We start from the raw sequence: 57,671 nt of genomic DNA on the forward strand, positions 1-57,671 counted from the left end.
GATTTAACAGCTCAGTATGATGGTGTTCAGCTATCCTCTTTTCGTGTGACTGATGAAGAAATCTCTACTGCTTACGAAAAAGTAGATCAAACACTCATACAAGTAATGAGAGAGGCAGCAGAAAATATCCGAGATTATCATCAACGTCAAGTACGTCAAACATGGATATCGATGAAAGAGGACGGGTCATTACTAGGTCAAAAGATTACGCCTATTGAGGCTGTAGGGGTATATGTTCCTGGGGGAACGGCGGCTTACCCATCTTCGGTTTTAATGAATGTCATACCCGCACAGGTTGCAGGCGTCGAACGCATTGTTATTGTTTCACCTCCTCAACATGATGGGGCATTACCTCCCGCCGTTATCGTAGCTGCACATGAGGCAGGAATTAAAGAAATATATAAAATTGGAGGAGCACAAGCAATAGCGGCGCTTGCGTATGGCACTGAATCAATTCGTTCAGTTGATAAAATAGTTGGTCCAGGAAATATTTATGTAGCACTTGCGAAACGCGAAGTGTTTGGGCATGTAGCTATTGATATGATAGCTGGCCCTAGTGAAATTGTTGTATTAGCAGATGATACAGCAAATGCAAATGAAATTGCTGCTGATTTATTATCGCAAGCTGAGCATGATGCATTAGCCTCAAGCATCGTTGTGACACCGTCTATAGAACTTGCCAAAAAAGTTCAGCATGAGATAGAAAAACAACTTGAAACATTACCTCGTAAAGAAATTGCTCATGCATCATTACGAGATTATGGAGCTATCTATGTCACAAATAATTTAGTGGAAGCCATTGATGTTGTAAATGAACTTGCACCAGAACATCTAGAAATTATGACCATAGACCCAATGTCTATTGTAGCAAGTATTCGTCATGCTGGTGCCATCTTTCTTGGAAGGTATAGTACTGAGCCAGTTGGTGATTATTTTGCTGGGCCAAACCATGTTCTTCCGACTAATGGGACAGCACGTTTTTCAAGTCCTCTTTCAGTGGATGACTACGTTAAAAAATCAAGCATCATTTCTTATAGTAAGGATGCGTTAATTACTAACGGAGCAAAGATTGCTTCTTTTGCGCGAGCTGAAGGATTAGAAGCACATGCCCGTGCCATAGAAGTGCGTTTATCGACAGCTGATAAGGAGGGATCATGATGAGAAATACGAGTGTAAATAGAGTGACGAATGAAACATCTATTCAGCTTTCATTTGAAATTGATGGGAAGGGAAATACTGACCTTGAGACGGGTGTTCCGTTTCTAACACATATGTTAGATTTGTTCACCAAACATGGACAATTTGATTTAGCAATACATGCAAATGGTGACACTGAAATCGATGATCATCATACGACAGAGGATATTGGTATTTGTTTAGGACAAGCGCTAAGAGAAGCTCTAGGTAATAAGAGTGGAATTAAAAGATACGGAAATGCTTTCGTACCTATGGATGAAGCACTAGCACAAGTTGTCGTTGACCTCAGTAATCGCCCTCACTTTGTATTGAAAGGTGACTTGCCTAGTAAACGGGTCGGTTCCTTTGATACTGAGCTCGTTCATGAATTTCTTTGGAAGCTAGCGCTTGAGGCTCGTATAAATTTACATGTGATTATTCATTATGGTCATAATACACATCATATGATTGAAGCGGTGTTTAAAGCATTAGGTCGAGCGCTTGATGAAGCTACTATGATCGATCCGAGAGTAAAAGGGGTACCATCTACGAAAGGGTTGTTATAAATGATCGGGATTGTTGATTATGGTATGGGGAATTTATATAGCGTGAGTAAAGCATTAGAACGGATGGATGTTGAATATGTGATAACGGACGACCAGCGTCGGCTAAAACAAGCAAAAGGGTTAATTCTCCCCGGCGTTGGAGCATTTAAAGACGCGATGGCAATTTTAAATGACAGTGGATTGACTCCATTTTTAAAGGATTGTGCCCAGCAAAGGAAACCACTCCTTGGTATATGCCTAGGTATGCAGTTATTGTTTGATGAAAGTGAAGAAAATGGACTTTCAGAGGGGCTTGGCTTAATTAAGGGACGTGTCGTCCACTTTCCTCAAAATGAAGCTTATAAAATACCACATATGGGATGGAATAAACTACATGTTCACCAACCTTCATCACTTCTAGAAGGTGTGAACAATGGATATGTATATTTCGTACATTCTTATTATGTTCAAGCAGGGGAGCAGTCAGATGTGATCGCAAGTAGTGAGTATGCTGTGAATGTTCCAGCTGTGGTTAGTAAGGGCAATGTCTTTGGAACGCAATTTCACCCGGAAAAAAGTAGTGATACAGGCTTAAGAATACTAGAAAACTTTGCAGCGGTTGTTGAAGGGAAGGTGTTGTCGTCATGAAGCAATTTATGATTTATCCAGCGATTGATATTAGAAATGGCAAATGCGTTAGATTATTACAAGGCGACTACGCTAAAGAAACAATTTATGGAGAATCGCCATTAGCAATGGCGCAGCTCTTCGGAAATCAAGGAGCAACTTGGATTCATACTGTCGATTTAGATGGAGCAAAAGAGGGAAGACCAGTGAATGACAGTGAAGTCATTGACATTGCTGAACAATTACAAGCAAATGTACAGGTTGGTGGTGGAATTCGAACAGAAGCTGACATCGTCTATTATCTAGAGAAAGGTATTAAGCGCATTATTTTAGGAAGTGCGGCAATTAACAATCCATCTTTTGTCAAAGAAATGCTTAAGAAATATCAGCAACACATTGCCATAGGTATCGATGCAAAAGATGGTTATGCAGCGATAGAAGGTTGGCTGGAGACGTCGACAATCAAAGCGACTGTAATTGGTAAGGAACTTGCAGAACATGGAGCCGAAACTTTTATCTTTACAGATATTAAGACGGATGGCATGCTGTCAGGTCCAAACACTAATGCCGTCATTGAAATGGCACAAGCAACGAATAAGCAGGTTATTGCATCAGGGGGAATTTCCGCACTTGATGATGTGAAGAGCTTAATGCAATATAAGCAAATAGGTGTAAGTGGTGCGATTATTGGAAAGGCGCTATACACGAATCAATTTACTGTAAGTGAGGCAGTGAGTGCGGTGAAAGACATATGATTACGAAGCGAATTATTCCGTGTTTAGATGTCAAGGAAGGAAGAGTTGTGAAGGGAATCCAGTTTGTTGAACTACGAGATGCAGGTGACCCTGTTGAATTAGCCTCCTTCTATGATCAAGAGGGTGCAGATGAATTAGTCTTTTTAGATATATCCGCTTCACATGAAGGAAGAAAAACGATGGTTGACGTCGTGCAAAATGTTGCTGGTCAGCTAGCGATTCCGTTCACAGTTGGAGGTGGCATTAATAGTTTAGCAGATATGAAAAAGATGTTGCGTGCAGGTGCTGACAAAGTTTCAATAAACACAGCGGCTGTTAACAACCCTCACCTTATCACTGAAGGGGCAAATTATTTTGGATCACAATGCATTGTCGTAGCGATTGACGCAAAATATGATCATACTATTCAAACATGGCGAGTGTTTACACACGGAGGAAGACAGGCAACTGACTGGCACGTTATTGACTGGGCGAAAGAGGTTGTTAGACGCGGGGCAGGAGAAATTTTATTAACGAGTATGGATAGTGATGGTGAAAAGAGTGGTTTTGATATTGATTTGACGAAAGAAGTAAGCATGGCGGTTTCTGTACCTGTAATCGCATCTGGGGGAGCGGGTCATGCAGATCATTTTGTCGAGGCATTTACTGAAGGGAAAGCTGATGCTGCATTAGCTGCATCAATTTTTCATTACAAGGAAACATCAGTTAGAGAGGTAAAAACCTTTTTACATGAGAAGGGGGTGCATGTAAGGTGACTGTACCACATCTTACATTTAATGACCAAGGATTAGTGCCTGCAATTGTTCAAGATATCGTCAGTAAGGAAGTATTAATGTTAGCATATATGAATAAGGATTCTTTAGAAAAGTCTATCGAGACGGGAGAGACATGGTTTTATAGTCGCTCTAGACAACAGTTGTGGCATAAAGGAGCAACATCAGGAAACACTCAAAAAATTATTGAAATGAAGTATGATTGTGATAAGGATGCCCTACTAGTACTTGTTGAACCAGCAGGTGTAGCTTGTCATAATGGCACATATACATGCTTCACAGAAGAAATCGTAAGTGCAAAAGAACAGCTTGGACATGAACGCTTTGCTATTATAAATCAGTTAGAGCAAATTATTGCAAAAAGAGAAACAGAACGTGAAGAAGGCTCTTATACTACGTATTTATTTGATAAAGGTGTAGATAAAATATTGAAAAAGGTAGGAGAAGAAGCCGCGGAGGTCATTATTGCAGCAAAAAATCGTAATAGTGATGAACTTACATGGGAAACAGCTGACTTACTTTATCACTTACTTGTATTGTTACGTGAGCAGAAGCTTCCATTAGATGATGTGCTAAATGTTCTAGAAAAAAGGCATAAGCAATAAATTGAACTTTCCAATCTCGATAGGCTTATTTAGAAGAGAGAAGAAGTTGTGTCAACGACGATAAAATTCCACCTAATACTTCTTGAGCATAGATCAGACTAGGTGGAATTTTGACGTTTTCAATTGAAATACTAGGCAGTATCTTTTTTTGGCAATAGCGCAATTAATATTAGACTAACAATTGCAAATCCGAGAACAACATAATATACAGAGTGAAGAGAGAAGGTTAGTCCATCTTGTAGTATTTGTTTTACACCTTCAGACAGCTGATTTCTTTCTTCTTCATTAAGTAATATATTTGCTGAATTAATCGTTAACCCTTCTGTGTTGGTTTCCTGTTCATGAATATATCGCTGAAACTGATTGTTTAAGATTCCTCCAAGTAGAGCCGCACCTATTGTATTACCAACATTTCGCATGAACATGTTTGCTGCTGTGGCGACCCCTCGTTGTTTCCAGTCAACTGTACTTTGAATAGAAACAATAAAAGAAGTAGTCGTTAATCCCATCCCTACACCGATAAAAAATGAGCCAGTAGCTGCAGTAATAGGTCCTGCATCAGGAGACATGAAAACAAATATCATACTTCCTAATATTAATGAAACCCCACCAAACAAGGATGTTGTTCTAAAGCCGATTTTCAATAATAACCTACCAGCAACTGTCGCTGCAATTGGCCAACCGATACTCATCGTCGTCAATGTAAAACCAGCAACAATAGGTGATTGTTCCATGACCCCTTGTACAAATGCAGGTAGGAAACTAGAAATTCCTATAAGCATGATGCCTGTTGTCAAAGAAGCCATATTGGCAATAAATATCGAGCGCTCTTTCCATAAATTAAAGGGCATCATCGGATCTACAGCACGTCTTTCTTGAAAAACGAATAACGTAATTGCAATGATTCCTATCATTAGTAGACCTAATGTAGGTAGTGAAGTCCACGACTGATTATTACCGCCTTCAACAAGAATAAACATAAAGGAAGCAATTGAAATGGTTAATAGTACAGCACCAAGATAGTCAATGTCATGTTTCTTTTTTTCAACGTCTTCATGAAGAAATGCCCATAAAGCGATAATGGCCAAAATACCAAGTGGTATATTAACCCAAAAGACATACCGCCAGCTAACGTACTCAACTAATAACCCACCTAAAGCAGGGCCGGTAATTGCAGAAATCCCCCAAACACTTGATAAATATCCTTGGATTTTAGCTCTTTCTTCTTTTGTATAAATATCACCGACTATGGTTGAAGCGATCGGCATAACAGCTCCTGCTCCAAATCCCTGAATGACACGAAAAAGAATTAACATGCCCATTGATTGAGCAAACCCACATAGTATAGAACCTAATAAGAAAATGATAATTCCAAAGGTAATAACTGGTTTGCGACCAAATAAATCAGACAGTTTACCATAAATAAGTACTGTAACAGCATTCATTAATAAGTATCCAGAAAAAACCCAGCTATATAAAGAAAAACCCCCTAATTCTCCAACAATGACTGGCATAGCTGTAGATACAATGGTAGCTTCGATAGCAGCCATAAACATAGCAAGCATCACAGCAGCCAAGACTAACGGCTTTTTTGTTTGCTTTTTCATGGGGACATTTGCAATATCATCTGCAGCTTGTCTCATTGGGTTGCTCCTTTCTCTTTAACGCATATTATTATAGTATTATAACCTAAAACTTACACTGTTTTTGGACAACATATGTATGTTATACTACCATCGGTGAAATGAACTTAATTTTAAGTATTTAATTTAATCAGTAGCAGAGATTACTTTAAGGCTGTTTTCTCTTAAAATGTTGTTTTTCGTGCTAAGAGTTAAATCTGTATACTACTAGGCTTGTCACTGTAACTATTTTCATCATAACTGGTTTTAGGTTTTAAATTAGTACGAACAGCAACAAATTTTCTGAAAATAGCCAGTATAAATATTAAGAAAGTATTGTATGTTTACCTCAATCGCCATCAACACGAGGTCAGAAAGTCAAAATGCAAGAAGATTAACAAGCAGTCTTCCTGTCACTTCATCTAATTTAGCAGAATAGCTAGGGGTAGTATTGTCCACAAGGTGTGGACTAATTTTGGTGGATCGAGCACTTTATGTTTAACAGGAAATAAACTAGGCAGGAAGATATTTTTACGGAGGCATGAATGGGGAAAAACTCAAAACAATCAGCGATTATTATTCCATTTCAAGATGATGAGAAACTTTTCATGAAAGGAAAAAAAGCTTATCGAAATAACGATTTATATAAAGCAAAGAAGTATTTATCTCGTGCAATACAACTGAAACCAAATGAGTCGGAGTATTTATGTCAAATGGCGATCGTTCTTATGGAGAATGGAGAGTTTCAGCAATCAAATATTATACTAGCTAATATATTAGAAAATGTAGACCCAACGATGGTGGAATGTTCGTATTTTATGGCAAATAATTATGCTCACCTAGGGCTTTTTCAAATGTCACGCAAATATGCGCTTGAGTATCTTAAACAAGCTCCAAATGGAGAATTTAGTGAAGATACTGAGGATCTACTCGAGCTGTTAAGTATTGAATATGATATAAGCACAGAAGCACATGATAGTGAGGAAGATACGCTCATCTTAAATCAAGAAAGAGCGAGAAGCTTGTTAGAAGATGGTCAGTTTTCAGAAGCTATACAATTATTAAACTCAATGATTAAGGAAAACCCTGAATTTTGGTCAGCATATAATAATTTAGCATTGGCGCATTTCTACTTAGGTGATTTAAATCGTGCTATACAGATCCTTGACGAGGTTTTTGATAAAAATCCTGGAAATCTACACGCGCTTTGCAATATGGTTATCTTCTTTTATTACCATAAAGAAGATGAGCTTGTTAAGCCACTAATCAATAAACTTGAAAAGGTATACCCAATAACGGTCGAACATCGCTACAAGCTTGGAGCAACCTTTGCGCTCGTAGGAGAATCTGAGCTAGCGTACAAATGGTTAAAGCAGCTTTATAAACAAGGATTTGAAGGTGATGGCACGTATTATTATTGGCTAGCAAATGCTGCGTATTACTCAAACCACGAAAGCTTTGCAAAAAATATATGGAAAAAAGTTATTGAACTCAGTCCAGAAAGGAACGGCACAGAGCCATGGAAAATGCATGTGGCTCATGAGGTTGTTAAAGGCGCAAACTCACTTTTGAAGAGTGACAATAAATATGAACGATTGTATGGTTTGTTTTTAGTTAGTCAAGGAAATAGTGTTGAACCAACTGGCATTTATCAAGAAAATGTTCAAACAAAATATACATCATTTGAAAGTGAGTTTGCTCATTATATGATTGATAGAATTAGCCAAAAGGGATTAAATAGTCATACAGGCTACATTAAGAATTCATACATGATATTGGATCATATTTTTAAAAGTAATAAACTGAGTCATGTAGAAATGGCTGACCTTTTCAACAAGGCATGCTTAGTATTTGATAACGGAATAAATATGAAATATGAACTTTTGAATACACAAGCTTGGGCTGCAGCAATTGAATATAAATGGAAAAAGTTATTACGTAAAAAAGTAACTCAACGAGAGGTTGCCCTAAAATATGATGTTTCGGTAAAAACTGTTTCAAAATATGGTGAATTTGTGAATGTTCTCCTTCAGTGAGCAGATTATTGGACGATTCATTCAGTGTCTTATAGGATACAATTAAGGAAAGGCGCTTTTCGTAAACTTTGTTGCTATTTTAAAAATAAGAACTGCACATATGGGATTATTATCGTTTATAAAGATAAAAAGATACCATGAACTTTACGTGCTTATATCTTAGTTTAAAAAGTAGCAATTAATGCGAAAGCAGCCAAAGGAAAAGGTATTATATTTTCATTAACTTATAGAGATGTTCTAAGACGAAAGAGTATTTTATAACATTCTTATGAGTGAATCAGTTAATAATGAAGGAGTGAATAAAATGGCAGAAGATACAATTTACGATGTAGTAATTATTGGAGCAGGACCTGCTGGAATGACAGCAGCGGTATATACATCAAGAGCTAATTTGTCAACAATTATGGTGGAACGTGGTGTTCCTGGTGGTCAAATGGCGAACACTGAGGACGTTGAGAACTTTCCGGGATTTGAATCAATCTTAGGGCCAGAGCTATCAAATAAAATGTTCGAGCATTCGAAGAAATTTGGTGCTGAATATGCATATGGCGATATTAAGGAAATTATAGATGGTGAAGAGTATAAAACTGTGGTCACTAGTAGTAAGGAATTAAAAGCAAGAGCAGTTATTATTGCCACTGGTGCAGAATATAAAAAACTAGGAGTGCCTGGTGAAAATGAACTAGGTGGTCGAGGTGTATCATATTGCGCAGTTTGTGATGGAGCGTTTTTTAAAGGAAAAGAACTGGTTGTTGTAGGTGGTGGAGATTCTGCAGTAGAGGAAGGGGTATACCTAACTCGTTATGCATCTAAAGTAACAATTGTTCATCGTCGTGATCAGCTTAGAGCGCAACAAATTCTACAACAGCGCGCATTTGATAATGAGAAGATTGATTTTATTTGGAACCACACGGTGAAACAGGTTAATGAAAAAGACGGAAAAGTGGGTAGTGTGACACTAGTTGATACTCAGACAGGTGAGGAACAAGAATTTAATACTGATGGTGTGTTCATATACATCGGTTTAAATCCATTATCAAAACCGTTCGCAAACCTTGGTATTACGAATGAAAATGGATATATCGAAACGAATGAGCAAATGGAGACGAAAATCCCTGGTATTTTTGCATCAGGAGATATTAGAGAAAAAACAGTTCGACAAATCGTTACAGCTACTGGTGATGGAAGTGTTGCCGCCCAAAGTGCAGCGCATTATATTGAAGAGTTAAAAGAGAAATCAAAATAATTATAACAAAACCGTAATAACGTTTTAACCGAGTTGTAACACAGGTGCAACAATTATTAGGTACTATAAATATAAGTAATTGACCCCCTTTTATAAATATATCCTTGGCACGGGAAATGACCCCGTGTCCTTTTTTTATATAGGCTCATTTCGTGAGGTTCTTCTACCCCTTGAGGACGTTAGATGTAAACGTACTTACATCTAAGAACGAAAAGCAAATAATTAATGCGAAAACAGTCTGTATATATGTGAAAAAAGACCATGAAAACATGTGTAAGTAATGCGAAAACTCCATTATATAGATATGTTATGAGCTAAATTCTCTGTTTGTCATTTATTACAATATTACAATACAACGGTCTGAACGTAATGTCCTTTGCTTGTCTTCGAAAACGGATAATGCCAATCGTTAGCTATAGGACGGTTGATATTAGGTGGAAATGGGTGCCTTCCGCATTTCTTTTATACCATTTATTGTGACGAGCTAGTAGAAATAGTATAATTAATGGTATAAATACAACGAGGTGAAAGGCGTGCAAAGAGTAACTAATTGCGTCTTAGTTCATGAAGGTCAAGTATTACTTTTACAAAAGCCTAGTAGAGGCTGGTGGGTAGCACCTGGTGGCAAAATGGAACAGGGAGAATCCATTAGAGAATCTTGCATACGTGAATTCCGTGAAGAAACAGGTATATTTATAAAAGATCCAAGCATCAAAGGTATTTTCACAATATTGATAAAAGAGCAAAATCAAATCATTTCGGAATGGATGATGTTTACTTTTCTATCCACAGAATTTGATGGTAGCAATGTGAAGGAGTCAGAGGAAGGGAAGGTTGCATGGCAGAAAGTGGAGCAAATATCCAAGCTACCTATGGCGCCAGGTGACTACCACATTATTGACTATATGGTTAATGGAAAAGGTATTATTTATGGTACTTTCACATATACGCCGAACTTTGAGTTGCTTTCTTATCGATTAGATCCTAGTTAAACGTGTTTGAGGGGGTAATAGTATGAGTACTGGCTCAACGAGTGATATCCAAATGGTCATTATTACAGGAATGTCTGGTGCAGGGAAAACAGTAGCCATACAAAGCTTTGAAGATTTAGGATATTTTTGTGTTGATAATCTACCGCCTTCTTTACTTCCGAAATTTCTAGAACTTATGAAGGATTCCGGTAATAAGATGAATAAAGTAGCACTTGGAATGGACTTAAGAGGAAGAGAATTTTTTGAAAGCCTATTTGAAGCACTAGATGATATGGCAGAGAAATCGTGGATTACACCTCAAATCTTATTTTTAGATGCCAAGGATGCCACTTTAGTTAGTCGTTATAAAGAAACGAGGAGATCTCACCCGCTGTCCCAAGAAGGACTTCCTCTTGAAGGTATTCAGCTAGAAAGAAAAATGTTGGAAGAGTTAAAGGGAAGAGCACAGCTGATTTATGATACATCTGATCTAAAACCTCGTGACTTGAGAGAAAAAATATTACAGCAATTTGCAACCCAGGGTAAACAAATTTTTACTGTTAATGTTGTATCTTTTGGTTTTAAATACGGCTTGCCGATAGATGCTGATTTAGTCTTTGATGTTCGATTTTTACCGAACCCACATTATATTGATCATATGAGACCTAAAACTGGTCTCAATGAAGAAGTTTCATCATATGTTTTAAAATGGAACGATACGCAAAAGTTTTTAACAAAAGTTGTTGATTTATTGACTTTTATGCTACCGCATTATAAAAGAGAAGGTAAGAGCCAGCTCATCGTTGCAATTGGATGTACTGGTGGCCAGCACCGCTCCGTAACACTAGCGGAGTATTTAGGTCAATATTTTGAAAATAGCTATAAAACTCGTATATCTCACCGAGATATTGACAAGCGAAAGGAAAAATAATACATGGAAAGAAAAAAACAGCCTAATATTGTAATTATAGGCGGAGGTACAGGCTTACCTGTCTTATTGCGGGGCTTAAAACAATACCCTGTGAATATCACCGCTATCGTTACAGTGGCTGATGATGGTGGGAGCTCAGGAAGACTTAGAAATGAGCTTGACATTCCACCACCTGGTGATATTAGAAATGTGTTAGTAGCTTTATCAGATGTTGAGCCATTAGTTGAAGAGTTGTTCCAGTATAGGTTCGAGGATGGCAATGGTTTATCTGGACATTCACTGGGAAATATTATCTTAGCCGCAATGACAAATATAACAGGCGATTTTGTTCATGCAATTGGAGAAATGAGCAAAGTGTTAAACGTGAGAGGTCAGGTGTTACCAGCTGCTAATAGAAGCGTTAATTTGCATGCTGAAATGGCAGATGGAACATTAGTATCTGGAGAATCAAAAATACCTGAGTATGGAAAGAAGATCGAACGTGTCTTTTTGACACCTGAAGATGTCAAGCCGCTTTCTGAGACAATAGCAGCAATACGTGAAGCAGATTTAATTGTTATTGGCCCCGGAAGTTTATATACAAGTATTTTACCTAACCTATTAGTTTCTAATATAGGAAAAGAGGTTTGTGCTGCAACAGCAAAAAAAGTCTATATGTGTAATGTGATGACTCAGTTTGGAGAAACATCAAACTATACAGCAAGTGACCATGTTAGAGCACTTTATGATCATATGAAATGCGATTTTCTTGATGTGATTATGGTGAATGAAGAGGAAATTCCTGCGTACATTATGGATAGATATGCAAAAGAAATGGCTCAACCAGTCATCTATGATATCGACCGATTAAAGGATTTAGGGTTAGATATTATTCACGATAACATTATTAGCTTTGAAGATGGGGTCATTCGACATGACACAAAAAAAGTAGCATCTCTCTTATACTCACTTTTACAAAATGTTCACAAATTCCATGGAATATAACGATTGCATACAAAGTACTCATTTACCTTTTATGTACGAGTGTGATAGCATTTAATGAAACTACTTAATTTTTGAATGCAAAATACAATTTTATTTGTATCTGCATATACTAGTTATATTGGAAGGAGTCAAGGAGGTTGCTCAATGTAAGTAACCTCAGAGGTGACAGATACTATACCGCCTTATTCTGCGTCGACCTTTTTGTCCTCCTATTTTAACTCGCATATAGATAAAAGGGGCTGAGAGGTATGTCATATGCATCAGAGACCAAAAAGGAACTAACAAATATTGAAATTAAAGATTGCTGTGCAAAGTCAGAGCTCTCTGCATTAATAAGAATGAATGGGTCATTAACTTTTTCAAATCGTAAACTCATTGTAACTATCCAAACTGAAAATGCAGCAATTGCAAGACGTATCTATACATTGCTAAAAAGATTGTATGATGTCTCAGTTGAACTATTAGTTAGAAAAAAAATGCGTTTGAAAAAGAATAATGTATATATTGTTCGCTTAATTGAAAGCGCTAAAGGTATTCTTGAAGACTTAAAAATCATCGATGAAGGTTTCTCGTTTCTTGGAAGGATTTCAGATGACTTAATTAAGAAAAAATGTTGTAAAAGATCTTATTTACGTGGAGCTTTTTTAGCAGGCGGATCGATTAATAATCCGGAAACGTCTTCATACCACCTAGAGATATTTTCGTTATATCGGGAACATAGCCAAGCACTTTGTGAATTAATGAACACCAGCTTTCAATTAAATTGTAAAATGATTGAAAGAAAAAAAGGCTTTGTAACGTATTTAAAAGAAGCTGAAAAGATTGCTGAATTTCTAAATATTATCGGTGCCCATAGTGCATTGTTAAGATTTGAAGATGTCCGTATTGTTAGAGACATGAGGAATTCAGTTAATCGCTTAGTGAACTGTGAGACTGCCAATTTAAATAAAACAGTTGGTGCAGCAATTAGGCAAGTAGAAAACATTCGGTTTATTGATGAAACAGTAGGACTTAGTTCACTTCCCGACAAGCTTCGAGTTATTGCAGAGCTAAGAATTACTTATCAAGATGTTACATTAAAAGAACTAGGTGAAATGCTACCTGGTGGGAGCATAAGTAAGTCAGGGATTAATCATCGCCTTCGAAAAATAGATGAAATCGCAGAAAAGCTGCGATCAGGTCATTCTATTAAAACAAAATAATAGCTTTTGAAAAAGGGAGGAACATTAAATGGTTGAAAAAAAAGTAGAGGTACAATTGAAAACAGGATTACAGGCTCGACCAGCAGCTTTATTTGTTCAAGAGGCGAATCGTTACGCTTCAGATATTTTTTTAGAGAAGAATGGCAAAAAGGTAAATGCTAAAAGCATTATGGGCTTAATGAGCTTAGCGGTTAGCAATGGTTCAACAATTACATTGTATGCTGATGGGCAAGATGAAGAAGAAGCACTTGAAGCATTATGTAATTTTGTTATTCAAAATGGCTAAAAAAACCCTCTCACAGCAGTGAGAGGGTTTTTTGTGTTTTTAGTAAGAAAGTGATTATTTCGCTGGGTGTAGAACTTTATCGATTAAGCCGTATTCTGTAGCTTTTTCAGCAGTCATAAAGTTATCACGCTCTGTATCACGTTCGATCACTTCTAATGGCTGACCAGTACGATCAGAAAGGATGCCATTTAATTTATCACGTAAGAATAAAATGCGCTTCGCAGCAATTTCTATTTCAGTTGCTTGACCTTGAGCACCACCTAGTGGTTGGTGAATCATCACTTCACTATTTGGTAATGCAAAACGCTTGCCTTTCGTACCAGCAGCTAATAAAAATGCACCCATTGATGCTGCCATTCCTATACACATAGTTGAAACATTCGGTTTAATAAACTGCATTGTATCATAAATTGCCATCCCTGCAGTAATTGACCCTCCAGGACTGTTTATATACAAAGAAATATCCTTTTCTGGGTCCTCTGCTGCAAGAAATAGAAACTGGGATACAATTGAGTTTGCTACATTATCATCTATAGCGCTACCTAACATAATAATACGATCCTTTAATAATCGTGAATAAATGTCATATGCTCTTTCTCCGCGGTTTGTCTGTTCGATAACAGTAGGAATTAGATTCAATTTAATTATCCTCCTTTTTAAACTTTATTTAGATATTTATGTAATTTTTATCATACACCTATGGTCAATAAAGGTCAAACGAAAAGTACTAACAATACTATCTTATTCATGTTTTTTTAAATCCATACCTGCTATACCTAAATACTACTGAATTCTGCTTGCATTGTACATCAATCTAACATATAATATTGAAAGCAATCTGTTATATGCCCTCGTAGTGTAGTGGATAGCACGAGAGATTCCGGTTCTCTTAGGGTGGGTTCGAATCCTGTCGAGGGCGTTACGTAAGAGAAAAAACCTTCTTTTCAAAAGAAGGTTTTTTTGTTCAAGAAACCTCGAAGGCGAAGAGCGCCTTCAAATGATAGAGTTAAGGTGTTTGTCGAGGTGAGTCATGAATGCCGACATTGCTAAGGAGCCCACAGGACTTGGGCTGATGTTAGACGGAATTGAGTTCTCAGCATTTCTAGCTGCCCAACTCCAGTATCGATCCCCTCGAATCGCTTCACCATTACACCGAAAGGCAAAAAGCACCTTTATGTGTAATGATTTCTGGTGCTTGTCGAGGCTGTGCAAGTCGTCTCCACTTTTCTGGTTGTCTAACTCCAGCACCTATCCCCTCGAGTCGCTTCACCATTCCACCGAAAGGCAAAAAGCGCCTTTATGTGTAATGGTTCCAGCGCTTGTCGGGGATGACCAAGGTGCTTCCGTTTTTCTAGATGTCTAGCTTTGCCTCCTAGCCTCTCGAGTCGTTTCGCCGATGACCAAAAGGCAAAGAGCGCCTTCAAATGAAAAGCTTCCAGTGCTTGTCGAGGCTGTTCAGTCGGCGCAGCTTTTCTACTGTCCAGCTGCAGCACCAATCCCCTCGAGTCACTTCACCAATACACCCAAAGGCAAAAAGCGCCTTTACGTGTATTGGTTCCAGTGCTTGTCGAGTCTGGTTCAGTCGGCACCGCTTTTCTAACTTCCATTGTTTTACCATACACCTATTATCTCATATATTGTAAAATAGATATGGGGTGGAGAGCATGGAAATGAGACCGGGGTTATTTCAAGAACAAACGATAAAGCTTACGATGACTAAGGAACTATCTCAAGCAATTGAGCTTCTTCAATATTCCTCTCAAGAACTACTTACCTTTTTACATGATATAGCTATAGAAAATCCTCTTGTTGAGATACAGGAAAGTACACCATTTGACATACCTAGAAAAAAAACTTCCAACACATCCTCTCAAAGTAAGCAACATAATTGGTTGGAGAATATCGGAGGAGAGCCTGAAAAATTATTCGATCATCTTCGTTCACAAATATTACTATTACCAATAAGTAATATAGAAAGAAATGTTGTTGATCATCTAATAGAAAACATAGATAATAACGGCTATCTTCACTTTGAGGCTCAAGATGTCATTAATCGCTTTGGGGTTACTGAGCAGGATATAACTAAATGTGTAGAAATTATTCAAAACCTTGATCCAGTTGGAGTTGGGGCAAGGAATGTCCAAGAGTGCCTGCTTATACAGCTACAAAGGGAGCAGCATAGGAACGAACTAGCCGAAATTATTATTAAAGATTACTTTGAATTGTTTACACAAAAATCGTGGAAGGCTTTGGCGAAAATTTTGAATGTAAAGCCTAAGGAGATTCAACAAATATTTGATCATATACAATTGTTAGAGCCTCGTCCTGGACATATTTTTCATCATGAACAGACAACCTATATTATTCCTGATATAATTATTGAACGGAAAAATGGACATTTTGAAGCTTCTATTAACGAAGATTATTTTCCAAAGCTATCTTTTAACGTTCAATATGAGCAAGACCTATCTAATGTAGACGATGAGAAAGTGAGCGCTTTTGTAAGAGAAAAAGGTTTACAATGGGGATGGATTATGAAAAGCCTCGAACAAAGAAAGCAGACTTTATTAAGCGTTACAAAACAAATCATATTGAGGCAGACAGATTTTTTTGTTAATGGATTATCATCTTTGAAACCCCTTACAATGAGAGAAGTCGCAGAAGTAGTAGGATGTCATGAATCTACTGTCAGTAGAGCGGTTAAAGGAAAATATGTGCAGACTCCTTTTGGTTTAGTTGAAATGAAGGTATTTTTCAGTAGTAGTCTAAATACGTCTTCTAATGAAGATGCTTCCTCAACTAGAGTTAAAGAGTTAATCCAGCAAATGATTAATGAAGAAGACAAAGCTAGCCCTTTGTCTGACCAAAAACTAGTTAATCTGTTAAATAGAGATTTCAAAATTATTGTGTCACGAAGAACAATTGCAAAGTATAGAGATCAATTAGGTATCTTGTCTTCTTCAAAAAGAAAAAGATATGATTGAAGAAGATGTTTTTGTTTTGAAAGGATGAAAGATATGAGCAAAACAGTAATCATGTATACGAAGGAAAACTGCCCTTTATGTGACAAAGCTCAAAAAATATTAGTTGAACTACAAGGGGAAATTCCTTTTCAACTTGAATTAATTGATATTTACAAGGATGATCTGCTATTAGAGAAATATCAGTTAATGATACCTGTAGTTGAGATAGCGGACGAAGAAATTGCGTATGGAGTTATTCACAAAAATGTAATAAAAAAGCGCTTACAGCAAGGATTAAATGGTTGATTAAAGTAGTCAGTCCTGTTAGAATAAGAGTTGTAACAGGGGTGATTTTTTTTACCACATGCGGGACATAATATGTCATAGGTGGACTTAAAAAGTCCCGGATGGTAATTTCACCAATTTTAAGGAGAACTGCAATGCGTTCATTAATTGAAGTTCAACAAAAATTATTACCTAACCTTCTAGAGGTTATGCAAAGGCGCTATCAAGTTTTACAATATGTAAGGTTAATGCAGCCTATAGGCAGAAGAAGTTTATCACTTAGCCTAGGTATGAGTGAAAGGGTCTTACGTGCTGAAGTACAATTTTTAAAGGATCAAGATTTACTTTCTGTACAAGCGTCTGGTATGACAATTACGAAAGATGGTGTCTACGTTCTTCGGCAGCTTGAGGAGATGATGAAGGAAATCTCTGGACTAAAGCTACTTGAAGAGAAGGTTAAGAAAAAATTAGGCTTACACGAAGTAATTGTAGTATCAGGTGATAGTGATCAATCAGCTTGGGTTCAGAAAGAAATGGGCAGAGCGAGTGTTGCATGTATTAAAAAACGCTTGAAAGATAACAGCATCGTTGCGGTAACTGGAGGTACAACTTTAGCTGCTGTAGCAGAGATGATGACTCCCAATACCGAAAGTAAGGAAACCTTATTTGTTCCTGCACGAGGTGGCTTAGGAGAGAATGTAAAAAATCAAGCGAATACGATATGTGCAAAAATGGCTGAAAAAGCAATGGGTAACTATCAATTGCTTCATGTTCCAGATCAAGTTAGTACTGAAGCTTACCAATCGATTATAGAAGAACCAGCGATTAAAGAGGTACTCACGCTTATAAAATCATCCAGTATAGTTATACATGGTATCGGAGACGCTAAAACTATGGCTATACGCCGAAAAACTTCTGATGAAGATATGAAGAAAATCGAATTGGCGAATGCTGTAGCAGAAGCTTTTGGATATTACTTTAATAAGCATGGAGAAGTCGTATATAAAGCTCAAACGATTGGCTTACAACTTGAAGACCTAAAACATATTAAATCAGTAATAGCAATTGCTGGTGGTGGCTCAAAGGCTAAAGCAATTAAGGCCTATTTTAAACAAACTAGTAACGCCTTGCTAATTACCGATGAAGGTGCTGCAAAAGAGTTAGTTAAGGGTTAATCCCTACCTAAATATATTTAAGCTTTTTATTTTAAGGAGGAAATTATCATGACTGTAAAAGTTGGTATTAATGGATTTGGCCGTATTGGTCGTATCGTATTTCGTGCTGCATTAAAAAACCCTAATATTGAAGTAGTTGCTGTTAATGATTTAACAGATGCAAATATGCTTGCTCACCTTTTAAAATATGACTCGGTTCATGGAAAATTAGATGTTGATGTAACTGTTAATGGTAACAATTTAGTAGTTGACGGTAAGGAAATCCTTGTAAAAGCAGAACGTGATCCAGCACAACTTGGTTGGGGAGACCTTGGAGTTGATGTTGTAGTTGAGTCAACTGGTCGTTTCACTAAGCGCGTTGATGCTGCTAAACATATTGAAGCTGGTGCTAAAAAAGTAATTATTTCTGCTCCTGCTTCAGATGAAGATATTACAATCGTTATGGGTGTAAACGAAGATCAATATGATGCTGCAAACCATCACGTAGTTTCAAATGCATCTTGTACTACAAACTGTCTAGCACCATTTGCTAAAGTATTAAATGATAACTTTGGTATCCGTCGTGGTATGATGACGACAGTTCACTCATATACAAATGATCAACAAATCTTAGATTTACCACATAAAGATTACAGACGTGCTCGTGCAGCTGCTGAAAATATTATTCCAACGACTACAGGTGCTGCAAAAGCTGTGTCATTAGTATTACCTGAATTAAAAGGAAAATTAAATGGTATGGCAATGCGTGTACCTACTCCAAACGTTTCTTTAGTTGACTTAGTTGCTGAGGTTGACAAAGAAGTAACTGCTGAAGAAATTAATGCAGCTTTCAAACAAGCTTCTGAAGGCGATCTAAAAGGCATCTTAAACTACAGCGAAGAGCCTTTAGTATCTGGGGATTACAACGGTGATCCTGCTTCATCTACAATTGATTCACTTTCAACAATGGTTATGGAAGGAAACCTTGTGAAAGTTGTATCTTGGTATGACAATGAAAGTGGATATTCTAATCGAGTTGTTGATTTAATTGACTACATGGTTGCAAAAGGCTTGTAAAAGATAACATAAATACATTGTAATAGGGGAGAGGGGAAGTATTCCCCCTCCCTTTACTTAAGAAAAGAAAATTTGATATAAATACTTCGCTTATCATGATTTAGTAATGATTATGAAGAATCAGAAATGGAGGCCTTTTGCAAATGAACAAAAAGACTGTAAAAGATGTTGATGTAAAAGGAAAGCGAGTTTTTTGTCGTGTCGATTTTAATGTACCTATGAAAGATGGAGTTATCACTGATGACACCCGTATTCGTGCAGCGCTACCTACAATTCAGTATTTAATGGATCAAGGTGCAAAAGTAATTTTAGCAAGTCACCTTGGACGTCCTAAAGGAAACGTTATGGAAGAATTACGCCTAACAGCGGTTGCAGAACGTTTAAGTGAGCATCTTGGGAAACAAGTAGTTAAGACAAATGTTGCATACGGTGAAGAAGTAAATAATGCAATTGCTAGTTTATCAGAAGGTGATGTACTTTTACTTGAAAACGTTCGTTTCTATCCAGGAGAAGAAAAAAATGATCCTGAATTAGCAAAAGCTTTTGCAGAACTTGCTGACATATATGTAAATGATGCTTTTGGTGCTGCACATCGCGCGCATGCAACAACAGCTGGTATAGCAGAACATTTACCTGCAGTATCAGGATTTTTAATGGAAAAAGAGCTTGAAGTGCTAGGTAAAGCTTTATCTAATCCTGAGCGCCCATTTACAGCAGTTATTGGAGGAGCAAAAGTAAAAGATAAAATTGGTGTAATAGATAACCTTCTTGATAATGTTGATAATCTCATTATCGGTGGGGGATTAGCGTACACATTTATCAAAGCATTAGGACATGATGTTGGTAAATCTTTATTAGAAGAAGATAAAATCGATCTTGCAAAGTCATTTATTGATAAGGCAAAAGCAAAAGGTGTGAACTTTTATATGCCTGTTGATACGGTTGTTGCAGACGATTTTTCAAATGAGGCTAACATAAAACATGTAAGTATCGAGAACATTCCGAGTGATTGGGAAGGTTTAGATATTGGTCCAAAAACAAGAGAAATATACCGAGATGTGATTGCAAAATCTAAGCTTGTTATTTGGAATGGACCGATGGGTGTTTTTGAAATGGACTCTTTTGCGAATGGAACTAAAGCAGTTGCAGAAGCACTTGCTGATGCAAATGATACGTATTCTGTCATCGGTGGCGGAGATTCAGCTGCAGCGGTCGAGAAATTTGATTTAGCTGATAAGATGAGTCATATTTCTACAGGCGGTGGAGCTTCACTTGAATTTATGGAAGGTAAGGCTTTACCAGGTGTTGTAGCATTACAAGATAAATAATTAACGAAATTGTTTAAAAGGTAAGGGATAAATGACGGTCGAATTACTCAGTTGTCCATTCTTTTTGAACACCTTATAGAAATTTCCCAATAAATGCTTGTTCAAGAAAGAATGAAATTTCTTGAACATCCTCTAGAATGAAAGGAATGTTGTACGATGCGTAAACCAATCATCGCTGGGAACTGGAAAATGAATAAAGTACTTTCAGAAGCAGTAAGCTTTGTAGATGAAGTGAAAGGGCTTGTGCCTGCTCCTAGCAAAGTTGACTCAGTCGTTTGTGCTCCAGCATTATTCTTAGAAAAGTTAGTGGCAAGTACTACAAGTACGGATTTAAAAATCGGTGCACAAAATATGCACTTCGAAAACAGTGGTGCTTTTACTGGAGAAATTAGCCCAGTTGCACTTGAAGATTTGCGAGTAAGCTATGTAATTATTGGACATTCTGAACGTAGAGAGATGTTTGCTGAAACTGACGAAACTGTAAACAAAAAAACAAAAGCAGCTTTTGATCATCAACTTACTCCTATTGTTTGCTGTGGTGAAACATTAGAGCAACGTGAAGCTGGTCAAACGAATGACCTTGTAGCTGATCAAGTGAGAAAAGCGTTGGATGGTTTAACATCTGAACAAGCAAAACAAACTGTTATAGCATATGAACCAATTTGGGCAATCGGTACTGGTAAGTCATCTACATCAGCAGATGCTAATGCAGTTTGTGAACATATTCGTTCAGTTATTGCTGAGCAATTTTCTCAAGATGTGGCAGATGCAACACGTATTCAATATGGTGGAAGTGTAAAGCCTGAGAACATTAACGAGTATATGGCACAACCTCATATTGACGGTGCACTCGTCGGTGGAGCAAGTCTAGATCCAAAGTCTTTCCTACAGCTCTTGGGGGCAGCAAATCATGAGTAAAAAACCAGTAGCACTTATTATTTTAGATGGCTTTGCATTTCGTGATGAAACGAAAGGGAATGCTGTAGCCCATGCAAAGAAGCCTAATTTTGATCGATATTGGAGTAGCTATCCTCATGCAACATTAACAGCAAGTGGGGAAGCAGTAGGACTTCCAGAGGGTCAAATGGGTAACTCAGAAGTTGGACATTTAAATATTGGTGCTGGTCGAATTGTTTACCAAAGCTTAACACGTGTCAACGTAGCCATTCGCGAAGGTGAATTTGAGAGTAACGATACTTTCTTAAATGCCATGGATCATGCGAAGAAAAAAGGTTCAAACCTCCATATTTTTGGCTTATTATCTGATGGGGGTGTTCATAGCCATATACAACATTTGTACGCGTTGTTAAAACTAGCTGCAAGTGAAGGTGTAGAAAAGGTTTATGTTCATGGTTTCCTAGATGGTCGCGATGTTGGTCCGCAAACAGCGAAAACCTACATTCGTAGTCTTAATGAAAAAATTGCTGAGATTGGTGTAGGAGAAATTGCTACAATTTCAGGACGTTATTATTCAATGGACAGGGACAAACGATGGGACCGTGTAGAAAAATCTTATCGCTCCATGGTTTATGGGGAGGGACCGACGTATCAAAGTGCGATTGAATGTGTAGACGATTCTTATGTGAACGGCATTTATGATGAATTCGTGTTACCTTCAGTTATTGTCAAAGATGATGGCTCACCAGTAGCAACCATCCAAGATGATGATGCGGTAATCTTCTATAATTTCAGGCCAGACAGAGCAATACAAATTTCAAATACTTTCACGAATGAAGACTTTCGTTCATTTGACAGAGGACCAAAGCATCCGAAAAACTTACATTTTGTTTGTCTAACACATTTTAGTGAAACGGTAAAAGGATACGTAGCCTTTAAACCAGTAAATTTAGACAACACAATTGGTGAAGTCCTATCACAAAATGGCTTAAAGCAATTAAGGATTGCAGAAACTGAAAAGTATCCGCATGTCACCTTCTTTATGAGCGGTGGTCGTGAAGAAGAATTCCCTGGTGAAGAACGGATTTTAATTGATTCACCTAAGGTAGCAACGTATGATTTAAAGCCAGAAATGAGTGCATATGAAGTGACTGATGCGTTGTTAAAGGAAATTGACGCAGATAAGCACGATGCAATTATTCTAAACTTTGCCAATCCTGATATGGTTGGGCATTCCGGAATGCTAGAACCAACCATTAAGGCGATAGAAGTAGTGGATGAATGTTTAGGAAAAATAGTTGATGCAATTGAAGCCAAAGGCGGAACAGCTATTATTACCGCTGACCATGGAAATTCAGATGAAGTGGTAACTTTAGAAGGAAAGCCAATGACTGCACATACGACAAACCCGGTTCCAGTAATCGTAACAAAAAACGGAATTGAGTTAAGAGATAGCGGTAAATTAGGTGATTTAGCACCTACAATGCTACAATTATTAAATGTAAAGCAACCAAGTGAAATGACTGGAAAATCATTAATTAACGAATAAGGAGAGATAATTATGTCAATCATTGTAGACGTTTATGGTCGTGAAGTATTAGATTCTCGTGGAAACCCAACAGTTGAAGTAGAAGTATATACTGAATCTGGTGCATTTGGACGTGCATTAGTACCAAGTGGTGCATCAACTGGAGAATATGAAGCTGTAGAATTACGTGATGGTGATAAAGATCGTTATTTAGGTAAAGGAGTTATCCAAGCAGTAAATAATGTAAATGAAATCATCGCTCCAAAAATGGTAGGCTTTGACGTGACTGATCAAGTAGCAATTGACAAAGCGTTAATGGCATTAGATGGGACAGAAAACAAAGGAAATTTAGGTGCAAATGCAATTTTAGGTGTATCAATGGCAGTTGCACGTGCTGCGGCTGATTTCTTAGAGATTCCACTATACCAATATTTAGGTGGATTTAACGCGAAAACATTACCTGTTCCTATGATGAATATCGTAAACGGTGGAGAGCATGCAGATAATAATGTAGATATTCAAGAATTCATGGTTATGCCTGTAGGTGCACAAAACTTCAAGGAAGCACTTCGTATGGGTGCAGAAATATTCCATAGTTTAAAATCTGTTCTTAAAGCAAAAGGCTATAATACAGCTGTAGGTGATGAAGGTGGATTTGCACCAAACCTAAGCTCAAATGAAGAAGCGTTACAAACAATTATTGAAGCTATTGAAAAAGCAGGCTATAAACCAGGCGAACAAATTATGTTAGCAATGGATGTAGCTTCATCTGAGTTATACAACAAAGATGATGGCAAATACCATTTAGAAGGTGAAGGCGTTGTGAAAACGTCTGAAGAAATGGTTTCATTCTATGAGGAGCTTGTTGAAAAGTATCCTATCATCTCAATTGAAGATGGATTAGATGAAAATGACTGGGAAGGTCATAAGCTACTAACAGAACGTATCGGACACAAAGTTCAATTAGTAGGTGACGATTTATTTGTAACAAATACGAAAAAACTTGAAGAAGGAATTGAAAAAGGAATTAGTAATTCAATCCTGATTAAAGTGAACCAAATTGGTACGTTAACTGAAACATTTGATGCAATTGAAATGGCAAAACGTGCGGGCTATACGGCTGTAATTTCTCACCGTTCAGGTGAAACTGAAGATAGCACGATTGCTGATATCGCTGTTGCAACAAATGCAGGACAAATCAAAACTGGTGCACCATCACGTACAGATCGTGTTGCGAAGTATAATCAATTGTTACGCATCGAAGATCAATTACAAGAAACAGCACGCTTTGATGGTTTAGCATCATTCTATAACTTAAAGAAATAACATTATTGAAGACCTCACGTAATGTGAGGTCTTTTTAGTTTTTGTTTAGTATTTCTTAAGGGATTATTATTATCTTTCTGTAACTCTTAATTAGACTATTAGTGATATGATACTATAACTTTTTCCTTCTATACCCATAGCTTTGTATTTTGAATCACGGCTTATTACGTAAAGGAATCAACAGAGATATACTTCTGCTCTAAATATTCTTCTATTCCAAAGTACCCGCCTTCTCTACCTAATCCACTTTCTTTATAACCGCCAAAAGGAGCTTGCGCAGCTGATGGGAGTCCATCATTTACACCTATTACTCCATACTCTAAATTGTTCATGAAAAATGTAGCTTCATCCAAACTAGTTGTGAATACATATGCAGCAAGACCATATTGACTGCTATTTGCCCTTGTCACTACTTCATCAATCGTTTTAAAAGAGGTAATGGGGGCTAACGGTCCAAACGTTTCATCCTGCATACAGACCATATCATCTGTCACATTTCCAATGACAGTAGGCTGAAAATAATGACCTTTTTCTTCCAAGATCTTTTTCCCCCCTGTTAAAATAGACGCACCTTTCTCTACAGCATCTTCAATATGATACATAACTTTTGTTATAGCATTCTCATTAACTAGGGGTCCTATATCAATGTTATCTTTCAACCCATTTCCCATGGTTAAACGTGAAGTACGTTCTACTAATCTAGCTGTAAAGCTTTCTATGACATCTTCATGAATATAGAAACGGTTAGATGCAACACACGCTTGACCTGCATTACGGAATTTAGATTGAATGGCTCCTTCAACAGCTCTATCGATGTCTGCCTGTGCTGTGACAATGAATGGTGCATGTCCCCCTAGTTCGAGAGATAATTTTTTTACAGAATCAGCTGCTCCTTTCATTAGAAGTTTTCCTACAGGTGTTGATCCAGTAAAACTTAATTTTCTAACCCGCTTATCTCGTAACCAAGCATCGCCAATTTGTTTAGCATTACCTGTTACGATATTTATTACGCCTCTAGGGAAATTAGCTTTTTCTGCTAATTGTATTAACTTTAAAGCGGTAAAAGGCGTTTCTTCTGAAGGCTTTACAACGACGGTACATCCAGCTGCTAATGCTGGGGCAAGTTTCCTAGTAATCATTGCAGCAGGGAAATTCCAAGGTGTAATAGCAGCAACTACACCTACTGGCTCTTTTTTTACTATAATATGTTTATTAGTTGTAGAAGCTGGAATCGTATTACCATAATTTCGTTTCGCTTCCTCTGCATACCATAACACATACTCATTTGCATATTCGATCTCTGCTAAAGCTTCCTTTAATGGTTTTCCTTGCTCAATCGTTATGATCCGAGCTAGTTCATCTTGATTCTCTTTAATTAATTGATACCATTGATAAAGAAGTTGACTTCTATACCTTGCAGTCTTTTTCGACCAGAAAGCAAAGGCTTTTGATGCTGCTTCAATAGCTAGAACTGCTTCTGTATGCCCACCATTTGAAACTTCTCCTATTATTGCTTTCGTTGCTGGGTTTTTGATAGCAATAACATCTTCTGAAGCTACCCACTGACCGTTTATAAAATTTTGCTTAATAAACATCTGTCCCACCCTTTTATTTGTTTAACTTAGTCTGTTATTAAATGTGAAAGTATACTTAAATAAGTTTACCTTTCGAACAGACTTGCATATTTCCGTAGTCAAATCTTCAGAAAAGAAAACAGCTGAAACACAAATTGAAATTCTTCATGTGCCAGCTGTCAATATAATTAATCTTTCTTTAATGCTTTTACAATTTCTTGAGCAATACTTTTCGATGATGCCGGGTCACGGCTCGTAAGAATTTGATCATCTGCCCAGATCGCTAATGCTGGCTGATCTAACTTGTCGACATATGTGCCTACTTTCGCCAGCTCTTGCTCTACACTATATGGTAGAAACTCTATTACTTCCTTAGGTTCATAGGCATCTGGAAAAGCAGTAACCTTTTTCCCATCGATGATTGATTTACCGTCTTCTCTATAAGTGAAAGCTAGCACAGAAGGTGCATGACACTCTGCTGCAACGATGCCCTTATTATCATAAATTTCATTTATTAAACGATGAGCATGTGGATCGTAGGAAACATCGAACATAGGTCCATGTCCTCCTACAAATAATATGACATCGTAATCTTTTCCTTGTAAGTCAGCTAAACGTAGCGTATCCTTCCAACGTCCAAGCTTTTCAAATTCTCTTGATTTCCCGTCTGGGTCTGTTTCATCATTTAAAGAAAACTGATCAACCATCCCATCTCCGCCTTTTGGTGAAGCAATTGACACAGTATGACCTGCTGCTTCTAATACATTTAATGGAACATGAAATTCCTCAGACCAATAACCTGTTCGATATGATTTTACTGCTATTCCATTTGATATAACCATTAATATATTTGCCAATGTATATACCTCCTAATTTTAATAATTATTGATGTAGTATTGTTCTTATTGGAAAATTGTCTTCGTTACTTCTATAGGTTATCATCAATATATAAGATTATGTACTTCCATTATGTTAGATGGGAATAACAGAAAGTTATAAAGGTGAAAAACATGAAAATTGAATGGTTAGAAGCATTTCACATAACTGCAGAAACGAAAAGTTTGACTAAATCCAGTGAATTATTACACATGAGTCAACCTGCTTTAAGTAAACAAATAAGAAACCTTGAGATAGATTTAGGAGCTAGTTTATTTATTCGCTCTTCTACGGGTGTTCGATTAACTCAAGCTGGTGAAATATTATTAAAGAGCAGTAAAAATATCTTAAAGGAAGTCAATTCTGTACGTAAAGAAATTAATCTTAGTCAAGGAATAGGTGATATTACAATAGGATCTTGGCCGAGTATAGCAACGTCTTATCTGCCATACAAATTTGCTAAGCATAAGTTCAATGATCAATTCAGAGTAAAAATTTCTCATAGCTTTTTGGAATTATTATCTGGACTAGAGAAGGGGTTAATAGACGTTGCATTATTTGATGATCGAGAAATTAAACATTCTTATTACTCTAAGTTTTTATTTTCAGAACGCTTTTTCTTATTTATAAATGCCAATCATCCGATTTATGCTAATCAAACTTCTATTTCCTTTCATGAAATAAAGGATGAATCATTTGTTGTACTTCCCCCTACTTGCGATGCTAGAATGCTCGTTGACAAAGAATTTACGTCAAAGGGCTCTACTTTAAAGGTTGCCTCAGAAATTGAATTTGGTCAAAGTATATTAGGTTTTGTTGAAGCAAACCTTGGTATGTCCATTCTTCCAGAAATATTTATACAAAATAGTTCAGAGAATGTTAAAGCTATCAAAATTCAAGATTTTAATATATCACGTCATGTTTCTCTAATAGCAAATGACGAAGCCATCGGGGAAAAATTAGTTTCAATGCTAAGATAACGCTACTCGAATACTATGAATGCCATAGTGCAAGAGACACTGGGTGCCAGCGAAAGATCATTAAATATCTCCTCATATAAATAAGTATAGGTACAGCTGGAATAACAAATAGTACAAATAATCTGTTACGGTAGTGCTTGAAATACTGTCACTACCTGAAAAGGACTTGTCTGTAGTTTTAAGATATGCTAAATTATAATAAGTGAATAGTATGATTTTCTGGAGGTGTATCATATGAACACATTTCTTGTGACATTATTAGTGATAGATTGCTTAGCTCTTATTACGGTAGTTGTTTTACAATCAGGGAAAAGCGCAGGATTATCAGGTGCCATTTCTGGTGGAGCTGAGCAGCTTTTCGGAAAGCAAAAGGCAAGAGGATTAGATGCTGTTTTACAAAACTTAACGATTATTTTGTCTGTATTGTTTTTCTTGTTAACAATTGTATTAGCATATAGAGGCCTTTAAAGGTTAACAGAGCTGAATAAAAAATAAGCTTACAAGCAATATTATTATTTCATTAATGTTCTATCATGCTCAGAGGTTTTCTCTAGGCGGTTCAGATAACCAGGTGAAATAAATATAAACGTATATTAAACGGCAACGTAATAATCGTATATAAGATGACACAAAAAACGCTTGGATTAATATTCAAGCGTTTTTCATTATGAGTATTGTCTTATTCAATTTCATCCCTATTTGTAGATTGAAAATTTCCCCTAGAAAAGCCACTTCGAACGTGAGAGAGACGAGTAGTTTTGCTAAATCATTCACCTTTGACCTTGGTCCTAGTAAATTTCAAATAGAAGGGTTCGATTTTATTAAAAAGCCACTGAATCACTAACCCGTGAATTACAACTCCGACTATTGAATTAAAAGTTACACATATATAACTAACAGTGTGACTTACCTCGTATATATCTCGTCCAAAAAACATCAATTGTCCTATCACAAAATAAAAAGAATGCCAAAAAGATATAATATTGTTCTCTAGTTGCCATAATAGCAGTGCTTCTACAGAAAATATTATCAATAAGGCTAAGATAATTAGTAATTTTGATAAATTAGATATTCGCTGAACTAATGGCTGTACATAATATTTTGTAATGGTCTTAATCCTAAATAAATAAATGATTCTTACAAGACGGGCTAATTGAAAAAATTGATCAAATGGAATAATTGCAACAATGAGTAATGGATTATTTTTTATGAATTCCCATTTATTTTTCACAAAAATTAATCTGCCTATGAAATCTAAGAAAAACACAACCCAAACTATCCAACTTATAATGGGATTAAAAGAATTTTCTATCCAAAAAGTAAGTATGATTAAAATTACTAAGCTTATCATAATTAACTCATATAAAATCTTCACAATTCATTTACCCCTTTTATTCCTTTATCAATCAAAAAACTGCTTGATATGTCTAATAACGACGAACAGTTTGTAATTGAAGAAATTATTCAATATCTATCGTAACATCTTACAAGTTACCATGTGGTGGAATTGTGGGTTTCCAAACATTTATGATATAGTAATATCTGCATAAAATAAGAAAGACCGTAAGTGTCTTTAGAACTCACGGTCTCACACAATAGACAATTACCTAAGAGCTGATCCCCCTTAGAAAAACCATTTTAATGAATTTAAGAAAAGTTGGGTTATTTTGATTAGCACCCAGTTCTTCTTGTTTGCACAGGTTCTTCCTTTTCAATTTTCTCAATTGATCTTGTAATATGCTATGAATCTCGCTATAAAAAAATGACCCTATGAATGGTCTTTTTCTCTCTTCGTCCTTTCGCGAAAAAAATTTACTATTTTCCTCTATACTGGTAGAATTATCTGTACGTAACTCCAAAATTTAATCGTAGATTTTTTGTGGGCTTTATAACTATATCCACATGTCCGAATCTATTATTAGTATCTACATCTTATGTGTATTACATTTTACTAGCCAAGAGAGATTTATTTTACGGTCAGACTACCCCCACTTGAATCAAGACGGTGAAATCTGATGAGTGAAGGGGAGTTTAACAACCTACTTTAAGTGGACCATGTCACTGTAGTTTTTCGGTATTTAAAGACAATTTGAATTGTTAATATTGCACTTACTAACATAGCTATTATTAGTAAAATCCGTTCATGATAAGACAAATTAAAGCCGAAGCTTAAACTAAACCAAAGAAGACAACTTAGAAGATTCGAACTGAATAATAACCCCCAAATAAATCCTTTAATTTTTATGTATAACGCACTACCTATTAGATATTTGATATATATAAAGCTAACTATGCCTACTACTAATACAAAGATTAATGATTTCATAAATGGCAATAAAATAGGCTCTTCCCAAGGCATATCAATCAAAATTATATTAGCGTAATATATCATATTGAACATAAAGACAAAAATTAGTATATACAAAAATAATACCCATTCACTTACATAAATCACTGGGAGTAAAATCTTTTTAATAGTTTTTCACCAACCTTATCACTCTAAAGTCTTAAACATAACTTTGTTTCGTTAATTTAGAACAGCCCTTCACAATCTCTATAATTATTTTAACATAAAATTACAATTATGCTTTATCCTTATTAAAGAAACATAACGAATAGCAACCTATCACATAATGTTTAGCTGAGTGACAAAAGATATTATCATTTTTTACGGTTCTGTATACAACGATAAAAAGTTGTTAATAAAAAAGGGAATTGTACATATAGTATTTAAAAGTATTGATATATTATTTATACAATAAATAGGTGAATTTAATGGATGAGATATGCTCCTTTGATCATTGTCGAATGGTTCTAGTTCTAGGTCAAAGCAATTTAATTAGCTTTAGATTATAATTGGGATTATTTCTCCATTCCTAATACTTATTTAAAATAAGTAATCAGGAGTGTTACTTAATACTACTTACAGTTGTAAATAACAATTCTCTAGTCTGTTCCCCAGCTTTTTTCCATGAAAATTGTCTAGCCCATTTTTTTAATGCTGTTGCTTCTTTTGGATTATTTATTTTAAATAGTGTCTCCTCTAGCGCATTAACGATAGAATCAACTTTATAGGGATCACAATAAACAGCTAGTTCACCGCCTACTTCACATAATGAAGATACATTTGATGTCACGACTGGAGTACCACAAGCCATTGCTTCGATAACTGGAAATCCAAAACCTTCATATAATGAAGGATAAATAAAAGTTTCAGCATTTTTATAAAGGGTTGGGAGGTGTTCATCAGGAATGTAACCTGTAATAACGATGTCATTAAAATATTTACTGCGTTTTATATTAGTGAATAATTGTCCATAAGGCCACAACCCTCCTCCAACTAACACTAATCCAATATTATCGTTATGAGCTTCTCTTAGTTGTTCATATGCATTCAAAACTCGTTGAAGATTCTTTCTAAATTCAAACGAACAGACTGATAATATAAATGGTTTATTTATATTGTACTTATTCAGTATAGCTTGGCTTTTAGATGTGCTTACGACCTCCTGTTCTGACAAAAAAATATTGTCTAGTCCTGGATATATAACAGTAATTAGTTCTTCATCAACAGAAAATAACTCCATAATATCATTTTTAGTATGATTTGACACTGCAATGATATGTTCTACATGTTCCGCTGTTTTACGAATATAATTATCCATTAATTGGTGAATTAACGTATTTTTATAAAACTCTTCTAGCTTTAATGGAACTAAATCATGGATTGTTAATACTGCCTTGAAATTTCGTCGTTCAGGAATTGGATAAAAAGGAGAAAATATTAGATCTAAATCAGATGAATTCCCTGTTAATTCTATGATTTTATTTGCATACTCAAAATCAAAGTTGGGAAATTCGACACCAATCCTATTTAAGTTAGTAAAATTATCAATAGATCCACCCAGCATATAAAACTGGTCCTCATAATTTTTTACTATTTCCTTCATCACATTATAAGTGTACCTTCCTACACCGGTTCTATGTTCACATTCTAACACCCTTATGTCTAATCCAATTTTTAGCAATAGTTAATCACTCCTTTATCCCATTTGTAAATATCAACTTAGATTATAAAAATAATTAAAGTTAAAGAATCAATATGAACAATTAACACAAATAAGAACATTATTCATTAAATCCATTTAACACTACAGGCTGTTATTCATTTCTAAGCATGATATGCATCTTTTCCATTGTGGTTTATATCAAATAAAGCTCGAATTTCTCAGGGGGGATTTTAGAAGTCTTATTAAAGAAGCAAATATGCAGGGGATCTAATGTTATGTATGCTTATTGGTGGTTCTACAACATCGAAAGACGTACATATACTATATTAAGAGCAAAATTAAGGATGGGTAGGGGGTATTAACGAAGAGTTTTTTTGGAAAAATTTTTTATGTGTACTCGAAAGCGGTACATGTATTTTTACACGTCAAGTAGAGTAGGAAATCATTCTCCATCAAACATAGTAAGTTTAAGTTTTATGGTATCTGAGATATGAATACTATTTATAGTAATTAAATTATGTTTAATTCACAGCATTCGACCAAATCGTTTTGGTGCTCAATTATTCGAAAGAAGGTGTTTATGTATGACGCTTGCTTATGTCGCGAATCAAGGATCTGGAACTGTGTCGGTCATCGATACTAAGACTCACAGTGTGATAACTACTGTGACTGTGGGACTAAATCCATTTGATGTAGCGATAACACCGGATGGGAAACTCGCTTATGTCACAAACAATGGTTCAAGGGATGTGTCGGTTATCGATACGAAAACCCACAGTGTGCTTGCTACCGTGGATAGCGCTGGCACTCCTGCTAATGTCATCTTTACTCCCGATGGAAAGCTCGCTTATGTTACGAACGCCGAGATAGTTGGCACAGGTCCATTGCTAGGTATGTTCACGACGGTTATTGATACAAAGACACACTCCGTACTTGCTACCGTACCTGTGGGAATGGGTCCATTGGATATCGCGATAACACCGGATGGGAAACTCGCATATGTCACAAACAATGGCTCAAGGAACGTATCAGTTATCGATACGAAGACCCATAGTGTGTTTGCTATTGTGGATACGGGTGGCTCTGCTGCTGCAGTTACCTTTACTCCAAATGGAAAATTAGCTTATGTTACGAACACAGAGATTTTTGGTACAGGTCCAATGCTAGGTATGTTCACGACAGTCATCGATACGAAAACGCACTCAGTAATCGCTAGGATACCTGTAGGAATGGGTCCAGTGGATATAGCGATAACATCGAATGGGAAACTCGCATATGTCACAAACAATGAATCGAGGAACGTGTCAGTTATCGATACGAAGACCCATAGTGTGCTTGCTACTGTGGATACGGGTGGTGCACCTGCATCAGTCACCTTTACACCAGATGGAAAACTGGCTTATGTTACGAACACAGAGATTTTTGGTACGGGTCCTATGCTAGGTATGTTCATCACAGTTATCGATACAAAGACGCACTCAGTAATCGCTACGGAACCTGTAGGAATGGGTCCAGTTGATGTAGCGATAACACCAGATGGAAAACTGGCTTATGTAATAAACAATGGATCAGGGGACGTATCCGCTATCGATACGAAGACGCACAGTGTGCTTTGTACTGTGCAAGTGGGTATAACTCCTATAGCTGTCGCATTTACGCCTAAATAACTTTCAATTTTCAAAGATGTTAGTTATTTGAATAAGCATGTATTACAACTTATTCATTATTATATGACACAATGAACAAGTAGAAAATATTATTCATGAAATGACGCTGTTTAGTAATGATGCTAAATACGTCTTTCTTTATGTTTAAGCAATAATTTAGTAACCTTTATATAAATGCTTGTTATTAATCTACAAAGCCGAATTCTAGAGGGAATCGGCTTTGTCAACATCATCTGTTTTTTAAAATTCTACCTTTTTAAACTAAGATCCTAATTAGTTCCAGCGCTTTTTCCAGGGTGACAAGGTGCTTAATCAATTCTAGATGTTCAGCTTAAAATGATGTAGTCTTGAGTCGAAGGGAGAAACACCTCCATCTGTTAAGATTCCAGTATTTGTAATCCTGCTTTTTTTTACCCATTAACTATTTTTCCACCGTTTATATGTAGTATTTGACCAGTCATATATGATGAATCATCACTAGCTAAATATACATACGCTGGGGCAACTTCACATGGTTGTCCAGGGCGTTTCATTGGTGTGTTTTTCCCAAATGTTGCTACCTTTCCACTTGAAAAGGTGGAAGGGATTAAAGGGGTCCAAATCGGGCCAGGCGCCACACCATTAACACGAATGCCTTTTCCAACTACTGATTTTGCTAATGATCTTGTAAATGCTACAATGGCCCCCTTCGTTGCTGAATAATCGATGAGCTGTTCATTTCCTTCATAAGCTGTAATAGAAGTAGTATTAATAATGGCACTTCCTTGCTGTAAATAGGGTAATGCAAACTTTGTAAGATAAAAGAAGGAGAAGATATTTGTTTTAAACGTTCGTTCTAGTTGTGCTGAGGTAATATTAAGTAACCCACTTTGTGGGTGCTGTTCAGCAGCGTTATTTACAATGATGTCAATCTTTCCAAAAAGCTCTATGGTTTGTTTTATCGCTTGCATACAAAAAGATTCGTCACCAATATCCCCATCAATTAACAGACATTTGCTACCTTCTTGTTCAACAAGTTCTTTTGTTTCGGTCGCATCTTCATGTTCATTCAAATAAATGATAACAATATGTGATCCTTCTTTTGCATAATGTATAGCGACTGACCTTCCTATCCCACTATCCCCACCGCTAATAATCGCAACTTTATCTTTTAGTTTACCACTCGCCTTATAGGAAGGCAGAGCTGAAACTGGTTTTGGATCCATCATGTTTTCCAGGCCAGGTTGCTGATTTTGATGCTGTGCAGGTATTTTACTTTGGTTCATATGGAAATCCTCCTTCGTCATAATGCTATTAATAGTATGGAAGTGACGATAGAGAATTATTTATGGGAAGGTGTAATATTATAAGTACCTAGCTATCTTTTTTAAGGCTGTTTGTATAGAATGTTGTTTTTCATATGAAAACATAAACACACTAAATATACGTAAAGAGCTTATTTATATAGAATCCTATGTTAATTCTACTGCAGCTTCACTCCAGTTCCATAACCTATGCGCAGCTTCGTTATCTTGAGCTCGTTTTGAAACTGGAGTGATCTTCTTTTTATAAAAATACTCTCCAGTTATACCTTTAACTTCAGGGCTTGTAGCGAGATAAACAGCAGTAGCTGCCCCTTCGGCAGGTGTTAGGAAAAAGTATTTCAACAATCCAACGACGGTCTTACCGAACCCGGTGTTGCGGTCGACACCAATATTTGTAGCTACAGCGCCAGGGTGGAGAGTGTTTACCGTAATAGAGGATTCTCTTAATCTTTCAGCTAGCACTTTAGTGAATAAAATATTTGCTAGTTTAGATTGTGAATAGCTTTTAAAAGTCCTATATCTTTTCGTTAGGTTAATATCGTTAAAATGAATTTTTCCCATTTTATGAGCACCAGAAGATACATTAACAATTCGAGCTTCCATAGAGTTTTTCATCACATCTAGCAATAAGTTAGTTAACAGAAAATGTCCAAGATGGTTAACACCTATTTGTGCCTCATAACCATCTACTGTTTCTTGCCTCTTTAAAGAGATAACCCCAGCGTTATTCACTAAAATATGCAAAGCATTATATTTTTCTTTAAATTGTTTGACGAATGAACGGATACTTTCAAAGGAACCTAAATCACAGAGCATTAAATCGATTTTGTTTGATTTGCTTTGTTTAATCGCATCCTGTAAAGCTTTGTTTCCACGTTCTTTATTTCTACAAAGCATGATAACTGTAGCCCCAGTTTTGGCTATTTCAACTGTTGTTGCCAACCCCATCCCCGAGTTAGCTCCTGTTACAATCGCGATTTTGTCATCCATTTATTTTCACTCCCCAAGAAATAGTAGTATTATAGATAACGCCTATATTGATAAGGAAATCTAAATGTCATTATATCGTATATTTTACAATTATATGAGATTTGTAGCACGCGTATCACATAGGGATACAATTAGGGTTGATTGAAAATTCGATGTCTATTAGCACGATAATCCCAACTTAAGTTTGAAAACAGGCTATATAAGTCTCCCATGACAGCAACCGGGTCTCTCGAAAATAAAGATTAGGGTCGAGATGGAGAAGGGACAAAGCTGACATAAAGTTATATTGATGTGTTTTTTGCAGCAGTTTCTAAACTTTGTTGCTTTGTTATATTAGACCAAAAAAATGATTTGATAAGATGGCACGAACTCTAGTTGTACACTTGTATACGAAAAAAACTTAATAAGCGAGGTATTACTTCCTCCAAGAATTATTTCTTACAATCTGAAAGTAAATACGCTTTTAAATACATCCATGCTCAGTTAATATTAGGTGTACTTTTTGTTAGAATTAGTTAGTAAATTTTTCGTGGTTATTATCCGAGTATAAAGGTTCTTTCATTAATGTAGAGATATATAAAGCTTCAACACAACGATTTTTTAGTGTAGTAGCAAAATAATTGTTTTTCATTTGGATCGCAGATTAGACAATAATTTTATTAATATGGGGGAAATCTCTAACTTTAGTTACAAAAATGGTGTTGTTTTTCCATACTACATGAATGAATGTTTAAGTCCGATATACATACTATGAATACAGATTTATTAAGTGAGAAAATGGTGAATTTGATCTATAATAACGTTTATATGGTTTTGAGCAAACTATAACAGTATTTTGCATCGTGAAAAGGAGAATATACTAATGAAACAAGTCGTCCCAAAGCCGTTTACTTTTGAAGCAGGAGAACGTGCGGTGTTATTATTGCATGGCTTTACAGGTAATTCTGCTGATGTAAGAATGCTAGGAAGATTTTTAGAAAAGAAAGGCTATACGTGTCATGCACCTATTTATAAAGGGCATGGTGTTCCTCCAGAGGAGCTCGTTCATACTGGGCCAGAGGACTGGTGGCAGGACGTCATGGAAGCCTATCAACACTTAAAAGATAGAGGACATGAAGAAATAGCCGTAGCAGGTCTATCACTTGGGGGGGTATTTTCGTTAAAATTAGGTTACACTGTACCTATAAAAGCAATTGTTCCTATGTGTGCACCGATGTATATTAAAAGTGAAGAGGTCATGTACGAAGGTGTACTTGATTATGCAAGAGAATATAAGAAGTTTGAAGGGAAATCTGTTGAGCAAATTGACATAGAAATGCAGCAGTTTCAGCAAACGCCAATGACGACCTTAAAAGCACTACAGCAGTTAATTGCTGGTGTTAGAGATCAAGTTGATTTAATTTATGCACCAACATTTGTCGTTCAAGCAAGACATGACAACATGATTAATACAGACAGCGCTAATATTATTTATAACCGTGTGGAATCACCAATTAAGGAATTGAAATGGTATGAGGAATCTGGCCATGTGATTACGCTTGATCAAGAGCGGGAGCAGTTGCATGAAGATGTTTATGCCTTTTTAGAAAGCTTAGATTGGAATAGCTAATTATTATTATATAATCGATGAAACAAGCGTGCTCAAAAAAGGAAGGATAGAAGAAATTATTGTATTTCTATGATTTTTACCCATTGCCATGGAGTGTTTAGTATAATATTCCAAACAGGCTGTGTGAAAAATGTTTTAAAAAAGGAGGGGAGATACAATGGATGAAATTCAGCAACATACCGATAAATTGTTATCTTTTATGAAAGAAGAAGCGTATAAGCCATTAACAGTACAAGAATTAGAGGAAGCGTTTGGCATAGAAGATTCATCTGATTTTAAGCAATTTGTCAAAGCGCTTGTCTTAATGGAGGAGCAAGGGCAAGTTGTTAGAACAAGAAGCAATCGCTATGGGCTACCAGAAAAAATGAATCTAGTTCGAGGCACGTTAACAGGTCATGCAAAAGGGTTTGCATTTGTCGTTCCTGATGACAAATCAATAGATGACGTCTTTATTCCACCAAACGAGTTAAAAAATGCAATGCATGGCGATGTCGTGCTTGTTCGCATTAACCCTCATTCTTCTGGCTCAAGAAAAGAAGGGTCAATCGTAAGAATATTAGATCGTGGTATTAAGGAAGCTGTCGGGACATTTGTGGAAAGTAAATATTTTGGGTTTGTTATTCCTGATAATAAAAAAATAGCAAATGACATTTTTATTCCTAAAGGGAAGACTGGTGGTGCAGTTGAAGGACATAAAGTTGTCGTTCGCTTAACTAGCTATCCAGAAGGTAGAATGAGTGCCGAAGGAGAAGTTATAGAAATATTAGGTCATAAGAATGACCCGGGTGTTGATATTCTTTCCATTATTCATAAACATGGACTACCTCAAGAGTTCCCATCTGCAGTAATAGAAGCAGCAAATTCAGTTCCTGATACTATATCAGAAGATGACATTAAAGATAGACGTGATTTACGTGACCAAGTTATTGTGACGATAGATGGAGCGGATGCTAAGGACTTAGATGATGCTGTTATGGTAACTAAACTATCGAATGGTAACTTTAAATTGGGAGTACATATTGCCGATGTCAGTCATTATGTCCAAGAGGGGGCAGACATTGATATTGAGGCGCATGAAAGAGGAACGAGTGTTTATTTAGTTGATCGTGTGATTCCGATGATTCCACATCGACTGTCAAATGGGATTTGTTCCTTGAATCCTCAAGTAGATCGATTGACCTTATCATGTGAAATGGAAATAAATGAAGCTGGTGATGTCGTTCATCATGAAATATTTCAAAGTGTCATAAAAACGACTGAACGAATGACGTATACGGATGTAAACAAAATTTTAACCGATAAGGATGAAGAGTTAAGAGACAAGTATGATTCTTTAGTGCCTATGTTTGAGGATATGGCTGACCTTGCTGAATTGTTACGTAACAAAAGGATGCAACGTGGCGCAATTGATTTTGATTTTAAAGAGGCAAAAGTTCTTGTAAATCGAGAAGGTGCCCCTTATGATGTCGTACTTCGAGAGCGTTCAGTAGCAGAAAGGCTTATTGAAGAGTTTATGTTACTTGCAAATGAAACTGTCGCTGAACATTTTCATTGGATGAATGTACCTTTTATATACCGTATTCACGAGGATCCTAATCCAGAGAAGTTAAATCGCTTTTTAGAGTTCATTACAAACTTTGGCTATGTAGTAAAAGGTACAGCAAATGAAATCCATCCTCGTGCTTTACAGGAGATCATTGAGGCAGTTCAGGGACAGCCAGAAGAGGTTGTTGTATCAACAGTTATGCTACGGTCTATGAAGCAAGCTAAATACGATCCAGAAAGCCTTGGTCATTTTGGGTTATCGACTGATTTTTATACTCATTTTACGTCACCAATTCGTCGTTATCCGGATTTGATCGTTCATAGGTTAATACGTACATATTTAATTAATCGTCAATTAGATGAAAAGGTTCAACAAAATTGGCAGGAGAAACTACCAGAAATTGCTGAGCATTCATCAAGTATGGAACGACGTGCGGTCGACGCTGAACGTGAAACAGATGAACTTAAAAAGACGGAGTTTATGGAAGATAAAATTGGTGAAGAGTTTGATGGAATTATAAGCTCAGTTACTAATTTTGGTGTATTTGTTGAACTACCAAATACAATTGAGGGGCTTGTTCATGTTAGCTATTTAACAGATGACTATTACCGCTATGATGAACGCCATTATGCCATGATTGGTGAACGAACTGGAAATGTATTTCGTATTGGGGATGAAATAGCTGTAAGAGTTATTAACGTAAATAAAGATGAACGTTCAGTAGATTTTGAAGTAGTAGGTATGAAAGGTCGCCGCAAAACTTCAAAAGACGTACCAAAGGTCATCCATGCTGGCAAAGGACGCAAAAAAACGCATTCTTCTCGGAACAAACAGCATGAAAAGAGCGAGCATGATGTAAAGAAAACCAAAAAGAAAAAGAAGTTTTACGAAAATGTCCCTAACGCTAAGCGTAAAAAGAAAAAGAAAAAGCGCTAGTACTTCATAGCTATGAGTAAATTCGTAGCTATGAATTTTTTAGTATTAATAATTAATTGCACAATACGTATAAATATTTGAAAGTTGTATAGAGGAGTTGTTAATATAGTTGCAATCTGAATTGAGCCTCTGTTAAAATATAATATACGTTTATATAGGGGGAACAATTGATGCCACGCGGTCAAGGAAAAGTTATATCACAAAATAAAAAAGCATATCATGATTATTTTATTGAAGAAACATATGAGACTGGCATCGTTCTGCAAGGTACAGAAATAAAATCGATCCGAGCTGGTAGAGTTAATTTAAAGGATGCATTTGCGAGAGTGCAAAATGGAGAGGTATTTCTTCATAATATGCATGTAAGCCCGTATGAGCAGGGGAATCGTTATAATCATGATCCACTTCGTACAAGAAAGCTGTTATTGCATAAGAAAGAAATTAGCAAGCTGATCGGATATACAAAGGAAAATGGTTATGCTATCGTTCCACTTAAGTTATATTTGAAGAATGGCTTTGCAAAAGTATTACTCGGCCTAGGAAAAGGTAAAAAGAAGTACGATAAACGAGAGGATTTAAAGAAGAAAGAAGCAAAACGAGAGGTCGAAAGGGCATTCCGCGATCGTCAGAAGTCATTTTGATTATCCATAAATTGTCAATTGAAAAATAATGAGTATGTGCTATAATAATAAATGTAGTCACGATAACAACATTAATTAACATAACTTAATATATATTGTAGCTTATCTATCCGTTTGTTACTTCCTTAAAGTTGTTCATCCTAAATATTGAACAACATTTTATAATGGGGACGTTACGGATTCGACAGGGATAGTTCGAGCTTAAGTTGCGAGTCGAGGGGATCGGCCTCGTTAAAACGTCAACGCCTATAACTGGCAAAGAAAACAATAACTTCGCTTTAGCTGCTTAAGTCAGCTAGCGGTTCCTCCCTCCATCGCCCATGTGGTAGGGTAAGGAACTCACTTTAAGTGGGCTACGCCGGATTCCACCGTCTGAGGATGAAGGAAGAGAAAAATCAGACTAGCAACTTGGAAGCCTGTCGATAGGCTGAAGAGTCTGTGAAATACTAATATATCGACTACACTCGTAGAAGCTTAAGTGACGATGTTTCTGGACGTGGGTTCGACTCCCACCGTCTCCACCAAATACATACATTTGGTGGTTTTATTTATTTTGTGACATAAAGCATAAGATTTCCTTTTGGAAGCTTTATGCTTTATTTTTTTTTTAGGAAATTTTATGCTTTATTTTTTGTAGAGTGATAAAAAAACTCTGTGTGTGATAAATAATTTAGTATATTTTTCAGTAGTTGCTGTTGATTTTATATCATCAAAAATCCAACAACTACTTTTTTGTTAAGCATAATATACACTCCCATTTTCACTTTATTGTTGTATATATTGGAAGCTGTTCCTAGTTTGAGTCTAGTCATTCAGTGTTTATCATATTTAAACTCCTTGTTTCTACGGAAAAAAATTATTAAATATGATAGTAATGTTATTCAACACAAAGGGCCATATTGTGGAATAACAAGTATTTTTGATTTATCTATTTTATGAATCCATAGTTGTAGACATTTTAGTAGATACAATAATAGAGATAAATAATGCCCTGACTCAAGGTTTTTTTATGGAAAGAACTATAATAGGGTGTCACAATCTAGGAGTGGTGTCTTATCATGTAGGAGGTTTAAAACAACACGCAATTGGTATTTACCTTGTGGGTGCCTTCTCGATCTCCCTCACAAAGAAGAAAAGATCAAGATGAAGGAAAAACCACCGTATAGGTCAAAAAAATTTGACTTGTTTTCTCATCTTTATACACTATTTATAATTTATTGTAGAAGGAGGGGAGGTGTTGAAAAATATTTTTTAATATTCAAACAACTAAGAACCTCTCATACAATAGAATTAATTTATTAGATAATGATAGCATATGTAAACTAAATCTTTCACACTGGATTACCTGTGTTCTCAAAGAGATTAAACAGAATTGAGCATAGGAGATGAGATTCTATGAAATAGTAAAGGGAATAATTATTTAAAACAAATTTATAATGCTTGGTATCCAAGTTGATTAGTGGATAATAACTGAGGACTGTAAGGAACTATTTCAAATCACTAGAACAGCAAAATGATAGTAACGAATTGTTCCAAATGATGACCGTATTTCTTTGAAAATATTGAAGATTAATGGAAGATAACTTATTTTCACAGGGTAACTTAATAATTTGCAAATATTTTTATTCTACACCTATTGAATGTACTATTGATGTAGGAAGGTTTAATTAAAATTCTTAGTATAACTATCTTAATACTCTGTTATTTGATAATTTCAAAGTGTAAACAAGGTAATAAAATGTACTTATTTGTTAACGGTGGTGATTATCAGGTGAACCATTATAACTACCTTAATTCCAATACAATTATATTGTTATTATAAATATAAATATATTAATAATGACATGGGAAGAATGTCGAAAATAGAAGATATATAGTATTTTCTTTCAAAAAAACGCTCCAAAAGTCTTCTTTTTGAAGGTTGAATAAATGGTTCAATATTAATATATTAAATGTAGCTAACCGGATAGCAAAACTTAGTTCTAATACCTGTTTATGGAAAAATATCTAACTATATTACGGAGGGATGTAACATGAACAAGTTTTTTAGAGTTTTATCAACAACAGCATTAGCAGCTACACTCGTATCAAGTGGATTACAACCAATTACTTCCTATGCAGAAGAACAAGAACCGGTAATTAATCAAGAGAACAGTGTGTTCGTTACACCTCTTGCAAAAAATCCCAGTGGTGTTACAAATAAATCACTGATATCTCAACCATCAGCTCCAGTACCGGATTTAGTAGAGATTTTCAAAGGATTCAATGCAATAGAAGAAACATTACCACCAGATACCAAAGGACTACAAAGAGGGGTTACGACTATATCTGGTTCATTGCTAGACTATATTCCTGTAGATGTTTATAATGACGACTTAGTGGCTCACCTGATGACTATCATTTATCCAGACTATGATTTGTTAAATCCTAACTTTAGTGGTGATTTATTCTTTGGGTATATTGATAATGATGGGAATTATAACAGTCTTATATCCAATTTAGGGAATGAGTTACCTGATAAAGATGGAAAAATAGCAACTTTAATGTTAAATCCCGATGTACTTCCTGCAGATGATGATTCCTCTATCATTTTAGATGCTTATTATGAACGCGTCTATGACTCTAAAGTTGACTATAATGGTGGAACCAATGAAATTACTGATTCGAAAACAGCTGGTATAACTAAAGAAAAATCCAAGGAATTTAGTAATACAATTGGTTGGAGCTATGGTTTTGAAGCGGGTTTTGGGGATGTTCTGACGGTATCCACAGAGTTAAGTCAAGAATTGACATCAAGCTTCGGTAGTTCCGTTGCAATTGAGAATTCACATACTGTCGAATACAGTCACACGTTTGGAGAGAGATTTGATGATCCATATGCTTATAATGTATATCACCTAGTTGGTGATTATTGGCTTAGTCCATCAAGTCAATTAGAAAAAATTATTGACTCCATGACAGTAATGGCATTCCATCCAGGAACAGGTGATCTTAAACAGGAATTTTTCAAATTAGGTGGTAGAGTTGGAGAAACAAAATTTTCATATCCAACTGATGATTACCGAGCAATTGAAATTTATGAAAATGGTGTTAGAATTCCAGAACAAAATCTATTAGACCAATTTTCAATAGAAGATTTTACAAATTCAAATTGGAGCAAAAATAACATTGCCATAGGATATAGCTCTGAAACTACTCCTGATGGTGACTCTGCACAAAAATTAACTCAAACTGAGGTTAACGGTGCGGTACAACAGTATGTAGACCTTACTTCAGATGGAAAGAATTTCACATTTGGCGTATGGATGAAAGCTGATGAGCCTCATCAAGCACAGTTAAAGATTCAAAATCGTAATAATACAGAATCAACAGGAGTTAAAGTTGATGTTACAACTGAGTGGCAATATTTCTCAGTGATAACTGATCAACCGTTTTCAACTAATGATGGTGTAACTGTTGTCCTTTGGCCAAGTGCCTATAATGGACCATCAGATTCTGTATATGTTTGGGAACCAAAGTTGATTGAAGAATAATGAAACTACTATTAAATATCATAAAATGGTAGGTAATTTGTAAGATATTTTCTCCCTATTATTGAATAATATATTTTAGTATCCTGAAGGAGTTTCTTCTAAAAGAATAAACACAACCCCGTCAGTGACGGGGTTAATTGTGTTTAAAAAATGTAAACTAGATGGGGTACTAGCAAACAAAAGTGATAATGTGTTTCTCACACTTATAGATACAGAAAAAACCACAGAACCAATCTGTGGTTTTACTTTTTTGGGCCATATTGTTTAATAACAAGTTTTTTCGATTAATTATTTATTAGGTTATAAAAATCGTAGGTAGATTAATTGTTTGCTAACAATATAATGAAAAATAATTAATTCCCATCTACATATAGAAGTTGGATTAGATGAAATCAAAAATAAATGAACATTCTGTTACAAATTTTGAACTCCATAAATTATTCAATAATTTAGATTATTATATTTGAGAAATAGGACATTCACACAATAGTGGATTTCGTTAGCAATATGAGTCTTCCTTGTCCAACGTAATACAATAGCGACAATGAAGGAATTACTTTTAAGTTTTGTAATCTGAGTAAGAATATGAGGTAATAATTAAATCGTTTTGAGAAGAATATAACAAGTATATGAAAAACGTACACATGATTACACCATCTAAGCCGAATTATTAACAAATGACAAATATAATATAGACTGCTAAGGGCTACGTAATAGTTGGGGTGAAGCAATGAAAAACGGATTGATATTTATAATATTACTGGAGGCAGAGATAGAGATAAGAAAGCTTCAGCAAATGATTCTTCAGCATGAGGATGATATTGAAGGGTTTTTTAAACATATAAGAATAATTCAATACAATCTGAACACTGTTACTGCAAATTTGATAGAAAATCATATTAAAGAGTATATTACTGATGCTGTTAAATCTAAGAACAGTGATAATGTTGTTAAAGAAATTTTACATGTTGTGAAACACATAAAATATTCAAACTTCGAAGATAAAATCGGCAAATAAGCCTTGAGCTAAATAGGTGAAGATGCCAAAAACAAACCTTCAAGAAGCTCTATTCATTTCTGCTATACTCCAGCACAACAAAGTTTATCACAGAGTTTATAAATAATTTCATCAGTATATGGTGAAAGGTGTTCCACCGATTTTGTCAAAACAACACAATATGTATAGGAAACTGAGGTTTCGTATTCGTGTGAGATTTTTTGATAATATTATTGATGTCGCTATTAAGTAATGGTCGAGATAAACAATGAGTCGATACCCAAGTAAACTCGTATAAATGTTAACAATTAGAAAAAATTATTTGAGTTATTGACATTTATCGTTTACAATTGTAAACTAACATTATTAACGTTTACAATTGTAAACGATAAGGATGTGAAATATATGTTAACAGAAGATAAATCAAAAATAACTGACGCAGAATGGGAAGTAATGCGGGTAGTTTGGACACTTAATCATGCGACTAGCAAAAATATTAGCGAAGTTTTAGAAGCTAAAAGAGAATGGGCACAAGCTACAACAAAAACATTAATTGGTCGCCTCGTAAAAAAAGGGATGTTAAATACAAAATCTGATGGAAAGCGATATATCTATACGGCTGCCGTTTCAGAAAATGAAAGTCTCAAAACTGTTAGGGAGAGCTTTTTTGAAAATATTTGTAGTAAACAAGTTGGTAATGAACTGGCTTCTATGATCTCAGAGGCAACCTTAAGTTTTGATGACATTGATTTATTAGAAGAAACTTTAGCAAAGAAGAAAGAGGAAGCAGTAGAGGAAGTTGAGTGTAATTGTATTCCAGGTCAATGTCAATGTAAAGGATGTGGATCAAGAGCAAAAAACGCTAATGGGAATTATTGATAGTGAATTTAATAAATCATTTTGTAGAAGAGAAACAAAATAGTTTTGTTAGTTTGGAGAATTCGGTGTTTAGGTAATTAAATGAATATTGTTTAGAAAGGGTGAAACAAATGACTGCAAGAACAATGAACATTGAAGGAATGACTTGTGCATCTTGCGCACAAAGGATTGAAAAAGTAACACAAAAGCTAGACGGTGTTAAAGAATCGAATGTAAACTTAGCTACAGAAAAATTAACAATTGATTTTGATGAGAATTCAATTTCGGTAGAAGACATACAAAACTCTGTCGAGAAGGCAGGGTATAAAGCACTAATAGAAACAGAAAATAAGATTTTTTCAATTACAGGAATGACTTGTGCATCTTGCTCTCAAAGAATCGAAAAAGCAACAAAAAAATTGAATGGTGTTTTAGTATCTAACGTAAATTTAGCAACAGAGAAAATGAGTGTTCAATATGATTCTTCAGTTGTGTCTGCTTCTGACATCATAGATGCAGTCTCTACAGCAGGTTATGAAGCGCATGAAGAACGAGGGTCTTCTGATACTGTTGATGAAGACAAAGAAAAGAAAGAGAAGGAAATTAAAAGTCTTTGGAAGCGTTTTTGGATTTCTGCAAGTTTTGCAGCACCATTACTATACATTGCGATGGGTCATTTAGTAGGAGCACCTCTACCAAAATCCATAGATCCGGCATATAATCCAGAAGCCTTTGCAATAATTCAATTAGTTCTGACGATACCTGTTGTTATAGTAAACAGAAATATTTATCGGGTGGGCTTCAAAACATTGATAGGAAGGCACCCTAATATGGATTCATTAATTGCCATAGGAACGAGTGCAGCAGTGGTATATGGAATTTTTGCTACAGCTATGATTTTTGCAGGAAATGAAAGTTTTGCTAAAGACTTATACTTTGAAACTGCGGCAGTTATTCTAGCATTGATAACATTGGGTAAGTACCTTGAAACATTAACAAAGGGCAAAACATCAGAGGCAATTAAAAAATTAATGGGGCTTGCGCCTAAGACAGCTATTGTCATTAGGAATGGAAAAGAAGTAGAAATATCAATAGATGAAGTGATTGTTGATGATATTGTTATCGTTAAACCAGGTGAAAAGTTACCTGTAGATGGTGTAGTCGTAGAAGGGATGACAGCCATTGATGAGTCAATGTTAACTGGTGAGAGTATACCTGTTGAAAAGAATGTTGGCGATAAAGTCATTGGTGCAAGTATTAATAAAAATGGAACAATACAATATAGAGCAACAAAAGTTGGAAAGGATACAGCACTCGCTCAGATTATTAAGTTAGTAGAAGAAGCACAAGGTTCCAAAGCACCAATTGCTAAAATGGCCGATCTTATTTCTGGATATTTCGTACCTATTGTTATAGGTCTTGCGATTTTATCTGGGCTTGCTTGGTACATCGGTGGTCAAACAGCGCTTTTCGCTTTAACAATCTTTATTTCAGTCCTTGTAATCGCATGTCCTTGTGCTCTAGGGTTAGCCACCCCAACAGCTATTATGATTGGTACAGGTAAAGGTGCAGAAAATGGAGTATTAATTAAGAGTGGAGTAGCTCTTGAATCAACGCATAAATTACAAACTATAGTATTTGACAAAACTGGAACAATCACCGAAGGGAAACCAAAAGTGACGGACATAGTTGTATCGAATGGCATAACAGAGGAAGAACTGTTAGTTTTAGCAGCATCTGCTGAAAAAGGATCGGAACATCCATTAGGTGAAGCTATTGTCAAAGGTGCAGAAGAAAAAGGATTGAGCTTAAAGAAAACAAGTTCTTTTAGTGCGATTCCAGGGCATGGTATAGAGGTTACGGTAGACAATAATAAATTATTACTAGGAAATAGAAAGCTGATGGATGATCGAAAAATTACTTTAGGTTCACTAGCTGATACTTCTGATCATTTAGCTAATGAAGGAAAAACACCTATGTATATTGCCATGAATGATGAAATTGCCGGAATCATTGCTGTAGCAGATACAGTTAAAGAAAATAGTGTAAAAGCTATTGAAAAGCTTCATGAAAAAGGTATTGAAGTAGCTATGATTACTGGTGATAATAAACGAACAGCTGAAGCAATTGCGAAACAAGTAGGCATTGATCGAGTATTAAGTGAAGTATTGCCTGAAGATAAAGCGAGTGAAGTAAAAAAACTTCAGGAAGAAGGAAAGAAAGTGGCAATGGTCGGAGATGGTATAAACGATGCACCAGCTTTAGCTCAGGCTGATGTTGGAATTGCAATAGGCTCAGGTACAGATGTAGCGATGGAATCAGCAGATATTGTTTTAATGCGAAGTGATTTAATGGATGTACCTACAGCGGTTGAATTAAGTCATTCTACCATTAGAAATATTAAACAAAATTTATTCTGGGCTTTCGCCTATAATACAGCAGGTATTCCAGTTGCGATGGGGATTTTATTCCTATTTGGAGGGCCGTTGTTAAGCCCAATGTTTGCAGCAGCTGCAATGAGCTTTAGCTCTGTTTCTGTATTGTTGAATGCTTTACGCTTAAAGAGATTTAAGCCAGCTGTAAGCTGAATTCTTAGTTGAGGGTTAGACATTCTTTTCTTCATTCAGAACGTCCAGTGCGTCTTGAATTTTATATATAAAAAATTATCAATATACAAGGAGAGAGTTATATGAAAACTATTATTTTTAATGTTGAAGGTATGTCATGTAATCATTGTGTAAATTCAATTGAAGGTGGATTTGATGGAATAGCAGGAGTGTGTCATGCAGAAGTGAATTTATCTGGTAAAACGGTGGAAGTTAAGTATGAACCGACAACAGTGGGTGTTGAAAAATTAAAAGAAATAATTGAGGAAGCTGGTTATGAGGTCGTAGCGTAATTAAAAAAGTATATGACTAAATATGGGGAGGTGTTGCATTTTTAACTGGATGTTGCTTCTAATTCTCCTTATATGTCCGCTTATGATGCTATTTATGCATGGTAGTCATAAAGATCATAAACATGGAGATAAAAATCATGGACACCATAAGAATCATAACCATGTAAATGAACATAGTGATAACTTTAATGGAGATAATAGACTAGAAAGCTATAAAGTTAAGCAGTTAGAAGGAGAGATTCAGTATTTAAAAGATCAAAATAAATTACTACAAAAAAAGTAGAGAATTATAATAAAGAAGTTGCCGTACAGGAATAAATAGTTATACCCCCTTGTCCAAAGGGGGTAAATTTTATGGTGATAATAGTATTTATCTATCATAGGTGTATGTTCTGTTAAATTTTCACATTATAATAAAAGAATTAACACTAGGAAGAAATATATATCTAATATTAGGAAATGGCGGGGCTGTGGGAATCCATAAATCTGGTCCCTCAACGGGATATTGAAAATCATTTAGAAAGTCCCCAAAAGCTCCTCTTGAATAGAAAGGATCTTAGTCCAAACATATAAAGGACTACAGAGTCTTTTCTCTAAAAACTATTCATCATGTCCTCGTTATAGTTTTCCATAGCCCCATCTTCTCCATGGCAGCTATCAAACATATCTTTTTGCTCTTGTGTAGACAACTCAGGGTGCATTTCTTGTATATAAGGCTTCATTTGTCCAAAGTTAAAGTTGTCATTACCTTCATCATTTGATTGAGCGAATACATAAGATACGGTTCCTCCTAAGATAATGGTGCTACCTAACAAACTAAATAAAATTTTTTTCATTTTTTCCAACTCCTTTCTTAGATATTTTCATTGTAGATACTGAATATGGAGTTTATATGTTCAAGTTGTGTGGAAGTTATGGAGATTATGTTTTTTCGTAAAGAAGATGATAATATTCATATGAGAGGTGGATTTAATGACTAAAATTCTCGTAGTTGATGATGAACAAGTAATACTAGAAGTGCTGGAAGCTTATTTTGAAAAAGAAGGATGGGATATTTCCTTTGCTTCTAATGGTATCGATGCATTAAAAAAGGTGAAGGAACAGAGTCCAGACCTTATAGTATTAGATTTGATGTTACCTGATATTTCTGGTGAAGAAGTATGTAGGTTGATAAGAAAGGATAGCCATATGCCCATTATCATGCTTACTGCTAAATCAGCTGAAGAAGATTTGATTAATGGAATCGTGATTGGTGCTGATGATTATGTAAAAAAGCCATTTAGTCCTAGAGAAGTTGTTGTAAGAGTTAAAGCGTTATTAAGAAGAACACAGCAAATGACAGATGTGAAGCAAATTAGTTTTAATGATCAAAAGTTGATAATTGATCATGTGAAAAAGGAAGTAAAGCTTAATGCTGACATACTCGCTCTAACTCCAAATGAATATAAAATTCTAATTACGATGGCGAGCTATCCTGGAAGAGTGTACAGTAGGGCAGATTTATTGGAAAAAATACAAGAAGATGGTATCTATTTTGAAGGCTACGAAAGAAGTATTGATACCCATATAAAAAATTTGCGCAAAAAAATTGAAACCGATTCTCGTCACCCTGAATTTATCGTTACTGTGTTCGGAATGGGGTATAAATTTGGAGGAGAAAAGGATGAGATTAACACTTAGGTCAAGGATATTAATGTATCTTTTAGTTGTCTCTTTAAGTGGTGTTTTCATTACAAGCTTTACTATCTTTTTTGGCGTTGAAAATCAATTTGCTGATTATCTTAAAAGAAACAGAGAGGAACGGATAGAAGCGATTAAAAAGGAAGTGCTTCAACAATATGATGAGACGGGTGAGTTAACTAGCGAGCAACTAGGTAATATTATGCATGAGCATGCAATGACGGAAAATTTATACTATAAACTCTTTGATATTAACGGTGATTTATTAATTGATACAACATCAATGCAATCAATGATGAGCATGATGAGTGGGATGAAGTCTTCAATTGATTCTAGTGATTATCGATCAGCTTCATACCAGCTAAAAAAAGATAATAAACTAATTGGTAATTTAACAGTATTCTATCCAGAAAAATTAATGGGTGAGGATTTTATCTTTTTGAAATCAATAAAAAGAAATATTATCTTAGCATTATTAGTTATTGTTGTTCTATCGATTTTATTTAGTTTATTATTTTCAAATCGTTTCACATTAGGGTTTATAAAGTTAAAAGATGCAATTATAGAGTTGCGTAATCATCAATGGCGAACGCGAGTGCCTATTCAGGAATTGACAGATGAAATGAAGCCTCTAGGAGAGTCTTTTAATCAGCTTGCAGAATCTTTAGCAAAAGAGGAATCACTAAGAAAACAATTTACAGCTAATTTTGCACATGAACTAAGAACACCACTAGCAACGTTAAGAAGTCATATCGAAGCCTTTCAAGATGGTATATGGGTACCTGACTCAAAGAGGTTAGAGCAATGTCATGAGGAACTTATGAGGTTAGTTCGTCTAGTTAATGAATTAGAAACATTAATAGCGGCAGAAAATCCACAAATTAGATTAGATAAAACAAAGATTGAGATTGAAAATCTCTTATCTTCTATAAAACATCAATTTAGTCCATTGTTTATGAAAAAAGGGGTGGATTTAAAAATTGAATACCCTGCTGAATCTTTATGGTTTTCAGGAGACCGTGATAAAATCATTCAAATTTTAACTAATATAGTGAATAATGCTCTACAATATACACCACAAGGGAAAACAGTTTCTATTCATTTAGAAGTAAATCATGATCAAATTGTTTTCATAGTTAAAGATGAAGGTGAAGGAATAAGTGAGGAAGACCTCCCTTTCTTATTTGAAAGATTCTATCGAGGTGATAAATCCCGTGACCGAAAAACTGGAGGAGTGGGAATTGGGTTATCAATCGTCAAGGCATTAGTAGAAGCACATCAAGGAGATATTAAAATAACCAGTCAATTAAACGTTGGGACAACTGTAGAAGTACAGTTCCCAATAAAGTAAGTTCAATACCGTCAAGTTTACTTCTTTTGTCTTAAGTGGCCTTTAATTTTCCATCTTTTAAAATAAAAAAGTTAAACCAATATGTCCTAGGAGAGATTTGATATGGATCAAAAATTAACCGAAAAGATTAAGAAGCGTTATAATCGGGTGTCAAGGATATTCGATTCCATGGATAGGATGATAAAGGAGAGTTGGAGGAAAGATTTACTCAAAAATGTAAAAGGAAATGTTCTAGAAGTAGGTGTCGGTACCGGTGCAAATTTTCTATTTTATCCAGACGATATTCATTTGACAGGTATCGATTTTAGTCCAGGTATGCTGAAGCATGCAAGGAATAAGGTTAATACCCTTTCTCTACCTTATCAAGTAACTCTAAATGAAATGGATGCGCAACAGATGGATTTTCCTGACAATACTTTTAATTATGTTATAGCGACTTGTGTTTATTGCTCTGTACCTGATCCTGTAAAAGGGCTAAAAGAGATGGGCAGAGTCTGTAAAAAAGATGGAAAAATTATTATGTTGGAACATATGAGAAGTGAGAATGAAATAGTAGGAAAAATGATGGATATATTAAACCCTATAACAGTTAATACGTGGGGAGCAAATGTTAACCGTAAAACATTAGATAATATAAATAGTGCGGGCTTGTTGATTGAAGAGAAAGATGACTTATTTTATAGCATCATTAGAAAGTTAATAGTAGCACCTATCAAATAAAAGGTAACTTCACGATAAATATTTTTGGTGATTATTCTCTTTTTATTTATGTATAGTGAGTTCATTAAACAGTTAATTAAATATATGTACTAATACAGAAATAGGAGATTAAGCCACTGGACTTAGTCTTTTTTTATTTGTCCTCCTTTCGTTTTTGGTATTAGTGAGTAAACCTACATAACTTCCACATAAGTTGCTCACAAGATCTTTACAAGTATTGCTTATGATAAGAGCAAGTAAAGAAAACAAATTCAAAGATCACACAAAAAAATAGGAGGCGATTAGATGTTTCACTTTACCGTTAATACCGAAAAACCAGTAAGTCAAATACTCAAAGATTTGGAGGAGAATTTATCTAAAGAACAGTTTAGTATTTTATGGAGTTTCAATATTAAAGATAAACTAAATGCTAAAGGTTTAGAATATAATCAAGATTTTTATGTCTTAGAAGTATGCAATCCTTTTGATGCAAAAGAAGTTTTATCAATTACAAATCAAGTAGGATATTTTTTACCATGCAAAATCGTGGTGTACGGGGAGCAAGAAACCAACAAAATAGGGATGGTTAAACCAACCACATTAATGAGTATCTTAGACGATGCCAATCTAGATAGTAAAGCTAATGAAATTGAACAACGTCTAGTTAAGTGTATTGATCGCAGTAAATAAAGAAATGGATTGAGATTTATTAATAAGACAACGATGAGCTCGCGACATGATTTTGTAATTTTGGACTCGGAGGTGGATCATTCATGATGATATTGGGTTTTTTAATCATTGGTTATCTTATTTATTTAGTGGTTAATAATCAACATCCAGTTGCCGAAAATAGAACTCAGTCAGCAACAAACTCAAATGCAATAGAAATTGCAAAGTCTAGGCTGGCAAAAGGAGAAATTTCCTTTGAAGAATTTGAGGAAATCAAGAAAAAGATTCTTTAAGTAAAACCAAAAATAACTTATAAAAGGAATTGATTAGAAATGAATATACTTAATAGTGTTATTACAGCAGCTATTGTATTTACAGGTGGAGCAGGACTATCTCTAATTTCTGAAAAAGATACACTAGATGAAAATTCGGTGAATCGAAAACAGGATGTAAGTTATGATCAAATGACGGATTGGATGGTCACAGGCAATTTTGAAAGTATGCAACAATTCATGGAAGAAGGAATTGTGAAATTTGAACAAATGGAACCATACATGAGTGATATGCATCCCAATCTGGACTATCAAGAACAAGAAGAATTATATAAGAGAATGCATGGGGGTGGTGGTTCATCTCAGAGCAGTAATTTGAGAGGAATGAGTATGTATTAAAAATTGCAGGCTAATTACTCAGGAACCCTACAAAAGTTCAAAAAATATAAATGTTGGAGGAATGAAACTATGTTGTTAATACTTATTCTGGCTATTAGTCTTTATCTGTATAAAACTGGTGAACTACAAAAATTATTAAGGAATCTACAATCTAAAGAAACCAACAGCACAAACGATCTTAAAGATGTAATCGATTATAGATATGCATCAGGTCAAATTTCTATAGAAGAATATCAAAAATTAATAGCATTATTATAATAAAAACAAATAGGAAAGGAGAATATATATGATGAATGGAGGACATATGGGATCCTTTGGAGGTAATGGAGGATTTTACGGATATAATGGAATGCCATTAGGATTCAACAATTTTGATATGATGTTTAATGGTTCTTTTATGACAATTATTGTGATTGGCCTTATCACGGTAGGTTTAATATTAATATTTAAAAATCAAAAGATACATCGAACTAGTGCTTCATCATATAACAAGCAGGGTACAACAGTCATTGAAGCAGAAGAGGTTGCGAAGTTGCGTTATGCTCGTGGTGAGATTACACATGATGAACTTCAAGCCATTCTAAAAACTATTAAGATGTAAAGAGGTGAAATAGAGGTGTTAAATCTAGTTCTATCCATTATAATATTTTACTATCTTTTGAAAACAGGTGATTTATTCAAATTAATAAAAATAGCCAAAAATTTAACTTTTGACTTGCTAACTGTCTTTAAAACAGGGAAACAAAATAATAGAGGTGACAATAATACATTAGATATATTAAAGCTACGTTATGTTCAAGGAGAAATTGATAAAGAAGAATATAAACAGATTTTAAAGAACTTATAAGTAGGGTAAAAAAGCCGTCTGAAATAGAATATGCGGCTTTTTTATAGCTTTAGATGATTTTCTAAGGTATGTATTAAATAGTTATAAACCCGCTCACTACATTGATTGGTTGATCTAATGGTGAAATAATTACAAGAAATATTTTCAAGTAGATACAACTGTGTGTGTTTACGTTTAATATTACTATTTCTAAAAAGCGGTATAATTATAATACCATTTTACTTTTGTGCATTTTAAATATACTCACTCAACAATCCCTGATCCCACAAATGGACCTCAATGTCATTTTTTAAATTCCTACTGCAAATAAAACATCGGTTTTTTCATGACATAGTGACCAATATTTTGTAAATATCAGATCGACTATGATAAGAGATAATAGCATAATGCTCTCAAACACCTTTTCCTTTTAAGAAGCAGTCCTTCACTTAATCCCTTTACTATGAATAAACAAATAATATTCTCCTTATGTCCCGTCATAAAGAACATCACAAGCATGGGCTTAACATTATACCATTAAAATAATATACAAAAGGGGGGGAGTTGCCTCCTTTTTGTTGTGCTGATCCTCAACGATTTGGCGCAAGAATGTAGTTAAGGCTATCCCTACTATCTTATGAGTAATACCAATTAAAAAAGGTCCGTCAGAAATGTTACTGACTGACCTCATAATACGATATGGCGCATATCTGAAATATAGATATGTGCCATTATTCATTTTAGGGCCATATTGTTGAATAATAAAATTAATAAATGATGTTAAAATTTAGAAAGGAGTTATTAGGTAAGATACAAGAATTTTGGAAAAAGGGGATTTGTATGAAGAAATGGGAAAGGGAACATCTTTTAACAGAGCGTGGTGTATTTGAAATATATAAAAAGGGTAATGGGGAACCTCTTTGTGTTACTCACCATTACTCTGAATTTAATGAAACAGGAGATTATTTTGCAGAAACCTTTACCCAATTTAATAAAGTAATCTTAGTAAATTTAAGAGAGGTAGGTAATTCAGAAAAGGCAAACGAACCCTATCAGTTAAGCTTATTGGAAACTGTTTTTGACTTAGAAGCAATCCGTGAATCACTAGGTTTTGAAAGGTGGGGATTTGCAGGCCATTCAACGGGAGGTATGTTGGGTATTATTTATGGTATTTATTTTTCCAACCATTTAAATTTCAATGTTATAGTTGGGGCAGCAGCAAGGGAATATATGACGTTCTCCATGGATTGCATTTATAATTCAGCACACCCACAATTTCAACGAATGCAAGAACTAAGTGAATTATTAAAGAAGCCAAACTTATCAATAGAAGAAAGAAATGAACTAAAAGTTGCGAGAACAAAACTATCTTTATTTGAACCTGCAAGGTATGATGAATATTTTTCATTAAATATTAGTAAAGAAATGTCAGCAATTAGGTTGAACTACTTTAGTAGAGAAGTGCAAGTATATGATGTAACAAAAAAATTGAAACTTATAACAACACCCACATTAATAATTTGTGGTAGATATGATGTACAATGTCCGATAAAGTACTCTCTTGAAATGAGTAAGAATATACCTAACTCAGTATTGATAATATTTGAAAAAAGTAATCATTATCCATTCTTAGAAGAGGCTCAATTATTTATTGAAGAATATAGTTCGTTTTTAAATGCAAAGATTACACTTTGAACTTTAAGGGTTGTTAGTTAAAGAAGATTATACCTGATACAAAATCATTTAATTGGTATTTAATTGTTAAAAATTAATTAACTTGGGGGAAATATAAAGAATAGAGGATCAGTAGTTTTAATTGAAAATAAAAGAGTATGTCTTATTCATAGAGTTGTGGGAGATTCAGTTTATTATGTATTCCCCGGATGAGGAATACATAATGGATAGACAACTGAAGAGGGAGCAATAAGATAAGCCCTAGAGGAGTTGGATGTAACGGTTAAGATAAATGAATGTTTTGCAAAAGTTCAATATAATGGTACACAATATTTTTTCCTCGCTGAGATAATAGGGGGGAATTTTGGCACAGGAAAAGGTGTAGAATATACAGATAAGAATAGAAATCGAGGAACCTATCTTTTTATGTGGATTAAAAAAACCAGTTACCATCTGTTGATGTTAAACCAAAAGAAGTAGCTTTTAAAATTCAATCGTTATTCTACTAAATGGAGCTTTGATTATGGAAGAATATATATAGAAAATGATTCATTTCTAATAAAAACGATATAAACTCTATAGGGGAAGAAGCCATTTTAATCAATCTTGTTTCAAAATGACTTCTATCCTGCATATTGACCAGTTGAGCACAGAAAGCCGAGAGTTTATCAGTATATCGTATTACTATGAGCTTGAACATCAAATACCAATTGGTGAAAAGCGGCTTGAATATTATACAATCTTTTACACAAAAGAGCTAACTGAAGACTTGGTACCATTGACTATAGAATTTATAACAGGTAATTCCAAATAATAGTATATAGTGATAGCGTGTGACAGGAATTAAATTACAAATAAAATAATAATTACTACAGAAAAAATAACTCTTATTGTATGATGAAATAAATTAAGCCTATGGTGCATGTATAGTCCATTATATATTGCTAATAAATGTAGCGTTATCAAACAGATGGATAAAACATAAAAGAATATCGAGTTCGCTGTAACTAAAATAGCTGTACCGATTAATACTAAACCAGTGATTACCATACTCAGAGCTGCCCAAGTTGGAATTAATTTTTTCGGAAATTGTATAATTCCACTTAAGATACACGTTCCACCATAAAAACTTGCTAAACAAATTGCCAAAGCTAAAGATATCATATGTCAGTCACCTCCATTTTCTAGTATTCATAGTGATTTAACCATGTGTGGTTTACCACGCGTCAATACAAAAATGAGGAGAGAGTAAAATGAAGATAGGGGAATTTATATCATCCGTAAATACAACTAAGGAAACAGTCCGTCATTACGAAGATATGAATCTCTTACAACCATCATGGGATCATAATCGTAAAGTGTAC

At 35.2% G+C, this 57,671-nt stretch carries 58 protein-coding genes, 1 tRNA gene and 1 other RNA gene (2 of these 60 cut by a window edge); 48 read left to right on the top strand and 12 right to left on the bottom strand.

Annotated elements, in window-relative coordinates:
• The 6 genes in view from hisD to hisIE are tightly spaced (each overlapping or abutting the next) and all read left to right on the top strand, a layout consistent with a single transcriptional unit that may run on beyond the window.
• A protein-coding gene (gene hisD, locus ACSVDA_RS12345) for a histidinol dehydrogenase (protein WP_485883583.1) crosses the window boundary here: on the top strand, nucleotides 1–1,158 show its 3' portion. The gene continues 129 nt to the left of window position 1, outside the view; only the last 1,158 of its 1,287 coding nucleotides appear in the window; its start codon lies beyond the left edge, outside the window; the stop codon is at nucleotides 1,156–1,158.
• Nucleotides 1,155–1,742, top strand: coding sequence for an imidazoleglycerol-phosphate dehydratase HisB (hisB, locus tag ACSVDA_RS12350; RefSeq protein WP_485883585.1), 588 nt, complete (start codon nucleotides 1,155–1,157; stop codon nucleotides 1,740–1,742). Before hisD ends, hisB begins: the two co-directional genes overlap by 4 nt.
• Entirely contained in the window at nucleotides 1,743–2,369 is a 627-nt protein-coding gene (gene hisH, locus ACSVDA_RS12355) for an imidazole glycerol phosphate synthase subunit HisH (RefSeq protein ID WP_485883587.1), read from the top strand.
• Entirely contained in the window at nucleotides 2,366–3,103 is a 738-nt protein-coding gene (gene hisA, locus ACSVDA_RS12360; protein ID WP_485883589.1) for a 1-(5-phosphoribosyl)-5-[(5-phosphoribosylamino)methylideneamino]imidazole-4-carboxamide isomerase, read from the top strand. The genes hisH and hisA overlap by 4 nt, the downstream gene beginning before the upstream one ends.
• Entirely contained in the window at nucleotides 3,100–3,858 is a 759-nt protein-coding gene (hisF, locus tag ACSVDA_RS12365) for an imidazole glycerol phosphate synthase subunit HisF (protein ID WP_485883591.1), read from the top strand. Before hisA ends, hisF begins: the two co-directional genes overlap by 4 nt.
• A complete protein-coding gene (gene hisIE / locus ACSVDA_RS12370) occupies nucleotides 3,855–4,481 on the top strand; it encodes a bifunctional phosphoribosyl-AMP cyclohydrolase/phosphoribosyl-ATP diphosphatase HisIE (RefSeq protein WP_485883593.1) in 627 nt (208 codons plus the stop codon). Before hisF ends, hisIE begins: the two co-directional genes overlap by 4 nt.
• Before the next feature lie 131 nt (nucleotides 4,482–4,612).
• Here the strand turns inward: hisIE and ACSVDA_RS12375 are convergent, their stop codons facing one another.
• Complete coding sequence (locus ACSVDA_RS12375; RefSeq protein ID WP_485883595.1) at nucleotides 4,613–6,124, bottom strand: MDR family MFS transporter; 1,512 nt, start codon at nucleotides 6,122–6,124, stop codon at nucleotides 4,613–4,615.
• Nucleotides 6,125–6,648: 524 nt separating this feature from the next.
• Here ACSVDA_RS12375 and ACSVDA_RS12380 point away from each other — a divergent pair.
• The 7 genes from ACSVDA_RS12380 (at nucleotide 6,649) to ACSVDA_RS12410 (ending at nucleotide 13,759) form a co-directional block, all read left to right on the top strand.
• Nucleotides 6,649–8,139 carry a tetratricopeptide repeat protein gene (locus ACSVDA_RS12380; RefSeq protein ID WP_485883597.1) on the top strand — a complete coding sequence of 497 codons (1,491 nt, stop codon included), beginning with the start codon at nucleotides 6,649–6,651 and terminating at the stop codon, nucleotides 8,137–8,139.
• 304 nt (nucleotides 8,140–8,443) lie between these two features.
• Nucleotides 8,444–9,385, top strand: coding sequence for a thioredoxin-disulfide reductase (gene trxB, locus ACSVDA_RS12385; protein ID WP_485883599.1), 942 nt, complete (start codon nucleotides 8,444–8,446; stop codon nucleotides 9,383–9,385).
• Between the two features lie 533 nt (nucleotides 9,386–9,918).
• Nucleotides 9,919–10,377, top strand: coding sequence for an 8-oxo-dGTP diphosphatase (locus ACSVDA_RS12390; protein WP_320207598.1), 459 nt, complete (start codon nucleotides 9,919–9,921; stop codon nucleotides 10,375–10,377).
• A 22-nt stretch (nucleotides 10,378–10,399) separates the two neighbouring features.
• Nucleotides 10,400–11,287 (top strand): RNase adapter RapZ, encoded by an 888-nt coding sequence (rapZ, locus tag ACSVDA_RS12395; RefSeq protein ID WP_485883601.1) that lies wholly within the window; start codon nucleotides 10,400–10,402, stop codon nucleotides 11,285–11,287.
• A 3-nt stretch (nucleotides 11,288–11,290) separates the two neighbouring features.
• Entirely contained in the window at nucleotides 11,291–12,271 is a 981-nt protein-coding gene (locus ACSVDA_RS12400; protein ID WP_485883602.1) for a gluconeogenesis factor YvcK family protein, read from the top strand.
• 248 nt (nucleotides 12,272–12,519) lie between these two features.
• Nucleotides 12,520–13,473 carry a DNA-binding protein WhiA gene (gene whiA / locus ACSVDA_RS12405; protein ID WP_485883603.1) on the top strand — a complete coding sequence of 318 codons (954 nt, stop codon included), beginning with the start codon at nucleotides 12,520–12,522 and terminating at the stop codon, nucleotides 13,471–13,473.
• Between the two features lie 28 nt (nucleotides 13,474–13,501).
• Complete coding sequence (locus tag ACSVDA_RS12410; protein WP_214484204.1) at nucleotides 13,502–13,759, top strand: HPr family phosphocarrier protein; 258 nt, start codon at nucleotides 13,502–13,504, stop codon at nucleotides 13,757–13,759.
• Between the two features lie 54 nt (nucleotides 13,760–13,813).
• Here ACSVDA_RS12410 and clpP read toward each other — a convergent pair whose 3' ends face one another.
• Nucleotides 13,814–14,398 carry an ATP-dependent Clp endopeptidase proteolytic subunit ClpP gene (gene clpP / locus ACSVDA_RS12415; RefSeq protein WP_320257640.1) on the bottom strand — a complete coding sequence of 195 codons (585 nt, stop codon included), beginning with the start codon at nucleotides 14,396–14,398 and terminating at the stop codon, nucleotides 13,814–13,816.
• Between the two features lie 208 nt (nucleotides 14,399–14,606).
• Between clpP and ACSVDA_RS12420 the strand changes: the two genes are divergently transcribed.
• Nucleotides 14,607–14,678, top strand: a tRNA-Arg gene (locus ACSVDA_RS12420).
• A 228-nt stretch (nucleotides 14,679–14,906) separates the two neighbouring features.
• Here ACSVDA_RS12420 and ACSVDA_RS12425 read toward each other — a convergent pair.
• Nucleotides 14,907–15,029 (bottom strand): hypothetical protein, encoded by a 123-nt coding sequence (locus ACSVDA_RS12425; RefSeq protein WP_485883605.1) that lies wholly within the window; start codon nucleotides 15,027–15,029, stop codon nucleotides 14,907–14,909.
• Between the two features lie 394 nt (nucleotides 15,030–15,423).
• Between ACSVDA_RS12425 and rpoN the strand changes: the two genes are divergently transcribed.
• The 8 genes from rpoN (at nucleotide 15,424) to eno (ending at nucleotide 24,317) form a co-directional block, all read left to right on the top strand.
• Nucleotides 15,424–16,743, top strand: coding sequence for an RNA polymerase factor sigma-54 (gene rpoN, locus ACSVDA_RS12430; RefSeq protein ID WP_485883607.1), 1,320 nt, complete (start codon nucleotides 15,424–15,426; stop codon nucleotides 16,741–16,743).
• A 33-nt stretch (nucleotides 16,744–16,776) separates the two neighbouring features.
• A complete protein-coding gene (locus ACSVDA_RS12435) occupies nucleotides 16,777–17,028 on the top strand; it encodes a glutaredoxin family protein (RefSeq protein ID WP_485883609.1) in 252 nt (83 codons plus the stop codon).
• A 134-nt stretch (nucleotides 17,029–17,162) separates the two neighbouring features.
• Complete coding sequence (locus ACSVDA_RS12440; RefSeq protein WP_485883610.1) at nucleotides 17,163–18,182, top strand: sugar-binding transcriptional regulator; 1,020 nt, start codon at nucleotides 17,163–17,165, stop codon at nucleotides 18,180–18,182.
• Nucleotides 18,183–18,230: 48 nt separating this feature from the next.
• The gene (gene gap, locus ACSVDA_RS12445; protein WP_320207606.1) at nucleotides 18,231–19,238 is read left to right on the top strand and encodes a type I glyceraldehyde-3-phosphate dehydrogenase; all 1,008 of its coding nucleotides are present in this window, start codon (nucleotides 18,231–18,233) and stop codon (nucleotides 19,236–19,238) included.
• 143 nt (nucleotides 19,239–19,381) lie between these two features.
• Nucleotides 19,382–20,566: a phosphoglycerate kinase gene (locus tag ACSVDA_RS12450; protein WP_485883611.1), complete on the top strand. Its 1,185-nt coding sequence runs from the start codon at nucleotides 19,382–19,384 to the stop codon at nucleotides 20,564–20,566.
• 156 nt (nucleotides 20,567–20,722) lie between these two features.
• Nucleotides 20,723–21,484, top strand: coding sequence for a triose-phosphate isomerase (gene tpiA, locus ACSVDA_RS12455; RefSeq protein WP_485883613.1), 762 nt, complete (start codon nucleotides 20,723–20,725; stop codon nucleotides 21,482–21,484).
• A complete protein-coding gene (gpmI, locus tag ACSVDA_RS12460) occupies nucleotides 21,477–23,012 on the top strand; it encodes a 2,3-bisphosphoglycerate-independent phosphoglycerate mutase (protein ID WP_485883614.1) in 1,536 nt (511 codons plus the stop codon). Before tpiA ends, gpmI begins: the two co-directional genes overlap by 8 nt.
• 12 nt (nucleotides 23,013–23,024) lie before the next feature.
• Nucleotides 23,025–24,317, top strand: a complete 1,293-nt coding sequence (gene eno, locus ACSVDA_RS12465) for a phosphopyruvate hydratase (protein ID WP_320257646.1) — start codon at nucleotides 23,025–23,027, stop codon at nucleotides 24,315–24,317.
• Nucleotides 24,318–24,481: 164 nt separating this feature from the next.
• Here eno and ACSVDA_RS12470 read toward each other — a convergent pair whose 3' ends face one another.
• The gene (locus ACSVDA_RS12470) at nucleotides 24,482–25,912 is read right to left on the bottom strand and encodes an NAD-dependent succinate-semialdehyde dehydrogenase (protein ID WP_485883616.1); all 1,431 of its coding nucleotides are present in this window, start codon (nucleotides 25,910–25,912) and stop codon (nucleotides 24,482–24,484) included.
• Between the two features lie 167 nt (nucleotides 25,913–26,079).
• Complete coding sequence (locus ACSVDA_RS12475; RefSeq protein WP_485883617.1) at nucleotides 26,080–26,748, bottom strand: type 1 glutamine amidotransferase domain-containing protein; 669 nt, start codon at nucleotides 26,746–26,748, stop codon at nucleotides 26,080–26,082.
• 153 nt (nucleotides 26,749–26,901) lie between these two features.
• Between ACSVDA_RS12475 and ACSVDA_RS12480 the strand changes: the two genes are divergently transcribed.
• Together ACSVDA_RS12480 and secG are read left to right on the top strand one after the other, a co-directional pair.
• On the top strand, nucleotides 26,902–27,747 hold the full coding sequence (locus ACSVDA_RS12480; protein WP_485883618.1) for a LysR family transcriptional regulator: 846 nt from the start codon (nucleotides 26,902–26,904) through the stop codon (nucleotides 27,745–27,747).
• Nucleotides 27,748–27,981: 234 nt separating this feature from the next.
• Nucleotides 27,982–28,215, top strand: coding sequence for a preprotein translocase subunit SecG (gene secG / locus ACSVDA_RS12485; protein WP_320207614.1), 234 nt, complete (start codon nucleotides 27,982–27,984; stop codon nucleotides 28,213–28,215).
• A gap of 298 nt (nucleotides 28,216–28,513) precedes the next feature.
• Here the strand turns inward: secG and ACSVDA_RS12490 are convergent, their stop codons facing one another.
• The 3 genes from ACSVDA_RS12490 to ACSVDA_RS12500 all read right to left on the bottom strand — a co-directional run bounded on the left by ACSVDA_RS12490 (nucleotide 28,514) and on the right by ACSVDA_RS12500 (nucleotide 31,775).
• Nucleotides 28,514–29,122, bottom strand: a complete 609-nt coding sequence (locus ACSVDA_RS12490) for a transporter (RefSeq protein WP_485883619.1) — start codon at nucleotides 29,120–29,122, stop codon at nucleotides 28,514–28,516.
• A 669-nt stretch (nucleotides 29,123–29,791) separates the two neighbouring features.
• On the bottom strand, nucleotides 29,792–30,148 hold the full coding sequence (locus ACSVDA_RS12495) for a hypothetical protein (RefSeq protein WP_485883621.1): 357 nt from the start codon (nucleotides 30,146–30,148) through the stop codon (nucleotides 29,792–29,794).
• A 508-nt stretch (nucleotides 30,149–30,656) separates the two neighbouring features.
• Entirely contained in the window at nucleotides 30,657–31,775 is a 1,119-nt protein-coding gene (locus ACSVDA_RS12500) for a glycosyltransferase family 4 protein (protein ID WP_485883622.1), read from the bottom strand.
• 566 nt (nucleotides 31,776–32,341) lie between these two features.
• Between ACSVDA_RS12500 and ACSVDA_RS12505 the strand changes: the two genes are divergently transcribed.
• Nucleotides 32,342–33,424 (top strand): YVTN family beta-propeller repeat protein, encoded by a 1,083-nt coding sequence (locus tag ACSVDA_RS12505; RefSeq protein WP_485883624.1) that lies wholly within the window; start codon nucleotides 32,342–32,344, stop codon nucleotides 33,422–33,424.
• A gap of 410 nt (nucleotides 33,425–33,834) precedes the next feature.
• On the opposite strand, the gene ACSVDA_RS12510 is transcribed toward ACSVDA_RS12505, so the two are convergent.
• Both ACSVDA_RS12510 and ACSVDA_RS12515 read right to left on the bottom strand, forming a co-directional pair.
• Complete coding sequence (locus tag ACSVDA_RS12510; RefSeq protein WP_485883626.1) at nucleotides 33,835–34,689, bottom strand: SDR family oxidoreductase; 855 nt, start codon at nucleotides 34,687–34,689, stop codon at nucleotides 33,835–33,837.
• A 186-nt stretch (nucleotides 34,690–34,875) separates the two neighbouring features.
• Nucleotides 34,876–35,718, bottom strand: coding sequence for an SDR family oxidoreductase (locus tag ACSVDA_RS12515; protein ID WP_485883628.1), 843 nt, complete (start codon nucleotides 35,716–35,718; stop codon nucleotides 34,876–34,878).
• Between the two features lie 862 nt (nucleotides 35,719–36,580).
• Here ACSVDA_RS12515 and ACSVDA_RS12520 point away from each other — a divergent pair.
• From ACSVDA_RS12520 to ACSVDA_RS12565, 10 genes are all read left to right on the top strand, one after another.
• A complete protein-coding gene (locus ACSVDA_RS12520) occupies nucleotides 36,581–37,327 on the top strand; it encodes an alpha/beta hydrolase (RefSeq protein ID WP_485883630.1) in 747 nt (248 codons plus the stop codon).
• 157 nt (nucleotides 37,328–37,484) lie between these two features.
• Nucleotides 37,485–39,809, top strand: coding sequence for a ribonuclease R (gene rnr, locus ACSVDA_RS12525; RefSeq protein WP_485883631.1), 2,325 nt, complete (start codon nucleotides 37,485–37,487; stop codon nucleotides 39,807–39,809).
• Between the two features lie 170 nt (nucleotides 39,810–39,979).
• Nucleotides 39,980–40,450, top strand: a complete 471-nt coding sequence (gene smpB / locus ACSVDA_RS12530) for an SsrA-binding protein SmpB (RefSeq protein WP_214483637.1) — start codon at nucleotides 39,980–39,982, stop codon at nucleotides 40,448–40,450.
• A gap of 166 nt (nucleotides 40,451–40,616) precedes the next feature.
• Nucleotides 40,617–40,974, top strand: a transfer-messenger RNA (tmRNA) gene (gene ssrA / locus ACSVDA_RS12535).
• A 1,509-nt stretch (nucleotides 40,975–42,483) separates the two neighbouring features.
• Complete coding sequence (locus ACSVDA_RS12540; RefSeq protein WP_485883633.1) at nucleotides 42,484–43,983, top strand: phage head spike fiber domain-containing protein; 1,500 nt, start codon at nucleotides 42,484–42,486, stop codon at nucleotides 43,981–43,983.
• A gap of 730 nt (nucleotides 43,984–44,713) precedes the next feature.
• Nucleotides 44,714–45,001 carry a hypothetical protein gene (locus ACSVDA_RS12545; protein ID WP_485883634.1) on the top strand — a complete coding sequence of 96 codons (288 nt, stop codon included), beginning with the start codon at nucleotides 44,714–44,716 and terminating at the stop codon, nucleotides 44,999–45,001.
• Between the two features lie 384 nt (nucleotides 45,002–45,385).
• The gene (locus ACSVDA_RS12550; RefSeq protein ID WP_485883636.1) at nucleotides 45,386–45,859 is read left to right on the top strand and encodes a CopY/TcrY family copper transport repressor; all 474 of its coding nucleotides are present in this window, start codon (nucleotides 45,386–45,388) and stop codon (nucleotides 45,857–45,859) included.
• Nucleotides 45,860–45,969: 110 nt separating this feature from the next.
• Nucleotides 45,970–48,426, top strand: coding sequence for a heavy metal translocating P-type ATPase (locus tag ACSVDA_RS12555; RefSeq protein ID WP_485883637.1), 2,457 nt, complete (start codon nucleotides 45,970–45,972; stop codon nucleotides 48,424–48,426).
• 101 nt (nucleotides 48,427–48,527) lie between these two features.
• On the top strand, nucleotides 48,528–48,737 hold the full coding sequence (locus ACSVDA_RS12560) for a cation transporter (RefSeq protein WP_485883639.1): 210 nt from the start codon (nucleotides 48,528–48,530) through the stop codon (nucleotides 48,735–48,737).
• A gap of 49 nt (nucleotides 48,738–48,786) precedes the next feature.
• Nucleotides 48,787–49,020, top strand: coding sequence for a DUF2933 domain-containing protein (locus ACSVDA_RS12565; RefSeq protein ID WP_485883641.1), 234 nt, complete (start codon nucleotides 48,787–48,789; stop codon nucleotides 49,018–49,020).
• 310 nt (nucleotides 49,021–49,330) lie between these two features.
• Here the strand turns inward: ACSVDA_RS12565 and ACSVDA_RS12570 are convergent, their stop codons facing one another.
• The gene (locus tag ACSVDA_RS12570; protein ID WP_485883642.1) at nucleotides 49,331–49,573 is read right to left on the bottom strand and encodes a hypothetical protein; all 243 of its coding nucleotides are present in this window, start codon (nucleotides 49,571–49,573) and stop codon (nucleotides 49,331–49,333) included.
• 136 nt (nucleotides 49,574–49,709) lie between these two features.
• Between ACSVDA_RS12570 and ACSVDA_RS12575 the strand changes: the two genes are divergently transcribed.
• From ACSVDA_RS12575 to ACSVDA_RS12630, 12 genes are all read left to right on the top strand, one after another.
• The gene (locus ACSVDA_RS12575; protein WP_485883644.1) at nucleotides 49,710–50,417 is read left to right on the top strand and encodes a response regulator transcription factor; all 708 of its coding nucleotides are present in this window, start codon (nucleotides 49,710–49,712) and stop codon (nucleotides 50,415–50,417) included.
• Nucleotides 50,401–51,768, top strand: a complete 1,368-nt coding sequence (locus tag ACSVDA_RS12580; protein ID WP_485883646.1) for a sensor histidine kinase — start codon at nucleotides 50,401–50,403, stop codon at nucleotides 51,766–51,768. Before ACSVDA_RS12575 ends, ACSVDA_RS12580 begins: the two co-directional genes overlap by 17 nt.
• A gap of 102 nt (nucleotides 51,769–51,870) precedes the next feature.
• Complete coding sequence (locus ACSVDA_RS12585; protein WP_485883648.1) at nucleotides 51,871–52,488, top strand: class I SAM-dependent methyltransferase; 618 nt, start codon at nucleotides 51,871–51,873, stop codon at nucleotides 52,486–52,488.
• Between the two features lie 285 nt (nucleotides 52,489–52,773).
• Nucleotides 52,774–53,157, top strand: coding sequence for a DUF302 domain-containing protein (locus ACSVDA_RS12590; protein WP_320259074.1), 384 nt, complete (start codon nucleotides 52,774–52,776; stop codon nucleotides 53,155–53,157).
• Between the two features lie 83 nt (nucleotides 53,158–53,240).
• Complete coding sequence (locus ACSVDA_RS12595; RefSeq protein ID WP_410624722.1) at nucleotides 53,241–53,429, top strand: SHOCT domain-containing protein; 189 nt, start codon at nucleotides 53,241–53,243, stop codon at nucleotides 53,427–53,429.
• Between the two features lie 39 nt (nucleotides 53,430–53,468).
• Nucleotides 53,469–53,807: a hypothetical protein gene (locus ACSVDA_RS12600; RefSeq protein ID WP_320259072.1), complete on the top strand. Its 339-nt coding sequence runs from the start codon at nucleotides 53,469–53,471 to the stop codon at nucleotides 53,805–53,807.
• Nucleotides 53,808–53,876: 69 nt separating this feature from the next.
• Nucleotides 53,877–54,065, top strand: coding sequence for a hypothetical protein (locus ACSVDA_RS12605; protein WP_320259071.1), 189 nt, complete (start codon nucleotides 53,877–53,879; stop codon nucleotides 54,063–54,065).
• A gap of 28 nt (nucleotides 54,066–54,093) precedes the next feature.
• The gene (locus tag ACSVDA_RS12610; RefSeq protein WP_485883650.1) at nucleotides 54,094–54,408 is read left to right on the top strand and encodes an SHOCT domain-containing protein; all 315 of its coding nucleotides are present in this window, start codon (nucleotides 54,094–54,096) and stop codon (nucleotides 54,406–54,408) included.
• Between the two features lie 15 nt (nucleotides 54,409–54,423).
• Nucleotides 54,424–54,654, top strand: coding sequence for an SHOCT domain-containing protein (locus tag ACSVDA_RS12615; protein WP_485883652.1), 231 nt, complete (start codon nucleotides 54,424–54,426; stop codon nucleotides 54,652–54,654).
• 819 nt (nucleotides 54,655–55,473) lie between these two features.
• Nucleotides 55,474–56,328 carry an alpha/beta fold hydrolase gene (locus tag ACSVDA_RS12620; RefSeq protein WP_485883674.1) on the top strand — a complete coding sequence of 285 codons (855 nt, stop codon included), beginning with the start codon at nucleotides 55,474–55,476 and terminating at the stop codon, nucleotides 56,326–56,328.
• A 249-nt stretch (nucleotides 56,329–56,577) separates the two neighbouring features.
• The gene (locus ACSVDA_RS12625) at nucleotides 56,578–56,787 is read left to right on the top strand and encodes an NUDIX hydrolase (RefSeq protein ID WP_485883654.1); all 210 of its coding nucleotides are present in this window, start codon (nucleotides 56,578–56,580) and stop codon (nucleotides 56,785–56,787) included.
• A gap of 136 nt (nucleotides 56,788–56,923) precedes the next feature.
• Entirely contained in the window at nucleotides 56,924–57,121 is a 198-nt protein-coding gene (locus tag ACSVDA_RS12630) for a hypothetical protein (RefSeq protein ID WP_485883655.1), read from the top strand.
• Between the two features lie 29 nt (nucleotides 57,122–57,150).
• Here ACSVDA_RS12630 and ACSVDA_RS12635 read toward each other — a convergent pair whose 3' ends face one another.
• Entirely contained in the window at nucleotides 57,151–57,471 is a 321-nt protein-coding gene (locus tag ACSVDA_RS12635) for a hypothetical protein (RefSeq protein ID WP_485883657.1), read from the bottom strand.
• An 89-nt stretch (nucleotides 57,472–57,560) separates the two neighbouring features.
• On the opposite strand from ACSVDA_RS12635, the gene ACSVDA_RS12640 reads away from it, so the two are divergent.
• On the top strand, nucleotides 57,561–57,671 hold the start of the coding sequence (locus ACSVDA_RS12640; RefSeq protein ID WP_485883658.1) for a helix-turn-helix domain-containing protein. 258 nt of this gene lie beyond the right edge of the window; the window shows 111 of its 369 coding nt (coding positions 1–111); the start codon lies at nucleotides 57,561–57,563; the stop codon falls past the right edge of the window.

Source organism: Cytobacillus sp. Hm23 (genome assembly GCF_051842895.1).
Taxonomy (GTDB): Bacteria; Bacillota; Bacilli; order Bacillales; family SM2101; genus Nanhaiella.

Excerpts from the sequence above, each read along its gene's own strand:
- ACSVDA_RS12635 (WP_485883657.1), bottom strand. The coding sequence starts at position 57,471 with ATGATATCTTTAGCTTTGGCAATTTGTTTAGCAAGTTTTTATGGTGGA.
- ACSVDA_RS12495 (WP_485883621.1), bottom strand. The coding sequence starts at position 30,148 with ATGTTCAATATGATATATTACGCTAATATAATTTTGATTGATATGCCT.
- ACSVDA_RS12600 (WP_320259072.1), top strand. The coding sequence starts at position 53,469 with ATGAATATACTTAATAGTGTTATTACAGCAGCTATTGTATTTACAGGT.
- whiA (WP_485883603.1), top strand. The coding sequence starts at position 12,520 with ATGTCATATGCATCAGAGACCAAAAAGGAACTAACAAATATTGAAATT.
- ACSVDA_RS12410 (WP_214484204.1), top strand. The coding sequence starts at position 13,502 with ATGGTTGAAAAAAAAGTAGAGGTACAATTGAAAACAGGATTACAGGCT.
- ACSVDA_RS12560 (WP_485883639.1), top strand. The coding sequence starts at position 48,528 with ATGAAAACTATTATTTTTAATGTTGAAGGTATGTCATGTAATCATTGT.
- smpB (WP_214483637.1), top strand. The coding sequence starts at position 39,980 with ATGCCACGCGGTCAAGGAAAAGTTATATCACAAAATAAAAAAGCATAT.
- ACSVDA_RS12540 (WP_485883633.1), top strand. The coding sequence starts at position 42,484 with ATGAACAAGTTTTTTAGAGTTTTATCAACAACAGCATTAGCAGCTACA.
- ACSVDA_RS12565 (WP_485883641.1), top strand. The coding sequence starts at position 48,787 with ATGTTGCTTCTAATTCTCCTTATATGTCCGCTTATGATGCTATTTATG.
- ACSVDA_RS12580 (WP_485883646.1), top strand. The coding sequence starts at position 50,401 with ATGAGATTAACACTTAGGTCAAGGATATTAATGTATCTTTTAGTTGTC.
- gap (WP_320207606.1), top strand. The coding sequence starts at position 18,231 with ATGACTGTAAAAGTTGGTATTAATGGATTTGGCCGTATTGGTCGTATC.
- hisH (WP_485883587.1), top strand. The coding sequence starts at position 1,743 with ATGATCGGGATTGTTGATTATGGTATGGGGAATTTATATAGCGTGAGT.
- ACSVDA_RS12575 (WP_485883644.1), top strand. The coding sequence starts at position 49,710 with ATGACTAAAATTCTCGTAGTTGATGATGAACAAGTAATACTAGAAGTG.
- gpmI (WP_485883614.1), top strand. The coding sequence starts at position 21,477 with ATGAGTAAAAAACCAGTAGCACTTATTATTTTAGATGGCTTTGCATTT.
- ACSVDA_RS12555 (WP_485883637.1), top strand. The coding sequence starts at position 45,970 with ATGACTGCAAGAACAATGAACATTGAAGGAATGACTTGTGCATCTTGC.
- ACSVDA_RS12545 (WP_485883634.1), top strand. The coding sequence starts at position 44,714 with ATGAAAAACGGATTGATATTTATAATATTACTGGAGGCAGAGATAGAG.
- hisF (WP_485883591.1), top strand. The coding sequence starts at position 3,100 with ATGATTACGAAGCGAATTATTCCGTGTTTAGATGTCAAGGAAGGAAGA.
- ACSVDA_RS12550 (WP_485883636.1), top strand. The coding sequence starts at position 45,386 with ATGTTAACAGAAGATAAATCAAAAATAACTGACGCAGAATGGGAAGTA.
- rapZ (WP_485883601.1), top strand. The coding sequence starts at position 10,400 with ATGAGTACTGGCTCAACGAGTGATATCCAAATGGTCATTATTACAGGA.
- ACSVDA_RS12585 (WP_485883648.1), top strand. The coding sequence starts at position 51,871 with ATGGATCAAAAATTAACCGAAAAGATTAAGAAGCGTTATAATCGGGTG.
- ACSVDA_RS12375 (WP_485883595.1), bottom strand. The coding sequence starts at position 6,124 with ATGAGACAAGCTGCAGATGATATTGCAAATGTCCCCATGAAAAAGCAA.
- eno (WP_320257646.1), top strand. The coding sequence starts at position 23,025 with ATGTCAATCATTGTAGACGTTTATGGTCGTGAAGTATTAGATTCTCGT.
- ACSVDA_RS12440 (WP_485883610.1), top strand. The coding sequence starts at position 17,163 with ATGCGTTCATTAATTGAAGTTCAACAAAAATTATTACCTAACCTTCTA.
- ACSVDA_RS12470 (WP_485883616.1), bottom strand. The coding sequence starts at position 25,912 with ATGTTTATTAAGCAAAATTTTATAAACGGTCAGTGGGTAGCTTCAGAA.
- ACSVDA_RS12480 (WP_485883618.1), top strand. The coding sequence starts at position 26,902 with ATGAAAATTGAATGGTTAGAAGCATTTCACATAACTGCAGAAACGAAA.
- ACSVDA_RS12610 (WP_485883650.1), top strand. The coding sequence starts at position 54,094 with ATGATGAATGGAGGACATATGGGATCCTTTGGAGGTAATGGAGGATTT.
- ACSVDA_RS12590 (WP_320259074.1), top strand. The coding sequence starts at position 52,774 with ATGTTTCACTTTACCGTTAATACCGAAAAACCAGTAAGTCAAATACTC.
- ACSVDA_RS12400 (WP_485883602.1), top strand. The coding sequence starts at position 11,291 with ATGGAAAGAAAAAAACAGCCTAATATTGTAATTATAGGCGGAGGTACA.
- ACSVDA_RS12510 (WP_485883626.1), bottom strand. The coding sequence starts at position 34,689 with ATGAACCAAAGTAAAATACCTGCACAGCATCAAAATCAGCAACCTGGC.
- ACSVDA_RS12515 (WP_485883628.1), bottom strand. The coding sequence starts at position 35,718 with ATGGATGACAAAATCGCGATTGTAACAGGAGCTAACTCGGGGATGGGG.
- ACSVDA_RS12630 (WP_485883655.1), top strand. The coding sequence starts at position 56,924 with ATGACTTCTATCCTGCATATTGACCAGTTGAGCACAGAAAGCCGAGAG.
- rnr (WP_485883631.1), top strand. The coding sequence starts at position 37,485 with ATGGATGAAATTCAGCAACATACCGATAAATTGTTATCTTTTATGAAA.
- ACSVDA_RS12520 (WP_485883630.1), top strand. The coding sequence starts at position 36,581 with ATGAAACAAGTCGTCCCAAAGCCGTTTACTTTTGAAGCAGGAGAACGT.
- secG (WP_320207614.1), top strand. The coding sequence starts at position 27,982 with ATGAACACATTTCTTGTGACATTATTAGTGATAGATTGCTTAGCTCTT.
- ACSVDA_RS12450 (WP_485883611.1), top strand. The coding sequence starts at position 19,382 with ATGAACAAAAAGACTGTAAAAGATGTTGATGTAAAAGGAAAGCGAGTT.
- hisA (WP_485883589.1), top strand. The coding sequence starts at position 2,366 with ATGAAGCAATTTATGATTTATCCAGCGATTGATATTAGAAATGGCAAA.
- ACSVDA_RS12380 (WP_485883597.1), top strand. The coding sequence starts at position 6,649 with ATGGGGAAAAACTCAAAACAATCAGCGATTATTATTCCATTTCAAGAT.
- tpiA (WP_485883613.1), top strand. The coding sequence starts at position 20,723 with ATGCGTAAACCAATCATCGCTGGGAACTGGAAAATGAATAAAGTACTT.
- ACSVDA_RS12505 (WP_485883624.1), top strand. The coding sequence starts at position 32,342 with ATGACGCTTGCTTATGTCGCGAATCAAGGATCTGGAACTGTGTCGGTC.
- ACSVDA_RS12620 (WP_485883674.1), top strand. The coding sequence starts at position 55,474 with ATGAAGAAATGGGAAAGGGAACATCTTTTAACAGAGCGTGGTGTATTT.
- ACSVDA_RS12605 (WP_320259071.1), top strand. The coding sequence starts at position 53,877 with ATGTTGTTAATACTTATTCTGGCTATTAGTCTTTATCTGTATAAAACT.
- ACSVDA_RS12570 (WP_485883642.1), bottom strand. The coding sequence starts at position 49,573 with ATGAAAAAAATTTTATTTAGTTTGTTAGGTAGCACCATTATCTTAGGA.
- trxB (WP_485883599.1), top strand. The coding sequence starts at position 8,444 with ATGGCAGAAGATACAATTTACGATGTAGTAATTATTGGAGCAGGACCT.
- ACSVDA_RS12435 (WP_485883609.1), top strand. The coding sequence starts at position 16,777 with ATGAGCAAAACAGTAATCATGTATACGAAGGAAAACTGCCCTTTATGT.
- hisB (WP_485883585.1), top strand. The coding sequence starts at position 1,155 with ATGATGAGAAATACGAGTGTAAATAGAGTGACGAATGAAACATCTATT.
- rpoN (WP_485883607.1), top strand. The coding sequence starts at position 15,424 with ATGGAAATGAGACCGGGGTTATTTCAAGAACAAACGATAAAGCTTACG.
- ACSVDA_RS12595 (WP_410624722.1), top strand. The coding sequence starts at position 53,241 with ATGATGATATTGGGTTTTTTAATCATTGGTTATCTTATTTATTTAGTG.